At 61.1% G+C, this 55758-nt stretch carries 54 protein-coding genes, 2 tRNA genes and 1 pseudogene (2 of these 57 only partly in view); 18 read left to right on the top strand and 39 right to left on the bottom strand.

What is annotated here, in order from left to right:
• A protein-coding gene (locus C8C93_RS04765) for an aminoacyl-tRNA deacylase (protein WP_055402597.1) crosses the window boundary here: on the bottom strand, positions 1-299 show its 5' portion. The gene continues 193 nt to the left of window position 1, outside the view; only the first 299 of its 492 coding nucleotides appear in the window; it begins with the start codon at positions 297-299; its stop codon lies beyond the left edge, outside the window.
• Positions 300-369: 70 nt separating this feature from the next.
• Positions 370-1329 carry a LysR family transcriptional regulator gene (locus C8C93_RS04760; protein ID WP_121506081.1) on the bottom strand — a complete coding sequence of 320 codons (960 nt, stop codon included), beginning with the start codon at positions 1327-1329 and terminating at the stop codon, positions 370-372.
• Positions 1330-1507: 178 nt separating this feature from the next.
• Here C8C93_RS04760 and C8C93_RS04755 point away from each other — a divergent pair, with 178 nt between their 5' ends.
• Both C8C93_RS04755 and C8C93_RS04750 read left to right on the top strand, forming a co-directional pair.
• Positions 1508-2506, top strand: coding sequence for a tripartite tricarboxylate transporter substrate binding protein (locus C8C93_RS04755; RefSeq protein WP_121506080.1), 999 nt, complete (start codon positions 1508-1510; stop codon positions 2504-2506).
• Between the two features lie 19 nt (positions 2507-2525).
• A complete protein-coding gene (locus C8C93_RS04750) occupies positions 2526-3941 on the top strand; it encodes a M20 family metallopeptidase (protein ID WP_121506079.1) in 1416 nt (471 codons plus the stop codon).
• A gap of 68 nt (positions 3942-4009) precedes the next feature.
• On the opposite strand, the gene C8C93_RS04745 is transcribed toward C8C93_RS04750, so the two are convergent.
• The 4 genes from C8C93_RS04745 to C8C93_RS04730 form a co-directional block, all read right to left on the bottom strand.
• Positions 4010-5071, bottom strand: coding sequence for an aldo/keto reductase (locus C8C93_RS04745; protein ID WP_121506078.1), 1062 nt, complete (start codon positions 5069-5071; stop codon positions 4010-4012).
• Between the two features lie 122 nt (positions 5072-5193).
• Positions 5194-6414 (bottom strand): dienelactone hydrolase family protein, encoded by a 1221-nt coding sequence (locus C8C93_RS04740; RefSeq protein WP_121506077.1) that lies wholly within the window; start codon positions 6412-6414, stop codon positions 5194-5196.
• Between the two features lie 42 nt (positions 6415-6456).
• Positions 6457-8004: an NAD(P)/FAD-dependent oxidoreductase gene (locus C8C93_RS04735; RefSeq protein ID WP_121506076.1), complete on the bottom strand. Its 1548-nt coding sequence runs from the start codon at positions 8002-8004 to the stop codon at positions 6457-6459.
• Between the two features lie 10 nt (positions 8005-8014).
• Complete coding sequence (locus C8C93_RS04730) at positions 8015-8815, bottom strand: SDR family oxidoreductase (protein ID WP_121506075.1); 801 nt, start codon at positions 8813-8815, stop codon at positions 8015-8017.
• Positions 8816-9063: 248 nt separating this feature from the next.
• On the opposite strand from C8C93_RS04730, the gene C8C93_RS04725 reads away from it, so the two are divergent.
• The gene (locus tag C8C93_RS04725) at positions 9064-10104 is read left to right on the top strand and encodes an AraC family transcriptional regulator (protein ID WP_121506074.1); all 1041 of its coding nucleotides are present in this window, start codon (positions 9064-9066) and stop codon (positions 10102-10104) included.
• A 7-nt stretch (positions 10105-10111) separates the two neighbouring features.
• Here C8C93_RS04725 and C8C93_RS04720 read toward each other — a convergent pair whose 3' ends face one another.
• The 10 genes from C8C93_RS04720 to C8C93_RS04675 all read right to left on the bottom strand — a co-directional run bounded on the left by C8C93_RS04720 (position 10112) and on the right by C8C93_RS04675 (position 19430).
• Positions 10112-11209: a CDP-6-deoxy-delta-3,4-glucoseen reductase gene (locus tag C8C93_RS04720; RefSeq protein WP_121506073.1), complete on the bottom strand. Its 1098-nt coding sequence runs from the start codon at positions 11207-11209 to the stop codon at positions 10112-10114.
• 17 nt (positions 11210-11226) lie between these two features.
• Positions 11227-11946: an ABC transporter ATP-binding protein gene (locus C8C93_RS04715; protein WP_121506072.1), complete on the bottom strand. Its 720-nt coding sequence runs from the start codon at positions 11944-11946 to the stop codon at positions 11227-11229.
• A complete protein-coding gene (locus tag C8C93_RS04710) occupies positions 11943-12701 on the bottom strand; it encodes an ABC transporter ATP-binding protein (RefSeq protein ID WP_121506071.1) in 759 nt (252 codons plus the stop codon). Before C8C93_RS04710 ends, C8C93_RS04715 begins: the two co-directional genes overlap by 4 nt.
• A complete protein-coding gene (locus tag C8C93_RS04705) occupies positions 12698-13693 on the bottom strand; it encodes a branched-chain amino acid ABC transporter permease (RefSeq protein ID WP_121506070.1) in 996 nt (331 codons plus the stop codon). Before C8C93_RS04705 ends, C8C93_RS04710 begins: the two co-directional genes overlap by 4 nt.
• A gap of 195 nt (positions 13694-13888) precedes the next feature.
• Positions 13889-14809: a branched-chain amino acid ABC transporter permease gene (locus C8C93_RS04700; RefSeq protein WP_121508655.1), complete on the bottom strand. Its 921-nt coding sequence runs from the start codon at positions 14807-14809 to the stop codon at positions 13889-13891.
• Positions 14810-14845: 36 nt separating this feature from the next.
• Entirely contained in the window at positions 14846-16006 is a 1161-nt protein-coding gene (locus C8C93_RS04695) for an ABC transporter substrate-binding protein (RefSeq protein WP_121508654.1), read from the bottom strand.
• A 95-nt stretch (positions 16007-16101) separates the two neighbouring features.
• Positions 16102-16449, bottom strand: a complete 348-nt coding sequence (andAb, locus tag C8C93_RS04690) for an anthranilate 1,2-dioxygenase ferredoxin subunit AndAb (protein WP_121506069.1) — start codon at positions 16447-16449, stop codon at positions 16102-16104.
• A gap of 8 nt (positions 16450-16457) precedes the next feature.
• Positions 16458-16943, bottom strand: coding sequence for an anthranilate 1,2-dioxygenase small subunit AndAd (andAd, locus tag C8C93_RS04685; RefSeq protein ID WP_121506068.1), 486 nt, complete (start codon positions 16941-16943; stop codon positions 16458-16460).
• 12 nt (positions 16944-16955) lie between these two features.
• The gene (andAc, locus tag C8C93_RS04680; RefSeq protein ID WP_121506067.1) at positions 16956-18236 is read right to left on the bottom strand and encodes an anthranilate 1,2-dioxygenase large subunit AndAc; all 1281 of its coding nucleotides are present in this window, start codon (positions 18234-18236) and stop codon (positions 16956-16958) included.
• Between the two features lie 189 nt (positions 18237-18425).
• Positions 18426-19430, bottom strand: coding sequence for an AraC family transcriptional regulator (locus C8C93_RS04675; RefSeq protein WP_121506066.1), 1005 nt, complete (start codon positions 19428-19430; stop codon positions 18426-18428).
• 319 nt (positions 19431-19749) lie between these two features.
• Between C8C93_RS04675 and C8C93_RS04670 the strand changes: the two genes are divergently transcribed.
• The 6 genes from C8C93_RS04670 (at position 19750) to C8C93_RS04645 (ending at position 26506) form a co-directional block, all read left to right on the top strand.
• Positions 19750-20658, top strand: a complete 909-nt coding sequence (locus C8C93_RS04670; RefSeq protein WP_121506065.1) for an alpha/beta fold hydrolase — start codon at positions 19750-19752, stop codon at positions 20656-20658.
• A 201-nt stretch (positions 20659-20859) separates the two neighbouring features.
• Positions 20860-21964, top strand: a protein-coding gene (gene prfB / locus C8C93_RS04665) for a peptide chain release factor 2 (RefSeq protein ID WP_121420455.1) whose coding sequence is annotated in 2 segments (ribosomal slippage) — positions 20860-20940 and positions 20942-21964 — 1104 coding nt in all. Because the reading frame shifts where the segments join, the coding sequence is not laid out codon by codon here.
• Positions 21965-21973: 9 nt separating this feature from the next.
• Entirely contained in the window at positions 21974-22648 is a 675-nt protein-coding gene (locus C8C93_RS04660; RefSeq protein WP_121506064.1) for an HAD family phosphatase, read from the top strand.
• Entirely contained in the window at positions 22632-25388 is a 2757-nt protein-coding gene (gene pepN, locus C8C93_RS04655) for an aminopeptidase N (RefSeq protein ID WP_121506063.1), read from the top strand. Before C8C93_RS04660 ends, pepN begins: the two co-directional genes overlap by 17 nt.
• Positions 25389-25411: 23 nt before the next feature.
• On the top strand, positions 25412-26419 hold the full coding sequence (locus tag C8C93_RS04650) for a class 1 fructose-bisphosphatase (protein ID WP_055402642.1): 1008 nt from the start codon (positions 25412-25414) through the stop codon (positions 26417-26419).
• A gap of 11 nt (positions 26420-26430) precedes the next feature.
• Positions 26431-26506 (top strand) — tRNA-Thr (locus C8C93_RS04645).
• 159 nt (positions 26507-26665) lie between these two features.
• Here C8C93_RS04645 and C8C93_RS04640 read toward each other — a convergent pair.
• Genes C8C93_RS04640 through nirB form a run of 3 tightly spaced genes read right to left on the bottom strand, consistent with a single transcriptional unit; the run spans position 26666 to position 30954 of the window.
• Positions 26666-27973, bottom strand: a complete 1308-nt coding sequence (locus C8C93_RS04640) for a nitrate- and nitrite sensing domain-containing protein (protein WP_121506062.1) — start codon at positions 27971-27973, stop codon at positions 26666-26668.
• Between the two features lie 59 nt (positions 27974-28032).
• Positions 28033-28398, bottom strand: coding sequence for a nitrite reductase small subunit NirD (nirD, locus tag C8C93_RS04635; RefSeq protein WP_228897937.1), 366 nt, complete (start codon positions 28396-28398; stop codon positions 28033-28035).
• A gap of 12 nt (positions 28399-28410) precedes the next feature.
• Positions 28411-30954: a nitrite reductase large subunit NirB gene (gene nirB, locus C8C93_RS04630; RefSeq protein ID WP_121506060.1), complete on the bottom strand. Its 2544-nt coding sequence runs from the start codon at positions 30952-30954 to the stop codon at positions 28411-28413.
• Positions 30955-31598: 644 nt separating this feature from the next.
• On the opposite strand from nirB, the gene C8C93_RS04625 reads away from it, so the two are divergent.
• Positions 31599-31802 carry a hypothetical protein gene (locus C8C93_RS04625; protein WP_082437674.1) on the top strand — a complete coding sequence of 68 codons (204 nt, stop codon included), beginning with the start codon at positions 31599-31601 and terminating at the stop codon, positions 31800-31802.
• Between the two features lie 98 nt (positions 31803-31900).
• Here C8C93_RS04625 and C8C93_RS04620 read toward each other — a convergent pair whose 3' ends face one another.
• From C8C93_RS04620 to thrS, 10 genes are all read right to left on the bottom strand, one after another.
• Positions 31901-32200, bottom strand: coding sequence for a single-stranded DNA-binding protein (locus C8C93_RS04620; RefSeq protein ID WP_055402674.1), 300 nt, complete (start codon positions 32198-32200; stop codon positions 31901-31903).
• A gap of 194 nt (positions 32201-32394) precedes the next feature.
• A tRNA-Pro gene (locus tag C8C93_RS04615) sits at positions 32395-32471 on the bottom strand.
• Positions 32472-32501: 30 nt separating this feature from the next.
• The gene (locus C8C93_RS04610) at positions 32502-32942 is read right to left on the bottom strand and encodes a MerR family transcriptional regulator (protein WP_055402676.1); all 441 of its coding nucleotides are present in this window, start codon (positions 32940-32942) and stop codon (positions 32502-32504) included.
• Between the two features lie 97 nt (positions 32943-33039).
• Positions 33040-33366, bottom strand: a complete 327-nt coding sequence (locus tag C8C93_RS04605; RefSeq protein WP_035198379.1) for an integration host factor subunit alpha — start codon at positions 33364-33366, stop codon at positions 33040-33042.
• Positions 33367-33391: 25 nt separating this feature from the next.
• A complete protein-coding gene (gene pheT / locus C8C93_RS04600) occupies positions 33392-35839 on the bottom strand; it encodes a phenylalanine--tRNA ligase subunit beta (RefSeq protein ID WP_121506059.1) in 2448 nt (815 codons plus the stop codon).
• Positions 35840-35964: 125 nt separating this feature from the next.
• Positions 35965-37017, bottom strand: coding sequence for a phenylalanine--tRNA ligase subunit alpha (pheS, locus tag C8C93_RS04595; protein ID WP_121506058.1), 1053 nt, complete (start codon positions 37015-37017; stop codon positions 35965-35967).
• A gap of 111 nt (positions 37018-37128) precedes the next feature.
• A complete protein-coding gene (rplT, locus tag C8C93_RS04590; RefSeq protein ID WP_121420463.1) occupies positions 37129-37488 on the bottom strand; it encodes a 50S ribosomal protein L20 in 360 nt (119 codons plus the stop codon).
• Positions 37489-37512: 24 nt separating this feature from the next.
• Positions 37513-37716: a 50S ribosomal protein L35 gene (gene rpmI / locus C8C93_RS04585; protein ID WP_055402683.1), complete on the bottom strand. Its 204-nt coding sequence runs from the start codon at positions 37714-37716 to the stop codon at positions 37513-37515.
• A gap of 182 nt (positions 37717-37898) precedes the next feature.
• Positions 37899-38507 carry a translation initiation factor IF-3 gene (gene infC / locus C8C93_RS04580; RefSeq protein WP_082437675.1) on the bottom strand — a complete coding sequence of 203 codons (609 nt, stop codon included), beginning with the start codon at positions 38505-38507 and terminating at the stop codon, positions 37899-37901.
• Between the two features lie 80 nt (positions 38508-38587).
• Entirely contained in the window at positions 38588-40507 is a 1920-nt protein-coding gene (gene thrS / locus C8C93_RS04575) for a threonine--tRNA ligase (protein ID WP_121506057.1), read from the bottom strand.
• Positions 40508-41071: 564 nt separating this feature from the next.
• Here thrS and C8C93_RS04570 point away from each other — a divergent pair.
• The 3 genes from C8C93_RS04570 (at position 41072) to C8C93_RS04560 (ending at position 44522) form a co-directional block, all read left to right on the top strand.
• The gene (locus C8C93_RS04570) at positions 41072-42025 is read left to right on the top strand and encodes a glycosyltransferase family 2 protein (protein WP_082437676.1); all 954 of its coding nucleotides are present in this window, start codon (positions 41072-41074) and stop codon (positions 42023-42025) included.
• Between the two features lie 106 nt (positions 42026-42131).
• A complete protein-coding gene (locus C8C93_RS04565; RefSeq protein WP_055402691.1) occupies positions 42132-42527 on the top strand; it encodes a GtrA family protein in 396 nt (131 codons plus the stop codon).
• Between the two features lie 111 nt (positions 42528-42638).
• On the top strand, positions 42639-44522 hold the full coding sequence (locus C8C93_RS04560) for a hypothetical protein (protein ID WP_147433729.1): 1884 nt from the start codon (positions 42639-42641) through the stop codon (positions 44520-44522).
• Between the two features lie 162 nt (positions 44523-44684).
• Here the strand turns inward: C8C93_RS04560 and C8C93_RS04555 are convergent.
• The 3 genes and pseudogenes from C8C93_RS04555 to C8C93_RS04545 form a co-directional block, all read right to left on the bottom strand.
• Positions 44685-44915: pseudogene (locus C8C93_RS04555) on the bottom strand (isocitrate lyase); the annotation flags it as partial.
• Positions 44916-45146: 231 nt separating this feature from the next.
• A complete protein-coding gene (locus C8C93_RS04550) occupies positions 45147-46331 on the bottom strand; it encodes a site-specific integrase (protein ID WP_121506055.1) in 1185 nt (394 codons plus the stop codon).
• Between the two features lie 370 nt (positions 46332-46701).
• Positions 46702-48408 (bottom strand): phage/plasmid primase, P4 family, encoded by a 1707-nt coding sequence (locus C8C93_RS04545; RefSeq protein WP_158603242.1) that lies wholly within the window; start codon positions 48406-48408, stop codon positions 46702-46704.
• 279 nt (positions 48409-48687) lie between these two features.
• Between C8C93_RS04545 and C8C93_RS04540 the strand changes: the two genes are divergently transcribed.
• Complete coding sequence (locus C8C93_RS04540; protein ID WP_147433728.1) at positions 48688-48888, top strand: hypothetical protein; 201 nt, start codon at positions 48688-48690, stop codon at positions 48886-48888.
• A 364-nt stretch (positions 48889-49252) separates the two neighbouring features.
• Here C8C93_RS04540 and C8C93_RS25110 read toward each other — a convergent pair whose 3' ends face one another.
• From C8C93_RS25110 to C8C93_RS04510, 7 genes are all read right to left on the bottom strand, one after another.
• Positions 49253-49402 (bottom strand): hypothetical protein, encoded by a 150-nt coding sequence (locus tag C8C93_RS25110; RefSeq protein WP_010458146.1) that lies wholly within the window; start codon positions 49400-49402, stop codon positions 49253-49255.
• 4 nt (positions 49403-49406) lie between these two features.
• Positions 49407-49592, bottom strand: a complete 186-nt coding sequence (locus C8C93_RS04535) for a hypothetical protein (protein WP_121506052.1) — start codon at positions 49590-49592, stop codon at positions 49407-49409.
• Between the two features lie 108 nt (positions 49593-49700).
• Positions 49701-50210 (bottom strand): hypothetical protein, encoded by a 510-nt coding sequence (locus C8C93_RS04530; protein ID WP_121506051.1) that lies wholly within the window; start codon positions 50208-50210, stop codon positions 49701-49703.
• A 152-nt stretch (positions 50211-50362) separates the two neighbouring features.
• Positions 50363-50770: a hypothetical protein gene (locus C8C93_RS04525; RefSeq protein WP_121506050.1), complete on the bottom strand. Its 408-nt coding sequence runs from the start codon at positions 50768-50770 to the stop codon at positions 50363-50365.
• Between the two features lie 182 nt (positions 50771-50952).
• Positions 50953-51360, bottom strand: a complete 408-nt coding sequence (locus C8C93_RS04520) for a hypothetical protein (RefSeq protein ID WP_121506049.1) — start codon at positions 51358-51360, stop codon at positions 50953-50955.
• A gap of 38 nt (positions 51361-51398) precedes the next feature.
• The gene (locus tag C8C93_RS04515; RefSeq protein WP_121506048.1) at positions 51399-51779 is read right to left on the bottom strand and encodes a DUF4177 domain-containing protein; all 381 of its coding nucleotides are present in this window, start codon (positions 51777-51779) and stop codon (positions 51399-51401) included.
• A gap of 53 nt (positions 51780-51832) precedes the next feature.
• Positions 51833-52144 carry a hypothetical protein gene (locus C8C93_RS04510; RefSeq protein WP_147433727.1) on the bottom strand — a complete coding sequence of 104 codons (312 nt, stop codon included), beginning with the start codon at positions 52142-52144 and terminating at the stop codon, positions 51833-51835.
• A gap of 157 nt (positions 52145-52301) precedes the next feature.
• On the opposite strand from C8C93_RS04510, the gene C8C93_RS04505 reads away from it, so the two are divergent.
• The 4 genes from C8C93_RS04505 to C8C93_RS24920 all read left to right on the top strand — a co-directional run.
• Positions 52302-52628: a helix-turn-helix domain-containing protein gene (locus tag C8C93_RS04505; protein WP_121506046.1), complete on the top strand. Its 327-nt coding sequence runs from the start codon at positions 52302-52304 to the stop codon at positions 52626-52628.
• 362 nt (positions 52629-52990) lie between these two features.
• Positions 52991-54526 carry a protein kinase gene (locus C8C93_RS04500; protein ID WP_147433726.1) on the top strand — a complete coding sequence of 512 codons (1536 nt, stop codon included), beginning with the start codon at positions 52991-52993 and terminating at the stop codon, positions 54524-54526.
• Positions 54527-54550: 24 nt separating this feature from the next.
• Positions 54551-55660, top strand: coding sequence for an AAA family ATPase (locus tag C8C93_RS04495; RefSeq protein ID WP_121506044.1), 1110 nt, complete (start codon positions 54551-54553; stop codon positions 55658-55660).
• Between the two features lie 13 nt (positions 55661-55673).
• A protein-coding gene (locus tag C8C93_RS24920) for a hypothetical protein (RefSeq protein WP_147433725.1) crosses the window boundary here: on the top strand, positions 55674-55758 show its start. It continues 1244 nt past the right edge of the window; 85 of the gene's 1329 nt are visible here — the first part of the coding sequence; its start codon is at positions 55674-55676; the stop codon falls past the right edge of the window.

The raw sequence follows: 55758 nt of genomic DNA, 5'->3' as shown, positions 1-55758 counted from the left end.
CTGTGGCGGTTGGCGACCTCCGGCGCGCACGGCTCGACCGACTTGGCGCCGATCTGGCGCGCGAGGTTTTTGGTGGAGACCTTGCGATTGCCGTGCATCAGCACCAGCAAGGGCTTGGCATCCTGGTCCTGCATGACCAGGGTCTTGACCACCGTGAAGGGGTCGAGGCCTAGCACCTCGGCGCTGTGCATGGCGCCGCCGTGCTCCAGGTATTCGTAGGGGTGCTCAGTGAATGCCACCTTGTTCGCCTTGAGCAACTGGGTGGCTTGGGTCTCGGAGACGTGTTCTTTCTTGGCCATGGTGCGATCCGGGTAGGGAACGAATGGTATCCAGTTGCGCGCCCCCACCGCGAACGGCAGGCAGCCCGAATCAAGGCACCTCGATCACCCGCGCTGCTGTCGTCTTGCGCCGCCCCACCTTGCGCTTGCCGTACTGCTCAATGGCAGCCACCAGCGCCTGCGTGAACTGCTGCACCAGCGCCGACGGTGCCCGCCCTTCCACGGCCAGCACCTGCAGACGCCGCTGCTGCAGTTGCACCTCGTCAAACGGCCGGGCCGCCAGCAGGCCCGCCTCCACCCAGCGCGCCGCCGTGAGGTAGCTGGCCAGCACCACGTCCTGCCCGCTCAGCAGCGGCAGCAGCGCCGATGAAAAATTGCTCTCCACCGCCGGCACATACCGCAGGCCCTGCACTGCACAGCTCAGGTCAAACAGCTGCCGCCCGGTCGTGTTGCCCGCACCCAGCAGCAGCGGATAGCGCACCACATCGGCCACGCTCACGCTGCGCTGGCGGGCCAGCGGGTGCTGCGCGGGCATGATGGCGTAGATCGGGGCAATGGCCGAATGCAGCACCTGCAAACCTTTCTCGGGCGCCACGCTGTACTTCAGCGCCAGATCAACGTCTCCGCGCTGCACCAGGGCCGACACCTCCTGCGGCACGTCCACCAGCAACTGCAGCTGCACCTGTGGGTGCGTCTGCCGGAACACCGACATCACCAGCGGCATGAAGCTCGCGGCAAAGCCTTCGGTGCAGGCCACCCGCACACGCAAAGCCTGCTGGGCCGACAGCCCTTGCAGTTGCTCGACCAATTCTGTGGCCTGTGCATCGTGCGCCGTGGCATGGGCCAGCAGCCGGGTGCCCGCTTCGGTCAGCGCCATGCCACGTGCCTGGCGTTCGAACAGCGTCACGCCCAGGCTGTCTTCCAGCTTGCCCAACTGGCGGCTCACCGCCGATGCTGCCACGTACAGGCGCTGCGCCGCCTGATTGACAGAGCCGGTGCGCGCCACCTCCAGAAAGTAACGCAAGGGCAGGCTGAGCAGTGAAATGGGCATCGTGTACCTACCAACCAAAAAGCAACGCTCAGTTGCCAAATCTCTATTCAGAGCAATGGTAAACCGGCTCCCATCTTGCATGGTTTAAGGCTCCAATTCACCCATGGCTGTGGGTATCAGCGCGATCGCCTTTGCGGTAGTGCTACCAACACCCCACGCATCAACCTCTGGAGCCTGCATGAAAAGCCTTGTCCGAGTCTCTTTGCTGTCCGCCGTCCTGGCCACCTTCGCCAGCGCCAGCACCCTGTCCCTTGCCCAGACGACTGCGCCCTCGGAGGCGTGGCCCCAGCGAACTGTGCGCCTGGTCGCGCCCTTCCCACCCGGGGGCGGCACCGATGCCGTAGCCCGCGCGCTGGGCCAAAAGCTGTCCACACGCCTGGGCAAGCCCGTGGTCATCGACAACAAGCCCGGCGCCTCCACCATCATTGGCACCGACAGCGTGGTCAAGGCCGAGCCCGACGGCTATACCCTGCTGGTGTCGGGCTCCACCAGCTACACCGTGAACGCTGCGCTGCGGCCCAAACTGCCGTACGACCCGCTCAAGGATCTGGCGCCTGTGGCCATCGTTGCCCGCGCACCGCTGGTGATCGTGGTCAGCGCCAGCTCGCCCCACAAGGACTTCGCCGCCCTGCTGGCCGCCGCAAAGGCTGCGCCCAAAACTATCAACTACGCCACTTTCGGCTCCGGTTCGGCCCCCCACCTGGTCGGCGCACTGTTGGAGCAGGCCGCTGGCGTGCGCCTGCAGGACGTGCCCTACCGGGGCAGCGCACAGGCCATGATGGGGTTGATCGGCGGTGAGATCCAGATGGCCATCGACACCGTGGCCAGTGCCGCACCGCATGTGCGCTCAGGCAAGCTGCGCGCACTGGCCATTGCAGGCAACGAGCGCGCCCGCGCCTTGCCCTCGATTCCTACTGTGCGGGAACTGAAGCTGCCAGACGCAGCCTTTGACGGCTGGTACGCCGTGGCAGCCCCGGCGCGCACGCCCGCGCCCATCGTGGACAAACTGGTGAAAGAAGTCGAGGCCGCCATGCGCGACGTCCAGCTGCAGGACCAGATCCGTGCCCAGGGCATGGAGCCCGTTTTTGTGGGCCCCAAGGCCATGCACGGCGCCATGGAAGACGAGATCGGGCGCTACCGCGCGCTGGCCCACCGTGCACAGATCGTGGTGGAGTGACCCCAGCAAGGAGAAAACGATGAACCGAGAGCAACTGATCAACAACGTCCACCACTACTTCGATGACGGCCGCTTTGCCGATGACCTGCGCCGACGCGTGGCCTGGCGCACCGAAAGCGACACCGGGCAAGTCCCCCCCACGCTGCGCACCTACCTGACCGACGAAATCGTGCCTTGGCTGGAGCCGCTGGGCTTTGACTGCCAGGTGCTCGACAACCCCGATCCCAAGGGTGGCCCGCTGTTGCTGGCCCGCAGGGTAGAAGACCCCGCCTTGCCCACCGTGATGACCTATGGCCACGGCGACGTGGTCAACGGCCAGGACAGCCAATGGCGCGAAGGTCTTTCGCCCTGGGAGCTGACCATTGAAGGTGACCGCTGGTATGGCCGTGGCACCGCCGACAACAAGGGCCAACACACCGTCAGCCTTGCCGCGCTGGCGCACACGCTGGAGGCACGCCAAGGCCGTCTGGGATACAACGTGACACTGCTCATGGAGATGGGCGAAGAAGCCGGTTCACCCGGCCTGGCCGCATTCTGCGAACAGCACAGGGATGCGCTGAAAGCCGACCTCTTCGTGGCCAGCGACGGCCCCCGGGTGAGCGCGGCGCGCCCCACGCTCTTTCTGGGTTCGCGCGGTGCCATCAACTTTTCGCTCGCGGTGCGCAGCCGCGACAAGGCCTACCACTCGGGCAACTGGGGCGGCGTGCTGGCCAACCCGGCCACCGTGCTCACGCACGCGCTGGCCACGTTGGTGGACGCCCAGGGCCGCATTCTGGTCGACGGCTTGCTACCGCCTGCCGTGCCCGACAAGCTGCGCACCGCACTGAAAGACGTGGTGATCGGCGCAGGTGCCGATGACCCAGCGCTCACGCCCGGATGGGGCGAACCCGGCCTCACGCCCGCCGAACAACTGGTGGGCTGGAACACTCTGGAAGTGCTGGCTCTGGGTGCGGGCAACGCCCAGCGCCCGATCAATGCCATCCCTTCCCAAGCGGTGGCCCATTGCCAGCTGCGCTTTGTAGTGGGCACCGACTGGAAGAACGTGCAGGCCACGCTGCGCGCGCATTTGGACGCGCATGGTTTCAGCCAGGTGGAAATCACCATGGGCATGGTGTGCGGCGCCACCCGGCTCGACCTGCACAACCCCTGGGTGGACTGGACGCTGGCGTCGCTGCAAGCAAGCGCGGGGCAGCCTGCCACCTTGCTGCCCAACCTGGCGGGCTCTCTGCCCAACGATATCTTTGCGGACCAGCTAGGCCTGCCCACCCTTTGGGTGCCCCACTCGTACCCGGCGTGCGCGCAACATGCGCCCAACGAGCACCTGCTGGCACCTGTGGCCCGCGAAGGGCTGGCCGTCATGGCAGGGCTGTTTTGGGACCTGGGTGAGGCGCAGGGCACACCGTGGAAGGAAGGACGTATCACCACCGCTGCGTAGACACCAGACGTACTGACCGACGTAAAAATGGGGCTGTTCAGCCCCTTTTTGCTATCTGTGCACAGTGATCACAATGCCGGGTCGCGCAGCTCCCAGCGGATGGCGTCGATCTCCTTCAACACCTCTGGCGACAGCGTGGTTCCCCAGGCATTCAGGTCTTCATCCAACTGCGCCACCGACGTCACGCCGATGATGGTGCTGGCCACCTGCCACTTGGTGTAGCAGAACGCCAGCGCCATTTGCGTAGGCGTCATGCCATTGGCACGGGCCAGGGCGTTGTAGCGGCGCGATGCCGTGAGCGCCTCGGGGCGGCCCCAGCGCTGCTTGCGCACGGATTCATACGTGGCAATGCGTGCGCCCTGGGGTGCCGATGGGCCGGTGATGCCGCTCTCGTCGTACTTGCCCGTCAGCAGGCCAAAACCCAGCGGTGAGTAGGCGAGCAGCGACACGTTCAGGCGGTGGCAGGTTTCGTCCAGGCCGTTTTCCCAGGTGCGGTTGATCAGGCAATACGGGTTTTGCACCGTGGCCACCCGAGGCAGGCTGTGCTGCTCGGCCAGGCGCACGAATTCGTGCACACCATAGGGCGTCTCGTTCGACAGGCCGATGTACCGCACCTTGCCCGCCTTCACCAGCCCCGACAAAGCTTCGAGCTGCTCGCGAATGGGGGTGGTGGAGGTTTCCTTGGAAGGGTCGTAGTACAGGTTGCCAAAGGCGGGCACGTGGCGCTCGGGCCAGTGGATCTGGTAGAGGTCGATCACATCGGTCTGCAGGCGGCGCAGGCTGCCCTCGCACGAAGCAACGATATCGGCCGCAGCCATGCCCTTGCCCTCGCGCACCCAGGGCATGCCGCGCGAAGGGCCCGCCACCTTGGTGGCCACCACCAGTTTCTGGCGCGCACCGGGGTTCTTGGCAAACCAGTTGCCGATGATGGTTTCGGTAGCGCCAAAGGTCTCAGCCTTGGCTGGCACCGAATACATCTCGGCCGTGTCGATGAAGTTCACCCCCCTTGCCAGCGAGCGGCTGAGGATGTCGTGGGAATCAGATTCGTTGACCTGTTCACCAAAGGTCATGGTGCCCAGGCAGATGGGGGTGACGTGCAGGTCGCTCTGACCGAGTTGGATATTGTTCATGCGGACTCCGTTGGCAAGCCGCGCAGTTTACGGGTTGCCAGCAAAGTCTGCAGGCCTGGGCTTGCACACCCGCCTCACAGGGTTTGCTGCACGCGCCATGCGGCAAACCCTGCGGTGTTTTTCTACCGTTCCATCAGCCCGTTCGAAGGCAGCGTTTCATCCAGCAGTTTGCGCGCTGTCTCCACCCCTGCCACGGGCAGGCCGTTGGGATCGAGCAACCCCACCTGCACAAGCACACTGGCCTGGTCCCAGTAGATATGCTCGTGGTAGAGCTTGTCGCCGCGAAACTTGACCACCGCCAGCAGCGGTATTTCTACACGCCGCCCCGTGGGCGCGACGCCGGGCAGCATCCAGGGGATCTCGGTGGTATGGGTGAAGCAAAACAGCATTTCATCCACCACCTGCGTGGCGCCCACCGTGCGCGAGATGGGGGTCAGGCTGGTATCAGGTGGGTTGCTGTTGACAAAGTGACGGGTGTAGAAGTCGTGCAGATGCCGGTAGCCCACACCGCCCGTCATGGTGGGGATGTGGTTCACATAGGGCTCCGCCACCATGGTGGACATGGTGGCGTCCACATTGCGCGTGGCGAACTCATATTCGCAGTGTTTGTCCCACAGGGCCGAGAGGTCGTAGTGTGGCCCCATTGCGCGTCGCAAGGCAGCCACGCTGCGCTGGTGTGCCATCAGGGCCGACGGCTTGTGGAAGTGGTCGCCACCCACGCGTGCAAACGCATGGTCGGTGCCGGGGTAGATGTACAGCTCCACGTTCTCGCGGCCCGAAAGGGTCTGCACGATGGCCTCGCGCGCGGGCGGCGGGCAAAAACCGTCAAGCTCAGCGATGTGCAGCACCAGGCGGCACTGGATATCAGCGGCTTCAGCCAGCGCAGCTTCTATGCCGACGCCGTAGTAGCCCACCGCCACGTCGGCATCGGTACGGCAGGCCGCCAGGTAGGCCAGCTTGCCGCCCAGGCAGAAGCCCAGCACACCCACCTTGCCGCCCTGCGTGCGGATCTCGGGGCGCGCACGCAGCGCCGAGATGGCTGTCTGCAGGTCCTGCACGCCCTTGGCTTCGTCAAAGCCCTGGTAGAGCGCAAATGCGCGCGGCATATCCTTCGCTGCATCGAGTTCCACCGCCGGCTCCTGGCGCCAGAAAAGATCGGGTACCAGCACCACATACCCTTCCTCTGCGTAGTAGTCGGCGACGTCACGCATGGTGCCGTTCACTCCAAAAATCTCCTGTGCAAGCACCAGCCCTGGTCCGCCGCCACTGGCGGGTGTGGCGAGGTAAGCGCGAAAGCTGCCGCTGCCGTCTGCGGCTTCGAGGGTGATCCATTGTCCTGGCATGTTCGGGATCCTTGTAGAGGGTATTAGTGGTTTCAAGAAGGTTCAGGAAGCCGCAGCCCCGGAGGTGGCTTGGGGCGCTGCAACAGCCACGGTGGCATTCGCATGACGCGCCAGCAGTTGCCGGGTGACCACCGCATAGTCCGACGGATCCACCGGCCCCAGCCACTGCTTGAAGCGGGTGAGCACACCAAGCGGCAGCCCCATGTCCTGCAGCAGTTCGTCAATATTGTGCACAGAGAACGGGATGATGTTGGTGCCTTTGGAATGCTTGCCGTCGGTGCGCTCCTCCATCCAGGCCAGGCGCCGGTCGATCTGCGCGTTCATCTGGTCCGGCCGCAGCAGCTGCAGCCCACCGCGCAGGTGGTTGGCCAGCCACAACGCACCGATCTCGCAGTTGAGCTGGCTGAAGAACGAGGAGTTGTAGCCGTTGAACGCCAGGCGCGGCATGCCCACAGGCAGGATGGACCGGTACAGCCGGAAGTTGCCGCGCGCATCGGTCACACGCTGCAGCACACTGATGTCGAAGAACGGCACCTGCTGGTGCCAGCCCGTGCCGCAGACCACGATGTCGGCAGGCACCGTTTCACCGTTGCTCAGCACAGCCTGCCCGGGCTTCAGGGCCTGGATGCTCACGCCTTTGCGCACGCCCAATTCGCCAGCGGCCACCTTCTCGTAGAAGCCGTCGGTCACCAGGCTCACGGTGCTGCGGGCGATGGTTTCGAGCGGCGTGCCCGGGTGCAGGCCGATCTCGCGGAGCTTGAGTTGGCGCGTGACCACCGATTCCACGCTGCCCAGCATGGAGTTGCGCACCGGCAGGCCCGGGCCGTGCAGGAATTTCTCGAAACCCTTGGGCTCGATGTACTTGAACAGCGCCTCGCCCATGCGCGTGAGCAGCAGGAACTTGAAGTTCAGCACGTTCATGAACTTCTTCGGAATCTTCCAGATAAGGTGGCGCGCAAGTACCGTGGTGCTGGCACTGTCGGCCGCGATGGCATTGGCCACATCGCACGACGACTTGCCGTAGCCCACCACCAGCACATGCTTGCCGCACGCATCGTTCGCGTTGTTGAACTGGCTGGTATGGCACACACGCCCGCCTGCGGCCACAAAGGCATCCGCCCCCGGGTACTGCGGCACTGCAGGCTCGCTGAAGATGCCGTTGCACACCACCAGGTAATCAAAGCGATACACCTCGGCCGGCAAGGCGCCGCCCTGCCCCGTCGCTGCGCGGCGCGCCTGCACGGTCCACACACCGGCCTCTTCATCGAGCATCGCGCTCTCCACAGTGGTGGACATGCGCAGGAATGGCACCAGTCCGAAGTGCTCGGCATATGACTGCAGGTAGGCCTGCACCTGCTGGCCCGAGGGCCACTCGGGGTAGCTGGCTGGCATCGGAAAGTCCGACAGCGCATAGGTGGTGCGCGGGTTCTGCGTGGTCAGGCCCGGGTAGCGGCGCGAGGCGGCCCACACGCCGCCTACGTCAGGCTCCTTCTCGAACACCGTCACCTCAAAGCCAAAGGCGCGCAGCACCTTGGCGGTGGAAAGGCCGGCGAAACCGGCACCGATGATGCCTACAGATCGGATGGTCATGGCTGCTCCTTCACAACATGAGTTTGGGGATGGCGGGCTCGTACGACTCGGGCCCCATGGCCGAGTAGCCGCCGTCGCAGGCATAGTCGGCGCCGGTCACGAAGCTGGCTAGGTCCGAGCACAGGAAGAGCACCACGTTGGCCACCTCGGCCGGGTCGCCCACGCGGCGCAGCAGGTGGAAGGGCGCGGCCACGCGGTCGGTTTTGGCGCGGTCGCCCCCGGTGAGCTGGTCCATGATGGCTGACCAGGTCCAGCCGGGTGAGACGCTGTTCACGCGCACACCCTCGCCCGCCAGGTCCATGGCCATGCTGCGCGTGAGCTGCACCATGGCCGCCTTGCCCACCGGGTAGAGCCAGCGCCCCGTCTGCGCCACACCCGAGGAGATGCTGGTGAAGTTGACCACCGCCCCGCCGCCCGCGCGCTGGAAATGCGGGCGCACGGCCTTGAGCACCATCACCGCGCTGACCAGGTTGACATTGAGCGAGGCCAGCCAGTCCTCGCGCGGCGAGGCGATGCCGTCGTCCAGGTACGAGCAGGCAAGGTTCACCAGGTAGTTCACCCCGCCGTGGCGCTCGGCGGCCAGCGCCACGCAGGCAGCCACCTGGGCGTCGTCGGTGATGTCGGTGCGGCTGAACAGCACCCCATCGCCCAACTCGTCCGCCAGGGCCTGTCCGGCCTCGGCATTGATGTCGGCCACCACCACCCGCACCCCAGCCTGGTGCAGTGCACGCACCACCCCGGCACCGATGAGGGTGGCGCCCCCGGTCACGATCGCGCTCTTGCCGCGCATGCCTTCAAATCCCTGGACCATGCTGACTCCTGTGGCTATTGCAATGACTGTTGCGGTGCAGCAGCGGTAACACGCCGTCACATCCGCCCCCATGCCCCCGGGTGCTAACGCTCTTGCGCAGCACCCGGGGCATGCACAAGAATAGAAAAGCAGCCCGCGCATCCACATCCCGAAAGCGCAGGGCGTATCCCACAAACGCATGTTTTCGCGCCCCTGCCGTGGCGTGTTTCGTGCTTGCCCAAAAACCAACATCCCACCGGCCAAACCGCATGCACACCGCCCAGCAGAACAGCACCGCGCACCCGCTACCGCTGGAGCGCTATCGCCTGTTCGACAGCCACGACCTGGACGAGGCGCGCGAGTTCGTGGGCCGCGTGTTCTGCCCGCATGACCTGGCCACACTGCGCCCGGGCGCGCAGCTTGACGCCTGCCACCACAGCGTGCCCCTGCACCGCGACGCAAGCCTGAACTACGTGCAGTACGGGCCGGCAGTGCGCATTGAGCCTGGCCATTTGGGAGGCTTTTACCTGCTGCAGATTCCGCTGCGCGGTGGCGCCATGGTGCGGTGCGGCAGCCAGGCCGTGGAATCGCATGCGCTCATGGCCTCGCTGCCATCGCCCACTGAAGCGCTGTCGATGCGCTGGCACGACGACAGCCCACAATTTATCGTCAAGATAGACCGAGCGGCTATGCAATCACGCCTGTCTGCCCTGCTGCAGGCGCCCTTGCACCAGCCGCTGGTGTTTGACCTGGGGGTGGACCTGACCAACCCGGCGCTCTTGGGCATGACGAGCTTCATTGCCTACCTGCGCTCTGCGGTAGAAACCAATGCCATCCTGCTGGGACACCCGTTGCTGGCCGAGCAGGCCGAGAACCACCTGCTCACCAGCCTGCTGCTCAGCACGGGACATAACTACTCAGCGGCACTGGCCTCAGGTGCATTCAGTTCTGGCGCAGTGCCCACGGTGCTGCCGCGCGTGGTCAAGCGTGCGCAGGAGTACATGCACAGCCAGTTGGAACAACCCATCACCCTGGCCGATGTGTGCGCACATGTTGGCGTCAGCGCCCGTTCGCTGCAGCAGACCTTTGCGCAATGCACCGGTAAAAGCCCCATGGCATTCCTTCGGGATTTGCGGCTTGATGCCGCCCGCATGGCACTGCAAAGCAAGTTTGCAGAACGTGCACCGCAGGTGTCGGATATCGCCGCGCGCTATGGCTTCTTCCACCTCGGCCACTTTGCAGAAGGCTACCGCCGGCGCTTCGGCGAGACGCCCTCAGAGACACGCCAGCGCGTGGGCCCACCGCACTGATCCCCGCTCACCCCGGCTGTGCCACGAAGGCATCTGCAAAGAACAGGGTGGACTGCATGCTGGCCCGGGCCATAAAGTCGCGCCGCGCGGCATTCACCATGGCGGGCGCACCGCAGGCATACACCTCATGCTGCGACAAATCTGGATGGTCCTGCAACACGGCCTGATGTACCCAGCCCCTATGTCCCGTCCAACCATCGGCTTCGGGGGAGTCTGACAGCACCGGCACATAGGTCAGGCGTCCCTTCCAGGCCTGTTCCCATTCCTTGCAGAGGTCATGCAGATACAGGTCCTGCCGCGCGCGGCCGCCCCAGTACAGGGTGATTCGGCGTCCACTCCCCGCGGCAAGGAGCTGCTCCACCAATGCCTTGATAGGCGCAAAGCCTGTTCCGCTCGCCAGAAGAATGGCCGGGGCATCGGTGGCGGTGTGCATGCCGAAGGTACCAAACGGCCCCTCAATGCGCAGCACATCGCGCACCTTGAGTTTGCCGAACACCTGGTCCGTGAAAAGGCCGCCCGGCAGGTGGCGGATGTGCAGCTCCAGCAGGTCAACGCCCTCACGCGCCGGAGTGGCCAGCGAATAACTGCGACGCCGGTTGCCAGGCAGCAGCACATCCACATACTGGCCCGCCGCGTAGTGCAGGCGCTGGCCTGCGGGCGGTTGCAACTGCACGCGCATCACATCGGGGGCAAGACGCTCCATGGCCGCGACCCGCACCGGTAGCTTGCGCACATCTATACCCGGAATATGAGGGATCTCGGCACACTCCAGCAGCAGGTCACCCGCCGCTGCCGAGCAGCACAAAAGGCGTTGGCCCTGGGCCAGGTCTTCAGCCGTCAGCGCGGAGGGTAAGGCCCCAGCAATATCCTGGACCGGCCCATGCAGCACCTGCGCCCTGCAGGCGCCGCAGCTGTCCGTTTTGCACTGGTGGGGCAAGCGGATGCCTGCGCGCGCTGCGGCGTCCAGCAGACTCTCGCCAAGCTGCGCCACAAACATCTTGCCGGCCGGCAGCAGCGTGACGCGGTGCTCCTGCGCACGGAGTTCAGCGTATGCCTGCGCAGATGGCGATTTCTGTAGATCCAAGTCCACATCACAGTCCAGCATGGTCGGCCCTTCAACCCTTACACCGTAAGGTAACGCGCCCACAGGCTGCGGTCTGCATTGAGCGCAGCAGAGTCGCCCTGCCACACCACCCGCCCGCGCTCCAGGATCACATGGCGGTCTGCCAGGTCCACCAGGCGGTGCACGTATTTGTCCACCACGAGAATGGTCTGCCCAGCGGCCTTGAGCGTGGCCAGGCAGCGCCAGATCTCCTCGCGGATCACGGGCGCCAGGCCTTCGGTGGCTTCATCCAGGATGAGCAGGCGCGGGTTGGTGGACAGCGCTCGGCCAATGGCCAGCATCTGCTGCTCGCCCCCCGATAGCTGGTTGCCCAGATTGTTCTGCCGCTCCTTCAGGCGCGGAAACACGCCGTAGATGCGCTCCAGGTCCCACGCATCGCGCAGGCCATTGCGGTGGTCGGCAAAGGCCACCAGATGCTCGCGCACGGTGAGGTTGGGAAACACATGGCGCCCCTCGGGCACGATGGCCAGGCCCAGACGGGCGATGGCATCGGTCTTGAGCCTGCTGGTCGCCTCTCCTGCAAAACGGATACCACCGGCTGTAGGACGCAGCGCACCGACCAGGGCCTTGATGGTGGTGCTTTTGCCCATGCCGTTGCGGCCGAGCAGCGAAACCACTTCGCCTGCCGCGATCTGAAGGTCAATACCAAACAACACCTGGCTCACGCCATAGCCGGCCTCCAGGGCCTGGCAACTCAACAAAGGCTCTGGCGTGCTCATGCAGTGGTCTCCAGGATTTCGGTGCCCAGGTACACAGCCTGCACCTCCGGATGGTTGCGGATCTCGTCGGGCGTGCCAGCGGTGAGCACGCGGCCATACACCAGCACCGAGATGCGGTCGGCCAGGCGAAACACGGCCTCCATGTCATGCTCGATGAGCAGCACCGCCATGTCCTTGCGCAGAGCCTCGATGAGCTGCACCATCTGTTGCGACTCATCTGGCCCCATGCCCGCCATGGGCTCATCCAGCAGCAGCAGCTTGGGGCTCGCAGCCAGTGCCAGCGCCACATCCAGCGTGCGCTGTGCGCCATGCGGCAAGGCACCCGCCGTCTCGGCAAGGCTGTGCTGCAGCCCTACGCGCTCCGCCAGTTGGTCTGCCTTGGCGTACAGCTCAGCGGCTTGCGAACGTGGCTGCTGAAAACGAAAACTGGAGCCACTGTGCGCCTGCACGGCCAGAAGCAGGTTGTCACGCACAGTCTGCGCAGGGAAGATGCGCGTCACCTGGAAGCACCGCGACAGCCCGTGGGCCACACGGCGGTGCATGGGCAGCGGAGTGATGTCCACGCCGTCGAGCAGCACACGCCCTGCATCGGGCTGCAGCAGGCCCGATATCTGGTTGACCAGCGTGGTCTTGCCAGCGCCGTTGGGGCCAATCAGCGCATGAATCTCTCCCCGCTCCACCGAAAGGCTCACATGGTCGGTGGCCAGCAGGCCTCCAAAGCGCTTGATAAGGCCTTCGACTTGAAAAAGGCTCATCGGGCACTCCTTGCGCGCCGGTCTGCCAGCGCCGCCAGGCCCTGGGGCGCATACAGAGCGGTGACGATCAACAGCGCCCCCAACGGCATGTGCCAGTAGTCGGTATTGAGCTTGAGCACCTCTTCGAGCGTGAGCCACACCGCAGCTCCCACTGGCCCGCCCCAACGTCGGCCCAGGCCACCAATCACCACCATCACAATGAGCGTGGCCGATTGCGTCCAGTGCATCATCGACGGGCTCACGAAGCTGTTGCCTGTGGCCAGCAGCGCACCGGCCAAGCCCGCCACGGCGCCCGCCAGCCCAAACGCAGTCAGCTGCAGCAGATACACCGGGTAACCCAGCGCGCGCATGCGGGTCTCGTTGTCGCGGATGCCCGTGAGCGCTGCGCCAAAACGCGAGGCCGTAGCCCGGTCAAGCCACCACAGCACCAAAGCCACCAGCGCCAGCACTACCCAATACAGCGTGGACTCATCGGCACCATTGAGCCCCAGGCCCAGCAGCGGCCGCATGGGCAGGGTGTAGCCGTCATCGCCGCCATAACTGCGCAGTGACACAAACACGAAATACAGCATCTGCGCAAAAGCCAGCGTGATCATGATGAAGTACACGCCCCTGGTGCGCAGCGATACAGCGCCAATCAGCAACGCCGCCAATGCTGCCAATGCCATGGCTGTAGCCCACACAACCCAGGCCGATGTCACGCCCGCATCCGAGAGCATGACCACCGCATAGGCCCCCACGCCCACAAACCCGGCATGACCCAAGGCCACCATGCCACCAAAGCCCATGATGAAGTTCAGGCTGGCGGCAGCCAGGGCCACCACCAGCACGCGGCGCACAAAACCGATGTAGAAATCCAGGCCCAGGGCCGATGCCACCAGCGGGAACAGCGCCAGCGCCCCCAGCAAGGCCAGCGGCAGCAGTGCGCCACGCCAGCGTGGCACATTCTCCTGCTGCAACGCGGAAGAAGTAAAACTCAGGGAAGAAGGCATATCAGGTTCCGTCGGTTCTATGCGCCACCCGCAGCGCATGAAACTGGCGCGGCCAAGGCCAGTGCCCCCGCGCAAGAGCCGCTCCGCCGCAAAGGCGGCGTATCCAGAGCTTGCGCTGGGGGCGTCCCCCTCCCGACTCGCGCAGCGAGTCGAGAGAGGAGTGAAGGCGCGAAGCGACTCAGGGGGTGTTTCATTTCAGCCCGTGGCAGAAAACAGCCCCGCAGGGCGAAAAGACAACACTGCGGCCATCAGCGCGTACATGGCCACTTCGGCACACAGCGGCCCCAGGTCGGCAGCCACGGCGGGCGGTAAGGTGGCGCGCAGCAGCAGCGGCAGGAAGGCTCGGCCAATGGTGTCCACCAGGCCCACCAGCAGCGCGGCCACAAAGGCGCCCCGCACCGAGCCAATGCCGCCGATGACAATGACCACCAGCGCAGGAATCAAAATGGACTCACCCATGCCCACCTGCACGGCCATGATGGGTCCCATCAGCGCACCAGCCAGTGCGGCCAGTGCAGCACCCAGCAGAAAGATGCCACTGAACACGCGCTTGACGCGCACGCCCATCAGCTCGGCCATCCACCGGTCGGATGCCCCCGCCCGCACCAGCATGCCCACGCGGCTGTGGTTGACCAGTAGGTACAAAAGCCCTGCCACCAACACCCCAGCGCCCAGCACCACCAGGCGGTACGAGGGGTAAGGCAGCCCGGCAAACAGCTCCACCGGCCCCGCCAGGGCTGCGGGCGTGGGGGCCATGATGGGGGACGGGCCCCACACCATCTTTACGGCATCGTCGGCCACCAAAATCACACCGAACGTGGCCAGCACCTGGGCCAGGTGGTCACGCCCATACAGGCGGCGCATCAGCGTCACCTCCAGCAGCACCGCCACCAGCATCGTGGCCGCTATGGCCACCAGCACGGCGCCTGCCAGCGAGCCGCTTTGCACATGCACGGTGGCCGCCACATAGGACCCCACCATGAACAGCGAGCCATGCGACAGGTTCATCACGTCCATGATGCCGAAGACCAGCGTGAGGCCCGCAGCGATGAGGAACAGCATGAGCCCATAGCCCGCGCCGTTGAGCAACTGCTCGAAGACAAGTATCGGATTCATGGTGCGCAAGGGGCTGTTCAAGTGGGCTGCCAACGATCACTTCAATGGGCACTGGCTGGCATAGGCATCGCCGTAGTTCTCCAGCACCGTCTTGATGGTCTTGTTGGTCACACGGCCTTCAGCGTTCTTGCCGATGGTGCGCAGGTAGAAGTTCTGCACCGGGAAGTGGTTGTTGGCGTATCGGAACGTGCCACGCACCGAGGGAAACTGCGCCTTGGCAAAGGCCTTGATAAGAGCCTCCTTGTCGCTCACCTTGCCGCCCACGGCCTTCACAGCGGCGTCCATGGCGGCAATCACGTCATAAGCCTGGGCTGCGTAGATGGACGGATAGCGGCCGCCGTACTCCTTGCGGAAAGCCGACACAAAGGCCTTGTTGGGCGCGTTGTCCATGTCATGCGCCCAGTGTGTGGTGTTAAACAGGCCCAACATCGGTTCACCCACCGCACCGATGATGTCTTCGTCGGCCGAAAAACCGCTGGTGACCAGCGTGATGTCCTTGGACAGGCCTGCGCCCACAAACTGCTTGATGAAGTTGATGCCCATGGCACCTGGCAAAAAGAAATACACCGCATCAGGCTTGGCCGCGCGCAGCTGGGCAAGCTCGGTGGCGTAGTCGATCTGCCCGACCTTGGTGTAGATCTCGTCGGCCACCTGGCCCTTGTACTTGCGCTTGAAGCCGGTGATGCCGTCCTTGCCCGCCGGGTAGTTGGGCGCCATCACCACCATGCGGCCAAATTTCTGATCGGCAGCAAACTGCCCAGCTGCCTCGTGGAACTGGTCATTCTGGTAGGCCGTGCCGAAGAAATACGCGTTGCACTGGGCGCCTGCGAGCTGGCTGGGACCGGCGTTGTTCGAGAGGTAAGGCACCTTGGCCGCGAACAGCGAAGGCGCCACCGCCAGCGCCACGTTCGACGCGATGGGGCCGGTGAAAAGGTCGATCTTCTCGCGCTGCACAAAGCGGTCCACCAGCTGCTTGGCCTGGTCGGGGCTGCCGGCCATGTCGGTTTGCACAAACTCGACCGGTTGGCCGCCCAGCTTGCCCCCGAGCTGCTTGATCGCCAGGGCAAAGCCGTCACGCGCCTCGGCACCGGGGCCTGCAAATGGGCCCGAGATATCAAGCGCCATGCCGACCTTGATGGGGCCGGACTGCGCAATCGCAGATACGCAGCTGCAGGCCGCCAGGGCCACCAGAGCCATCAGGCGTGCCACAACGTGCACGCGAGAGGATGAGCGAAAGGTGAGAGCCATCTTCAGTCCTTGTCTAACAACGTTCAAGAGAAAATCGGTGTGCACTACACGCCCACCTCGACCCGCCCCGCCACCACGCGCACCGGGAACGTGCGCACCGCTTCGGTGACCGGTGCCTTGCAGGGAGCGCCCGTGCGAATGTCAAAGGTGCCCTGATGCAAGGGGCATTCCACACAGCCGTCTTCCACGTAGCCATCGGACAACTTGGCGGCACCGTGGGTGCACAGGTCGTACAGGGCGTACAAGCCCTCTCCTTCGCGGAACACCGCCACGGGCAGTCCGCCCACCACCACGGGCCAGACGGCGCCGTCCGGGAAGTCATCGGGTTCGCCCACGTCGTGCCAGGCGGCGCAGGTGTGCCCGGTGGGTTCAATGTCTGTGGTTGTTTGCATGGTGGATCTCAGATGGGGGTGGCCAACAAGGTGGGTACGCGCAAGGTGTCGTACACCACCCGCTTGCTGCGGTAGCGCCACTCGCCTTCGTGTTGCACCACCTCGTCGAGGTAGGTGCCCGCCTGGTACACGCTGGAATCCCCAGCCTGGCCGGTGATCACCACGATGTAGCTCGACTGCGTGCGCACCATGCCGTCCTCCACACTGGTGATGACCAGGCCCGACGTGGCGTGGCGATAGGCATGGTCTTCAAAGATGTTGGCGTGGCGCAGGGAGAGCACACGGTCGCGCAACATGCTGGCGTTGCGGCAGTACACGATGGGTGCAGGAAAGCCCGCATCGAAGTTCTCCTTGGGGATGATTTCGTAGCGGCAGTCCTCCACGAAAAAGCCAGGCCAGTCTTCAAGCCGGTTGGTGTCCAGCGCGCTCACATAGCGGTGCTGCAGCTCCAGCAGCTCGGTCCACAGTTGCAGTCGTTGTAGTTGTGTTGTCATCTCGGTGGTTCCTCAATAGCCCATCAGCTTCTGGTAGCCCACCCAGAAGCGGCGGATCAGGTTTTCGGTGATGACGGTGTCTTGCTGGTCTGGCGCCTCGCGCGCCATGGCGATGTAGGAGTGCTTGTCGCCATCGCGCACCGTGCCCCGCTGCACCAGCTCGGTGGCCTCGGTGTCTTCCATCGAGATATAGCCTGCAGGCCCCACCAGGTTGGCCTGCAGCAGGCGCAGCTCGCGCATCTCGGGCGTGTCGTCCTCGTAGCCAAAAAAGTGAAACACCAGCTCGAAGTTGCTGGGCCCCTTGGTCAGCAACTGGCGCGCCACCAGCGTGTTGTGGATTTGCTGCACCACCAGCTGCGGAAAGATGGGCTGGATGTGGTTGGTGGTCATCTCATCGAACTCCTTGATCTGCCCCAGCAGCGTCGGGTCTTCGAGCGCAAAGCCTTCGTCCATCGAGCGGATGTTCTGCGCGCTGTAGGCCGCAGCGGTATCCGTCTCCACCTCAGGCTTGGTCACGGTGATGATGCTGTGCAGACCATGGTTCGCATCGGGGATGGAGCGCGCCTTCATCCCCACGCGGAAGATGTTGAAGGTGGTGTGGAACAGGTGCAGCAGGCTCGCGTGGTACGGGTCCTTCACGTTCTCGAAGTACAGCTTCCAGTTCGACTTGGAGTACTGCCGCGTGCAGCCCAGGTAGACGATGGGCTTGTGGAAGATTCGGTCGATCCATGGGCGCATCTCGGCGCCCAGGTAGTCAGGCAGTGGTGGGGTTTCGCCGCTGAAGGTGGCAAACAGCAGCCCCTTGTAGCTGTCCACGCGCAGCTTGTGCAGGTTGTGTTCTTCGGGCTTGAAGTCCTTGGGCATGCCCACCATGCCCTTTTGGCCCCGGCGAAACGGCACACCCTGCAGGTCGCCATTGGCCGCAAAGCTCCACTGGTGGTACACGCAGGTGTGGCTGGCGGCATTGCCGCGCTTTTCGCGGCACACCATGGCGCCACGGTGCGCGCAGCGGTTGACCCAGCACGAAAGGCCTTCAGGGGTGCGGGTGACCACCACGGGCGTATCGCCAATGAACGTGGATTTGAAGTCACCCACATTGGGGATCTCGGCTTCCAGGCCCAGAAAGCTCCACACGGGGCCACGGAAGATGCGCTCCTGCTCGCGGTCATAGACCTCTTGCGCGCTGAACACCCGGTACGGCACGTTGGAGCCATCAGGCTGCGGGAAAAACACCTGGCGCTGGGCCTTCAGCGAGGCGGGTGGTGCGACTTCAACAACCGGGATTTCAGACATGGGCAACACCTCTTGGATGGGGATACCTCCATGCTAAAAATCGAAGCACACTCGCGCTATCCAGTATCGGCACAGTGCGCGCAACGCCTGTCCGGTTCTTGCAAATCTGATGGGAGTTGTGCAGCGCTGGAGCGTGCGGCAGCCCCTGCGCCATGCAGGCGACTGCAGCAGTCGGAGTGGCCAGTGAAACTACGCGCCAGCCGTCTGGCTCGGCAGCTCGCCGAAGCGCTCGCGGTAGTAGCTCGAAAAGCGGCCCAAGTGGCCAAAGCCAAATTCCAGCGCGGTATCTGTCACGCAGTGGCCCGGCTGCTCCAGCAGCCGCGCACGCACGGCGTCCAGTCGGCGGTTGCGCAACAGCACCATGGGGGACTCGCCATGGTGGCGCTGGCACAGCATGTTCAGCCCGCGCACGCTCACGCCAGCGGCACGCGCCAGGTCTTCCAGCGCCACGGGGGCGCTGAGGCGGCTGCGCATGTAGTCATCCAGCCGCTCCAGGCGGCGCAGGTCGCCTGCGGCAGCGGCACTGGAAGGCAGTTCGATCTGTGGCACCGTAGGCTGCATAGGTACCGGCATGCCCTGCGCACACGATGCAAGGAACAGCGCCACGTTGCTCTCCATGTGATCCACCCAGCGCACATGGGCGGCGCTCTCCACCGTCTGCTGGCTCACGTGCAGCAGGGACTGCATCAAAAAATGCCACTGCTGCCCCTGCACCGAGGACAGCGCAACGATGGGGTGCACAAAACGGGTGTCGTTCTGCAGAGATTCGGGTGCCCAGGCCCGCAACAACTGGCACGGCACCTTGAGGATGAGCTGGCGCGCGCCCTGCTGCCAGCGCATGTGCAGGTCGCGGCGCGGCGCGATGAGCGCAGCGGCCCCCGCAGGCAGGCGGATCGGTACCCCATCCGACACCATCTCGGCCACGCCCGACAGCGACAGATGCACAAGGACAAAATCATCGAAAGGGCGCGGGCGGATTTCCACCTCTGCACCGTATTGCAGCATGAACATCTGCAACTGGCGGATGCGCACCTTGGACAACGCAGTGTCCACCGCACCACTGCACCATTTCAGGCCGTGGTCCGAAAACTCGCGGGCCACCAGATCATGGGAATCCACCCGCGCGTCCGAGGTGAACACCCGCCGCCGCTGCAGGGCGGACAGGTCCAGAGACAAGGCAGACGGGGACGCCATCGGATAAGACCTCTTCGTGGGAATAGGCGCAGCACATTCGACGATGCGCTGCTTGATATGCGTCAAAACAGCAATTTCCATACCCAAGGGGTCTTATCCGTCTTTTGTCCGTTGCAGGCCCTTTGCCTGGAGGGGCACATCCCATCGCGCTCCCTGGCTTTCGCTGCCTGCGCAGCCCTCACTACCTTGAGCCACCTAGGCGACAGGCCCCGCCCCACGGCTGGCTGGCACCCGACGTAACATTGCCGCCACACCGGATGCGTGCTTTGCAGCCACCTGCGCAGCCCCACCCCACACTGACCGCCCTGCCCCTCTCTCCATGTACCAAGCCCTCAAGCCCTCCCGCAGCAGCACGCTGCCATTGCGCCGCCTCGATTACCACGTCCGCCACTGGGGCCCTGAGCAGAGCCATCTGCCCACGCTGGTGCTGGTGCACGGCTGGATGGACGTGAGCGCCTCCTACCAGTTCACGGTGGACGCGCTGCAGCAAGAGCGGCGCATCATCGCGCCCGACTGGCGCGGCTTCGGGCTCACGTCCAGCGCGCAGGCCGACCATTACTTTTTTGCCGACTACCTGGCCGACCTGGACCTGCTGCTGGACCACTACGCGCCCGGCGAGGCCATCGACCTCGTTGGCCACAGCATGGGCGGCAACGTGGCCATGATGTACGCCGGTGTACGGCCCGAACGCGTGCGCAAGCTGGTCAACCTCGAAGGCTTCGGCTTGCCCGCCACGCGGCCCGCGCAGGCGCCCACGCGCTATGCGCAATGGATCGACGAAATCAAGCAGCTGCACCAGGGCAACAAGGACCTCAAGACCTACGACAGCGCCGATGGCGTGGCGCGCCGCCTCATGAAGACCAACCCGCGACTGTCGGAAGACAAGGCGCAATGGCTGGCCCAGCACTGGGCGCGACCCAACGCGCAGGGCCTGTGGGAGATCCTGGGCGACCCTGCGCACAAGATCACCAGCGCCCAGCTGTATCGCGTGGACGAAGCCCTGGCCATCTACGAGCGCATTACCGCCCCCGTGCTGGCCATAGAGGCCAGCGGCGACAGCCTGGGCCAGTGGTGGAACGGCCGGTACACGCTGGACGAATACCACCAGCGCCTGACCCATGTGCGCAACTGCCGCACCGCTGTCGTCGCAGACGCGGGCCACATGCTGCACCACGACCAGCCCGAGCAGGTGGCGCAGCTCATGGAGCAGTTCCTGAACGAAGCGTAGCCAGAATTTGAGCCCAATTGGCCGCTAGCGCTTATCCAACAAGCGCCAGCAGCTATCATTTTTGAAATTTTGTCCCCACAGATTCTCCGTTTGGCAAGCCCTCTGTCAGTCCAGTTGCCCAGCCAGGGGGCATTGAGGGGGCCTTGGCCCATCCCATGAGAAAATCGCGGGTTATTCCACCGAACACTCAGGACGAGAATCATGGACGCAGAACGTATCAACCTCATCGGCACCACCCTCAGCGACCTGGCTCTGCGCACGCAAGAGTTACGGAGGTATCTTTGACTTCGATGCCAAATTTGAACGCCTGCGCACGGTAAACGCATCGCTGGAAGACCCTGCGGTCTGGAACGACCCCAAGAAGGCCCAGGAGCTGGGCAAGGAACAAAAGTCTCTCTCCAGTGTGGTCGTCACGCTCGACAAGCTCACGCGCGAGCTGGCCGACAACGCCGAGCTGTATGAGATGAGCAAGGAGGAAGGCGACGAGCCGGGCCTCATGACCATCGAGGCCGAAACCGCCAAGCTGCGCCCGCTGATCGAAGAGCTGGAGTTCCGCCGCATGTTCAGCAACGAGGCCGACCCGCTCAACTGCTTTGTGGACATCCAGGCCGGCGCCGGCGGCACCGAGGCCTGCGACTGGGCGAGCATGCTGCTGCGCCAGTACCTCAAGTACGCCGAACGCAAGGGCTTCAAGACCACGGTCGAGGAAGAAACCCCGGGCGACGTGGCCGGCATCAAGAGCGCCACGATCAAAGTGGAGGGCGAATACGCCTATGGCCTGCTGCGCACCGAAACCGGCGTGCACCGCCTGGTGCGCAAGAGCCCCTTCGACTCGTCGGGCGGCCGCCACACCAGCTTTGCCAGTTTGTTCGTCTACCCCGAGATTGATGACTCGATCCAGATCGACATCAACCCGGCCGATGTGCGCACCGACACCTACCGCGCATCCGGCGCGGGCGGCCAGCACATCAACAAGACCGACTCGGCCGTGCGCCTGACGCACATCCCCACGGGCATCGTGGTGCAGTGCCAGGACGGCCGCAGCCAGCACGGCAACCGCGACATCGCCTGGCAACGCCTGCGTTCGCGCCTGTACGACCACGAGATGCGCAAGCGCCAGGAAGAGCAGCAGAAGCTGGAAGACACCAAGACCGATGTGGGTTGGGGCCACCAGATCCGCTCGTACGTGCTGGACAACAGCCGCATCAAGGACCTGCGCACCAACGTCGAAATCTCGGCCACGCAGAAGGTGCTCGACGGCGACCTGGACGCCTTCATCGAAGCTTCGTTGAAGCAAGGCGTCTAAGCGATGCGGATGCGCACCGACGCCATCATCTTCGACATGGACGGCACCATGATCGACTCCATGCCCTGGCACGCCCAGGCGTGGGTCGAGTTTGCACGCCGCCGTGGCATGGACATTGACGTGCCCGATCTCATGGCACGCACCACGGGCCGCAACGGCACCGAGTGCATCGTGGAGCTGCTGGGGCGCCCCGTGTCGCAAGACGAGGCCGACGCGCTCACGCACGAAAAGGAAACCATCTACCGCGAACTGTTCGCCCCCCGCTTTTCCGAAGTGGCGGGTTTTCGCCAGTTCGCAACCCACGTGCGCGCGCGCGGGCTCAAGGTGGCCGTGGGTACTGCGGGCGACATCGGCAATGTGGAATTCGCCCTGGGCCACCTGGGCCTGGAACCGGCCCCACAGGCCATCGTGCGCGGCGACGAGGGCCTGCCTGGCAAGCCCCAGCCCGCCATCTTTCTGGAGGCGGCACGCCGCATTGCGGCAGCCCCCGAGCACTGCATCGTTTTTGAAGACGCGCCTTTTGGCATTGAGGCCGCACGCCGCGCCGGCATGCGCGCCGTGGCCATCTGCAGCACCCACACGCCCGAACAACTGGCCGGGCCCCATGTGCTGGCTGCCGTGCGCGACTACACCGAACTCATGAACACCGACTTTCTGGAGAGCATCCATGTTGCAACTGCATAGCGCAGACGGAAGCGGAGACGGCGCAGGCCCGGCCGCCGCCATCCGCCGCGAGGACTACACGGCCCCCGCCTACTGGATCGACAGCGTCGAGCTCACCTTCGACCTGGACCCCAACAAGACCCGCGTGCTCAACCGCATGACGCTGCGCCGCAACCCCGATGTGGCTGCGCAGCCACTCAAGCTCGACGGCGATGACCTGAACCTGGCACGCGTGCTGGTCAACGGCCAGGGCACCTCGTTCAAGATGGAAGGCGCCCGCCTGGTGCTGGAGAATTTGCCTGAGGGCAGCGAGCCTTTTGCGCTAGAGATCTTCACTACCTGCTGCCCTGCCAAGAACACGCAGCTCATGGGCCTGTACGTGAGCCAGGGCACCTTCTTCACGCAGTGCGAGGCCGAGGGCTTTCGCCGCATCACCTACTTCCTGGACCGCCCGGACGTGATGGCCAGCTACACCGTCACGCTGCGCGCCGACAAGGCCCAGTACCCGGTGCTGCTGAGTAACGGCAATCTGGTGGACAGCGGCGAGCTGGAAGACGGCCGCCACTTTGCCAAGTGGGTGGACCCGCACAAGAAGCCCTGCTACCTGTTCGCCCTGGTGGCGGGCAAGCTGGTGGCCCGCGAGCAGAAGATCAAGAGCCGCTCGGGCGCCGACCACCTGCTGCAGGTCTACGTGCGCCCCGGCGATCTGGGCAAGACCGAACATGCCATGAACTCGCTGATGTACAGCGTGGCCTGGGACGAGGCCCGCTTCGGCCTGCCGCTGGACCTGGAGCGCTTCATGATCGTCGCCACCAGCGACTTCAACATGGGCGCGATGGAGAACAAGGGCCTGAACATCTTCAACACGAAGTACGTTCTGGCGAGCGAATCCACGGCCACCGACACCGACTTCGCCAACATCGAAAGCGTGGTGGGCCACGAGTACTTCCACAACTGGACGGGCAACCGCGTGACCTGCCGCGACTGGTTCCAGCTGAGCCTGAAGGAAGGCCTCACGGTCTTCCGCGACCAGGAATTCAGCATGGACCTCGCGGGCAGCCCCTCTGCCCGCGCCGTCAAGCGCATCGAAGACGTGCGTGTGCTGCGCACGGCACAGTTCCCCGAAGACGCAGGCCCGATGGCCCACCCGGTGCGTCCCGACAGCTACGTCGAGATCAACAACTTCTACACCGTCACCATCTACGAAAAGGGTGCCGAGGTGGTGCGCATGCAGCACAACCTGGTGGGCCGAGAAGGTTTTGCCAAGGGCATGAAGCTGTACTTTGAACGGCACGACGGCCAGGCCGTGACCTGCGACGATTTTGTGCAGGCCATCGCCGATGCCAACCCGGGCAGCCCGCTGGCGCAGCACTTGCCCCAGTTCAAGCGCTGGTACAGCCAGGCCGGCACGCCCCGCGTGCGCGCCACGGGCCGCTACGACGCGGCCACGCGCTGCTATGCGCTCACCCTGTCGCAAAGCTGTGCCCCTACTCCCGGCCAAAGCGAGAAGCAGCCTTTCGTCATCCCGGTCGAGCTGGGCCTGATCGATGCCACCACCGGTGCCGCCCTGCCCTTGCACCTCGCGGGTGACGGCGCTGCAGAAGGCGCAGCCCCCACCACCTCGCGCGTGGTGGTGCTCACCGAGGCATCGCAGACCCTGACCTTCACCAACCTGGACGCCGAGCCGGTGCCGTCGCTGCTGCGCGGTTTCAGCGCCCCGGTGGTGCTGGACATCGACTACACCGATGCACAGTTGCTCACCCTGCTGGCGCACGACGCCGACGCCTTCAACCGCTGGGAAGCAGGGCAACGCCTTGCGCTTCGCACCGCTATCAATGCAATAGCTGATAGCGCAATGGGGACAAGCGCTAGTGGCCAATTTGACCATCAAATTCTTGCTGCGGAATTTGTGGATGCCATGCGCAGCGTGCTGCGCAATCCAGCGCTCGACGCGGCCTTCAAGGAGCTGGTGCTCACGCTGCCATCCGAAACCTACATTGCAGAGCAGCTTGCGGTGGTGGACCCACAGCGCATCCATGCCGTGCGCGAAGCCATGCGCGAGCAGTTGGCCCTGTCGCTGCAGGCCGACTGGGAAGCGGCCTGGGAGCAGAACCAGGACACCGGTGGCTACAGTCCCGATCCTGTGTCCTCGGGCCGCCGCGCACTCAGCGGGCTGGCGCTGCACATGCTGTGCATCGCCGCGCAGAAGACGGGCGACGTGGTCTGGCCCGGCAAGGCGTACCAACGCTTCAAGGTGGCCACCAACATGACGGACCGCTTCAACGCCCTGACTGCCCTGGTGGCCAGCGGCAGCGAACTGGCCACACCCGCCCTCGCCCGCTTTCATACGCTGTTCAAGGACGAGCCCCTGGTCATCGACAAGTGGTTTGCGCTGCAGGCCGGTGCGCCCGACCGTGGCGGCAACGTGCTGCCCGCAGTGCGCCAGCTCATGGCGCATCCAGACTTCAGCCTGAAGAACCCCAACCGCGCACGCAGCGTGATCTTCAGCTACTGCAGTGCAAACCCCGGCGCCTTCCACCGGTCGGATGCCGCAGGCTACGTGTTCTGGAGCGACCGTGTGATCGAGCTGGACGCCATCAACCCGCAGGTCGCTGCCCGCCTCGCGCGCGCGCTCGACCGCTGGAAGAAGCTGGCAGACCCCTGGCGCAGCGCCGCCCGCGAAGCCATTGCCCGGGTAGCCGCCAAGCCGGATCTGTCCAACGACGTGCGCGAGGTGGTGACCCGCGCACTCGCCGAATAAACCACGACCGAGAAGAGACCGACATGGCAAAAAGCATCAGCCTGACCCGCTACCTTGTTGAACAGCAACGGGTGGACGGACTCATCCCCTCGCAACTGCGCCTGCTCCTGGAAGTGGTGGCACGCGCCTGTAAGAGCATCAGCCACGCCGTGAACAAAGGCGCGCTGGGCGGCGTGCTGGGCACGGCCAGCAGCGAAAACGTGCAGGGCGAGATCCAGAAAAAGCTCGACATCATCGCCAACGAGGTGCTGATCGAAGCCAACGAATGGGGCGGCCACCTGGCGGCCATGGCCTCGGAAGAAATGGACGGCATCTACCTGGTGCCCAACCGCTATCCGCAAGGCGAATACCTGCTGCTGTTCGATCCCCTGGACGGCTCCAGCAACATCGATGTGAACGTGAGCATCGGCACCATCTTCAGCGTGCTGAAAAAGCCCGATGGTGACCGCGGCGTGGAGGAAGGCGACTTCCTGCAGCCCGGCACCCAGCAAGTGGCCGCAGGCTACTGCATCTACGGCCCGCAGACCACGCTGGTGCTCACCGTGGGCGATGGCGTAGCCATGTTCACACTCGACCGCGAACAGGGCTCCTTCGTGCTGACCGAAGAAAACGTGCGCATTCCCGAGGACACCAAGGAATTTGCGATCAACATGAGCAACATGCGCCACTGGGACGAGCCCGTGAAGCGCTACATCGACGAATGCCTGCAGGGCAAGGACGGCCCGCGCGGCAAGGACTTCAACATGCGCTGGATTGCCAGCATGGTGGCCGATGTGCACCGCATCCTGACCCGTGGCGGCGTCTTCATGTACCCCTGGGACAAGCGCGAGCCCAACAAGCCCGGCAAGCTGCGCCTGATGTATGAAGCCAACCCCATGGGCTGGCTCGTCGAGCAAGCTGGCGGCGCCGCTACCAATGGCAAGCAACGCATCCTCGACATCCAGCCCACCCAGCTCCATGAGCGTGTCAGCGTGATCCTCGGCTCAAAAAATGAGGTCGAGCGCGTGACCAGCTACCATTCCACGCTATAATTCGAGGCTACGCCGGTGTAGCTCAGTCGGTAGAGCAGCTCATTCGTAATGAGAAGGTCGGGTGTTCGATTCATCTCTCCGGCACCAAATGAAAGCCCCTGATTCGCAAGAGTCAGGGGCTTTTTGCATGCGATTGCTGTGCAAATCCTTGTTGCACTACATCGTGGCGTAAACGTTGTGACACCGGTCAGCAACGCCACCGACAAGACCAGGCAGGGCTCGCGACCATCCTGCGCCCAGCCAAGGTCAAGGCCTGGGATCCCTCTGCCCCTGTTGCGCGAATGCAAGGTCCGGTAGCGACAACGTGGCCTCGGCTACCTCCAGCAGGCGGCGGTTCTGGTCCATCGAGGTTTTTTGCAACACTCTGAAGGCGACCTCCTCGTTCATGCCAAGTCGGGCCATCAACACTCCTTTAGCGCGCTCTATGACCTTGCGCTCGTTGAGCGTGCGGCGCGCAGCATCCAGCTCCGCTTCCATGCTGGCCATGCGGGCCGTCTGGGTCTGCAGCAGCTCCATGAGAGATGCGGGTTCCCCCGCTTGGGCGCCACCCGGAGGTGCTGGCACCACAGTGGGCGCCAGTGCCATGTCAAAAAACCGATCCACGGCATGCGTACGCTGCGGCGGGTTGTCGCGCAGTCCGCGCAGCAGGCCTTTGGAGTCCTGAAGGTCTTGCTGAGCTTCGAGGATGCGCGCCTCGCAGTCCGCCCGCAAGCGTTTGACGAGATCGACCTGGAGGTGCCACAGCGCATTGATGCGCTCGGAACAAACATCGAACCAGATGTCACTGAGATCGCCGTCCAGCGCAGCGTCTGGCCGGGCCACACACAGCGTTCGGCGCAAGCGCTCCAACTTGGCCACACCGGGAGATAGCTGTTGTTGCTCCCATCGCACGCGCAGTTCTGGCTCGGCGAACTCGGCGAAGACACGCAGGCTACGCTCCTGCGCATCGATGAGGTGAATCACACGCTGCTGGTGCGCCTCGTTGCTGCGGCCGGAGGCATACAGCAAGGCGCCCAAAGCCCGCTCCTGGCCCGCCTCTTCCTCAGCTTGCACGAGGTGCAGCAACGCCACCAGCAGGCGAGACACGCTGGGCAAACCCGCCGCATCGGCTACATGGAAGACCAACTCGATCAGCCCTGCAATGAGGTGGCTGTATGCGGCGACAGAATCGTTGGCACTCATTGCCTGACGCTCGATCTGGGTGCGCAGCGCTGGCAACGACTCCATCCCGAGCAGCGCCCATGCCATCAGCGACAGCGCCTTGGCAGTGGCGCCCTGTGCAGGCTCGATGTGCTGAGCAAACACTTCACGCAGCCGGGCCTCCAAGGGGCCCACCTCTTCGACCACCCGCAGGCGCATGTCGGCAAAACGCTGTGCCTTGGAGGCCAGGAAGGCCCCTGAAGCGCCCCGCTCGCGCTGCAGGCCCTGGATCAGTTGCCCGATCACATCCACCAGTTCAGCCCGACTGGCCAGATGGCGCACAGCATCAATCTCCAGTTGCTTGGAACGCAGGACAAGGTTCGATACGGACAAGGGCGCCGCGAGGTCGGGCATGCAGGTTTCCTGGGTTGTTTAGGGCGCAGCCGGAGTGCCGCGACGTGGATGCGATTGTCTCAGGCTGCCGGCGCGCCGGCCACGCTGACACGACCACGTACGGCACGTACGCTGTAGGTGCGAACCGAATGCTCCGGCATTTCCAGGCATTCGCCGGTCTGCAGGTCAAAGTGGTTCTTGTACAGCGGTGAAGCCACCACCACGCGGCCGCTCAGGCTGCCGATCAGCCCGCGCGACAGCACGCTGGCGCCCGACTTGGGATCCACGTTGTCAATGGCGAAGAACTGGTCGCTGCCAGTGCGAAAAACCGCCACGTGGAGATCGGCGACCAGGGCGCAGACGCCGGTGTTGGGGAGGATGTCATCCACCGCACAGATGTCGGTCCAGTCGAGTGAATCGGTGCTGTTCATGGGGAGTGCACTCATGGTCTATTCCTTTCAGGCCGCCTGGCGGATGGGGATCACTCTGGCCGACACAGGGCCACGCTCATCGGCGCGCGCCGGGCGGATCTGGCCGCGCTCTTCGACGAAGAGCACGTTCTCATCGGCCTGGTCGCTGTTCACGAACGAGCGGAAGCGCTTGCGCGTCTCGGGGTCGGTCACGGCCGCCTTCCACTCGCACTGGTAGGTGTTCACCACGTGCTGCATCTGCGATTCAAGCTCGGCGCACAGGCCCAGGCTGTCTTTTTGCAGCACGTCCTTGAGGTAGTCGAGGCCCCCTTCGAGGTTTTCGCGCCAGGTGCTGGTGCGCTGCAGCCGGTCTGCCGTGCGCACATAGAACATCAGCACCCGGTCGATCATGCGCACCAGGTCTTCCTTCGTCAGGTCCGATGCAAACAGTTCGGCATGGCGCGGCTTCATGCCGCCGTTGCCACAGATGTAGAGATTCCAGCCCTTTTCAGTGGCAATGACGCCAATGTCCTTTCCCTGCGCCTCGGCGCATTCGCGCGTGCAGCCCGACACACCGAACTTGATCTTGTGCGGGGCACGCAGGCCCTTGTAACGGTTCTCCAGTTCCACGGCCAAGCCCACGCTGTCCTGCACTCCGTAGCGGCACCACGTGGAGCCCACACAGCTCTTCACGGTGCGCAGCGACTTGCCGTAGGCGTGGCCGGATTCAAAACCGGCGGCGATCAGCTCTTCCCAAATCAACGGCAACTGCTCCACCCGCGCACCAAACATGTCCACGCGCGCACCGCCCGTGACCTTGGTGTACAGCCCATATTTCTTGGCCACCTGGCCCACGGCGATCAGGCCGTCGGGTGTGACTTCGCCACCGGGCATGCGTGGCACCACCGAGTAGGTGCCGTCCTTCTGGATGTTGCCCAGGAAGTAGTCGTTGCTGTCCTGCAGGCCGGCCAGCTCCTTCTTGAGCACAAATTCGTTCCAGCACGAGGCGAACACACTGGCCGCCACGGGCTTGCAGATATCGCAGCCCATGCCTTTGCCATGCTTTGCCAGCAGGTCCTCGAAGCTCTTGATCTGGCCCACACGCACCAGGTGGTAGATCTCCTGGCGCGAGTAAGCGAAGTGCTCGCAGATGTGGTTGTTCACGGCCATGCCACGGCGCGCCATTTCCGCCTTCATGACCTGGGTGACCAGGGGCACGCAGCCGCCGCAGGTGGCACCCGCCTTGGTGCAGGCCTTCATCTCGGCAATGGTGCACGCCCCATTGCCCACGGCTTCGCAGATGCCACCCTTGGTGACGTTGTTGCACGAGCAGATCTGTGCCGTGTCGGGCAGGGCCTCCACGCCCAATCCGTGCTTGGCCTTGCCGTCGCTGGACGGAAAAATCAGGAACTCGGGGTCATCGGGCAGCGTGATGCCGTTCAGGGCCATCTGCAGCAACGTGCCGTATTCGGAGGCATCGCCGATCAGCACGGCGCCCAGCAGCTGCTTGCCATCCTCGCTGATGACGATCTTTTTGTAGACCTGGCGACGCTCGTCCACGTACTGGCAGGTGCGGCTGTGCGGCGTTTTCCCATGCGCGTCGCCAATGCTGGCTACGTCCACGCCCATGAGCTTGAGCTTGGTGCTCATGTCCGCACCGACGAAAGCCGCGTCGGTCTCACCCGCGATGTGGCGGGCGGCCACACGCGCCATGTCGTAGCCGGGCGCGACCAAGCCGAAGGTCTGCTCGTTCCACGAGGCGCATTCGCCGATGGCGTAGACATCGTGGTCGCTGGTACGGCAGGCGCTGTCGATGGCCACACCGCCGCGCGGGCCAATGGCCAGCAGGCTTTGGCGCGCCAGCTCGTCACGTGGGCGGATGCCAGCGGAGAACACGATCATGTCGGTCTCCAGCCAGGTGCCGTCAGCAAACACCATGCGGTGGCGTGCGCGGGCGCCATCGGTGATCTCCTGCGTATTGCGGCCGGTGTGCACCTGCACGCCCAGTTCTTCGATCTTGGCGCGCAGCACGCGGCCCCCGCCCTCATCCACCTGAACAGCCATGAGCCTGGGAGCGAACTCGACCACATGGGTTTCGAGGCCCATGTCGCGCAGCGCCTTCGCGCATTCCAGGCCCAGCAGCCCCCCGCCCACGACCACGCCGGTCTTCGATTTGGCACCCGAGGCCTGCATGGCCTCCAGGTCCTCGATGGTGCGGTAGACAAAGCAGTGATCGCGGTCGCGTCCGGACACCTGGGGCACGAAGGGATTGGAGCCGGTGGCCAACACCAGCTTATCGTAGGTGAGCACTTCGCCATCCGCCGTGGTCACGGTGCGGATGCGACGGTCCACCGATGCAGCGCGCGCGGCCAGGCGCAACGTGAAGCCGGTGCGCTCGAAGAAGCCGGGTTCGACCAGCGAAAGTTCATCGGCCGAGGTGCCACTGAAGAAGGCCGATAGATGCACCCGGTCGTAGGCAGGGCGCGGCTCCTCGCACAGCACGGTGACCTCGACACCAGTCATGCCGGTTTCGGCCAGACTTTCGAGGAACTTGTGGCCGACCATGCCGTGGCCAATGAGAACGATTTTCATGCTTGCTCATCCTGCAAGAACCCGGGGAACCGTTTCGAGGGGTGCAGGATGTGCCATGCCAGCGGCACAGCACACCCTCCGCGGAACCACGGGCGTGGGTTGGAACTACCAAGCGGGCGACTGCAAAAAAAGCCGCAACTCACTCGGGTGTTCCGCCATCATTAGCGGAGGGTATCGATCAGTCCGCAGGCAGCTTCACCAGCAGACACGGAAGGGGATCGCAATATTCATGCCGCACCATCCGAGGCCATGCCAAGCCCCTGTGGGCGGACCAGGTAGGGCTGACCGGATCGTTCTCTGGAGTACCGCCCGGTGGCGGAATGCATCAATGCAGTGCAGCACCTCACCAAATCAGGGCAATCACCCATACCGGTAGCGAGCTGCAAGGACTGGAGTCGCCAGGCTTTGGCAAAGGCTTGGGCGGTGGACACTTTGGAATCTTCCGATTCACCAAAGCATCTGCAGTGTCACCCTTGCAACCCACCTTGCCTTGCGGTCATCTTTTCATTTCCAAACAAAGCGAGCTCCGGCAGACTGGCACGGCAGGACGGAGGCGACTGGCAACCACCGAGCATCACGTTCATGAAGCACCGACAGCCCCAGCCCCCATCAATACCCATGACCCCACCAGCATGAGCACCAGTATGAACACCGACCGGAGAGTCAACACCGACAGACGCAACGGGCAGGACCGCCGACAAACAGAAAAAGGCCCTCCCAGCAACTACGAACGCAGGCGTGCCGTGGAGGCACGGCAACCGGAATTGACGGAGCTGCATCTGGACGAAGAAGAACTCAAAGCGCTGGGATTTATAAAAACCACATCCATGCCACAAAGCCCGACTTGATATCTGCGGTGCCCCACAAGCGCCTGAAGCCGGTTGCCCAAACCCACAGGGATACACCGTTGCCCCGCTTCAAGTCCGCCACTCAGCAGCGTCCTGTTTCAATCTCCGTGGAGCGCAAGCAGACGGTGCGCCACCATATCCAATGCAGGCCGGGTGTTGCCCTGCTTGTCCGTCCAGACTCTCGGTGTGATGCTGCCCGAAAGCGCGAGTGAATCCCCATCGCGCAGGTGATGAATGGCAGCGCAAACACCCGCCTCAAACGCAATCACATTCACAAAAAGCAACTCGCCATCCGCCGTGTTTGCACGCACCTTGGCCACAGTGAAAGGCTTTCCAGCCTTGTCGGTACGCTGCTCGGAATCACCGTAAAGCCTTCCGGCCACGAGTCCATCGATCATGAAAGTCCTCCGCCCCGGCGGGCCATCACCTGTTTTCAATCAGCACACAGCGCGCTCCCTGGCGGCAAGCCCGCGCAACAAGCCCTAAGAGTGCAGCGGTCAGGAGGCATGGTACAAATCATTCAGGGATACCTCTGAGCGCCCTCTCAAGCAAAAAAGCCCAGAACCTTTCGGTTCTGGGCTTTTGCTATCAATGGTCGGCGTGGCGGGATTCGAACTCGCGACCCCTTGCACCCCATGCAAGTGCGCTACCAGGCTGCGCTACACGCCGACAAGACTTAGATTATATGCACAAAAAACCTCAGTTCAGAGAAAGCAGCGCACGAATCTCAAATAATTCTTTGCGCACCGCATTGGAGTCCAGGGTGAACCCCATCGCCTCGATGGAAAGGTCACGCGCGCTATCCACCAGCATGCTGGGCATCTGGGAATCCAGGCCATCACCATTCAATGCAGCGTCGGTTCCGGAATCATCGCGGGCCGGATGCGCAAGCTCCTGCAGACGATTGCGTGCACCACTGATCGTGAACCCCTGGTCGTACAGCAGATCGCGGATGCGGCGGATCATCAACACCTCATGGTGCTGGTAATAGCGCCGATTGCCGCGCCGCTTCATGGGACGCAACTGCGTGAACTCCTGCTCCCAATAGCGCAAAACATGGGGCTTGACGCCACACAACTCCGCGACCTCACCAATCGTGAAGTAGCGCTTGGCAGGGATGGAAGGAAGCGGGGTGCCCATGGGTTGTGGATTCAAACCGAACAGCCGACTAGCGTACTGCAGACGCGCACAGACCGCCAGCCATCGGCAACATTCTGGTCACAAAAAGCGCACAAATTCACGAGGCAGCGGCCGTCTGGATCTGCTCCTTGAGCTTGCTGCTGGCATGAAACGTCACGACCCGGCGTGCTTTGATCGGAATGGCCTCGCCCGTGCGCGGATTACGACCAGGTCGTGGAGCCTTGGTCCGAATCTGAAAGTTGCCGAAGCCCGACAACTTGACATCCTTGCCCTCCACAAGGCTCTGGGAGATCAGGTCAAAGAACGCATCGATCATGTCCTTGGACTCGCGCTTGTTCAGGCCGATTTGGTCGAACAGCAGATCGGCCAGCTGCGCCTTGGTCAGCGCTGGGGTCTCCAGGCTTTCGACTGCGAATTCGATCATGATTTATCACTCCCTTTGGACATCGTCACATCCGCAGCCGTGCGCCCGCACGCTGCGCCAGCTGTGCGACCACGGCTTGCACCGCCGCCTCGATCTCGGCCTCTGTGAGCGTGGCCTCGTCACGCCCCAGAGTGAGACGCACAGCCAGGCTCTTCTCGCCGGGAGCCAGGCCACCTGCGGGGGTCTCTTCACCGGCACGCAGTGCCTTGGGCCGGTACACGTCAAACAGCACGGCAGACCGCAGCATGCCATCGGGAACGGCCTGCTCCACCGCACCCATGATGTCGGCGTGCGTCACGCGCTCGGCCACCACTACGGCCAGATCACGCTCAACAGCCTGATGCTTGGCCACTGGCTTGAACTGGGGCACTACGCGTTGCAGCACGGCATCGAGCTCCAGCTCGAACATCACAGGCGCCTGTGGCAAATCCCACGACTGGCGCCACTGAGGGTGCAACTCGCCCACAAAACCTATGGCACGCCCATTCACCAGCACGCGCGCACACCGGCCGGGGTGCATGGCAGGATGGGTCGCAGGTTCAAACATGGCCTCCACAGGCGCCAGGAGCGCCTCCACATCGCCCTTCACGTCAAAGAAATCGATAGCCTGCTCTTTGCGGCCCCATTGCAAGGTGTCGTTCGGGCCATACGCCAGGCCTGACACTCGCATAGGCTGATGAAAGCCCTCCACGGTGGTGTCCGTGTTGCGCACACTCGCGTCGCGCAGGAACACGCGGCCCAGTTCGAACACCCGCACACGCTGTGCTTTGCGGTCCAGATTGAACTTCAAAACTTGTAGCAGAGAACCCAACAAGGTAGAGCGCATCACGCTCATCTGGCTTGCAATGGGGTTCAGCAGCTTGATGGGTTGTGTGTTGGCGGCCAGTTCGTGCTCCCAACGCTCTTCCACAAAACTGAAGTTGATCGTCTCCTGGTACCCCAGGCCTGCCAATGAACGGCGCACCGCAAACGGGCTGCGCGTGGCCTCGGCCGGCAACTTGGGCGTAATGGGCGCCAGCGGTGGGGTGGTGGGGAGGTTGTTGTAACCCACCATGCGCGCCACTTCTTCGATCAGGTCTTCCTCGATCGTGACGTCGAACCGGAACGACGGTGGCGTGACGGTGAGCGTACCCTCGCCCTGCACCACGGGCAGCCCCAGACGCTGCAATGCATCAGCGCATTGCGCCTGGGTGAGGGGCATACCGATGACCTTGGCCGCACGTGCGACACGCAGTGCGACCGGCCGGGGTACCGGCAGATTCACCGCCTGATCATCCATGGGGCCACATACCGTGTCAGGCGTACCGCAGATATCAATCACAAGCTGTGTGATGCGCTCGATGTGCTCCACTGTCAGGCTCGGGTCCACACCCCGCTCAAAGCGATGGCCTGCGTCGGTCGAGAAGTTGAAGCGGCGCGAGCGCCCTGCCACCGCCTTGGGCCACCAGAAGGCGGCCTCGATGTAAATGTGCTGGGTATCGTCGGACACTGCCGTGGCGTCGCCGCCCATGATGCCCGCCAGCGACTCGACTTGGCTGTCGTCGGCGATCACACCCACCTTGTCGTCCACGGTGATGGTGTTGCCGTTGAGCAGCTTGAGCTGTTCACCGGGCTTGCCCCAGCGCACATCCAGGCCGCCGTGGATCTTGTCCAGATCAAAAATGTGAGATGGGCGCCCCAGCTCAAACATCACATAGTTGGAGATATCCACCAACGGCGACACACCACGCTGGCCGCAACGGGCCAGGCGATCCAGCATCCATTGGGGCGTGGCAGCCCGCGTGTTCACGTTGCGCACGATGCGGCCGGAAAAGCGGCCGCACAGGTCAGGAGCGCTCACCTTGACCGGCAACCGGTCGGCAAGCTTGGTAGCAACGGCGGGGAACGAGGGTTGCTGCAGCGGCACCCCGGTCAGTGCGGACACTTCGCGCGCAATCCCATAGACGCTGAGGCAATGCGCCAGGTTGGGCGTGAGCTTGAGGGTGAACAGCGTGTCATCCAAGTTCAAGTGTTCACGGATGTCCTGGCCCACCGGCGCAGAAGCATCGAGTTCGAGCAAACCGCCATGGTCCTCGGACAGCTTGAGTTCGCGCGCCGAGCACAACATGCCCTGGCTTTCCACACCGCGCAGCTTGCCCACCTTGATAAGGAACGGCTTGCCGTCATCACCCGGCGGCAGTTCGGCCCCCACCAGCGCACAAGGCACCTTGATGCCCACACGGGCGTTGGGAGCACCACACACGATATTCAGCAAGGCCCCCTGCCCCACGTCCACTTGGCACACGCGCAAGCGGTCGGCGTCCGGGTGCTGAACGGCTTCCTTGATTTCGCCGACCACAATTTTCGTGAAAGGCGGCGCCACGGGCCGCAATTCTTCAACTTCCAGACCCGCCATGGTCAGCGTGTCGGCCAGTTCTTGGGTGGTCAGCGGTGGGTTGCAAAATTCGCGCAACCAGGACTCAGGGAATTGCATAGTGAAGAGATTCTTTGGCGTTTGCTCTGAAAAAAATAGCTGCTTGCGCTTGTCTGTTCTTTATTTCAATGTCAAAAGGCGATGAAACCCATTGAAATCAAGCGCTAGCAGCTCACTTTTTTGCTTTATTGGAACTGCGACAGGAAACGAATGTCGCCGTCGAAGAACAGGCGCAGGTCGTTCACGCCATAGCGCAACATGGTCAGGCGGTCCGGTCCCATGCCAAAGGCAAAGCCGATGTACTTTTCGGGGTCGAGGCCCATGTTGCGCACCACGTTGGGGTGCACCTGGCCCGAGCCAGCCACCTCCAGCCAACGGCCGGCCAATGGGCCCGTCTGGAACTGGATGTCGATCTCGGCGCTGGGCTCCGTGAAGGGGAAGAAGCTGGGACGGAAGCGCAGCACGAGGTCGTCACTCTCGAAGAACGTGCGGCAAAAATCCGTGAAGATGACCTTCAGATCCTTGAAACTCACGTTTTCGCCAACCCACAGGCCTTCGCACTGGTGGAACATGGGCGAGTGCGTGGCGTCACTGTCCACCCGGTAGGTGCGGCCCGGCGCAATGACGCGGATCTCGGGCATCGCCTGGCCGGCATCCAGCGCGGCACGGTGCTTTTTGACATGCTGCACCGCGTGGCGGATCTGCATGGGGCTGGTGTGCGTGCGCAGCAGGTTGGGGGCAGTGGCAGTGCCGCCCTCGACATAAAACGTGTCATGCATGGACCGCGCAGGGTGGTCTTCCGGCGTATTCAATGCGGTGAAGTTGAACCAGTCGGTTTCGATCTCGGGGCCTTCGGCGACGTCAAAACCCATGGAGCCAAAGATGCCCTGGATGCGTTCAAGCGTGAGGGACACCGGGTGAAGACCACCCTGCCCGCGATGGCGGCCTGGCAGGCTCACATCCAATGCCTCGGCCTTGAGCTGAAGCTGCAATTCTGCGTCGGCCAGCGCCTGGCGCCGTGCGGTCAGTGCGGCTTCAATGGCTTGCTTGGCCACATTGATGGCTGCGCCACGGGATTTTTTTTCCTCGACGGACAGCTGCGCCATGCCCTTCATCAGCTCGGTCACGCGGCCCGACTTGCCCAGAAACTGCGCCTTGGCGTTTTCCAGATCAGCGGGGGTGGCGCTTTGGGCAAACAGTTGCGTCGCGCTCTCGACCAGGGAATCCAACTCGTTCATACGACTCTTTATCGCTCGTGAAAAATAAACAAGGGCTAGCGCCTTTTCAAGCTCTAGCCCTTGCTGTTATTGCGCAAGCAGCTATCAGAACGATAGCCGCTCATCGTGATCTCAAGCAGCCAGCTTGGCCTTGACTTGGTTCACGATGCTGCCAAAGGCAGCCTTGTCGTGCACGGCGAGGTCGGCCAGCATCTTGCGGTCGATCTCGATGGATGCCTTCTTCAGGCCGTTGGCGAACTGGCTGTAGGTCAGGCCCAGTTCACGGGCAGCGGCGTTGATACGGGCGATCCACAACTGGCGGAACACGCGCTTCTTGGTGCGGCGGTCACGGTAGGCATATTGCCCAGCCTTCATTACCGCCTGTTTGGCGATACGGTAGACATTACCGCGGCGACCACGGAAGCCCTTGGCAAGGGCGAGAACTTTCTTGTGACGGGCACGGGCCGTTACACCACGTTTGACGCGAGGCATGTATGTACTCCTTGTTCGTCGTTATTAAAGGCCAGCACTGGGCAGCATTTGTGCGATCGAGCCCATGTTGGTCTCATGCACAGCAACTGCACCACGCAGGTGGCGCTTGTTCTTGGTGGTCTTCTTGGTCAAGATGTGACGTTTGAAGGCTTGACCGCGCTTGACGGTGCCACCGGGACGAACGCGGAAACGTTTTTTCGCGCTGCTCTTGGTCTTCATTTTGGGCATGTGAATGCTCCTTTTGTTTGTGCTCGTGAGGCGTTTGCAAACCGATCTGCAAACTTGTTGGCCCCGAGCCACTTTTATCGAAGGGTTCGCACCCTTCGCTCAGCAGTGCCGAAACACTGCCTTTTTGAACCCTGCCCCGATGACGGAGCAGCATTCAAAATCTCATACCAACCCGCACAACTTCAGGCTGCGGTGCCCGTTGCCGGAGCAACCTCTGCTGCTGGCTTGGCACCAGCAGGCTTTTTCTTGCCCGGGGCAATCATCATGATCATCTGGCGGCCTTCCAACTTGGGAAACTGCTCGATGATGATGCTGTCTGCCAATTCGTCACGAATCCGGTTCAGCAAAGCCAAGCCCAGTTCTTGGTGCGTGATTTCGCGCCCCCGGAATCGCAGCGTGATCTTGCACTTGTCGCCATCCGCCAGAAAACGGCGGATGTTGCGCATCTTGATGTTGTAGTCGCCATCGTCCGTGCCCGGACGGAACTTGACTTCCTTGATCTCAATGACCGTTTGCTTGGCTTTGGCTTCCGCCGCACGCTTTTGCTCTTGGTACTTGAACTTGCCGTAGTCCATGAGGCGGCACACTGGAGGGTTCGCCGTAGCGGCGATTTCCACCAGATCCACATCCAACTCGCCCGCCATGCGCAGGGCTTCCATCAGACTGACAACCCCCAAAGGCTCGTTATCAGGACCCGAAAGACGGACCTCCGGAGCCATGATTTCACGGTTCAGGCGGTGCTTGCGCTCTTCACGGTGGCGACGATCACGAAATTCAGTAGCGATGGCTATCTTCCTTCAATCAAAATACTACAAACTTTGTAGCTACAACCGTACACATGGCAGGCGCCGAAGCATGTTTTCACTAAAAATCAGGCTTTGGTGGCAATGTCTTGGGCGATCAGCTCAGCGAACGCTTCAACAGACATCACGCCGAGGTCACGATTGCCCCGGCCGCGCACTGCGACGGCTCCTGCGGCCTTTTCCTTGTCGCCCGCGACAAGGATGTACGGCAGCTTTTGCAACGAATGCTCACGTATTTTATACGTAATCTTTTCGTTGCGCAGATCGACCGCCACCCTAAGGTCTTGATTCGGAAGTGCTTTTTGCAGTTTTGCGGCAATTTCGCGACAGTAATCGGCCTGTGCGTCGGTGATGTTGAGCACCGCAACCTGCACCGGAGCGAGCCAGACCGGGAACGCCCCGGCATAGTGTTCGATCAGCATGCCAATGAACCGTTCCATGCTGCCCACGGTTGCACGGTGCAGCATCAGTGGGCGCTTGCGGCTGCCGTCTTCGGCCACGTATTCGGCGTCCAGACGCTCGGGAAGGTTGGGGTCGATCTGCATCGTGCCGCACTGCCATTGACGGCCCAGCGCGTCCTTGAGCGTGTACTCGATTTTCGGACCATAGAACGCACCTTCGCCTTCGGCAATCTCGAACTCGCAACCCGAATGGCGCAGGCCATCCATCAGCGCCTTCTCCGCGCGGTCCCACGACTCGTCCGTGCCAATGCGTGCCTCGGGCCGTGTGGCCACCTTGTAGATGATGTCGGTAAAGCCAAAGTCCTTGTAGACCTTCTGCACCAGCGCCGTGTAGTTGGCGCACTCTTCTAGCACCTGCTCTTCCGTACAGAAAATGTGCCCGTCATCCTGCGTGAAGCCGCGCACGCGCATGATGCCGTGCAGGCCGCCCGTAGGCTCATTGCGGTGGCAGGCACCGAACTCGCCGTAGCGCAATGGCAGGTCGCGGTAGCTCTTGATCCCCTGCTTGTAGATCAGGATGTGGCCGGGGCAGTTCATCGGCTTGAGCGCGTACTCGCGCTTTTCCGACTCGGTCGTGAACATGTTGTCGCGGTACTTGTCCCAGTGGCCCGTTTTCTCCCACAGGCTCTTGTCCAGGATCTGTGGACCCTTGACCTCCTGGTAGCCGTTATTGCGATAGACGCGGCGCATGTACTGCTCCACCTCTTGCCACAAAGCCCAGCCCTTGGGGTGCCAGAACACGGTGCCGGGCGAATGCTCATCCATGTGGAACAGGTCCAGTTCACGACCCAGCTTGCGGTGGTCGCGCTTTTCGGCCTCTTCCAGCATGGTGAGGTACTGCTGCAGTTCTTCTTTGGAAGTCCAGGCCGTGCCATAAATACGCTGCAGCATCTCGTTGCGGTGGTCGCCACGCCAGTAGGCGCCCGCTACCTTCATGAGCTTGAAGAACTTCAGCTTGCCCGTGCTGGGCACGTGGGGGCCACGGCATAGGTCTTCGAAATTGCCTTCGCGGTACAGGCTCACGTCTTCATTGCTGGGGATGCTCGCAATGATCTCGGCCTTGTAGTGCTCGCCCAGGCCCTTGAAATAGGCCACGGCCTCGTCGCGCGGCAGAACGCGGCGTACCACGGGCTCGTCCTTGGCGGCGAGTTCGGCCATGCGCTTTTCGATGGCCACCAGGTCCTCAGGCGTGAAGGGGCGCTTGTACGCAAAGTCGTAGAAGAAACCGTTCTCGATCACCGGGCCGATGGTCACCTGGGCTTCCGGGAACAGCTCCTTGACGGCATAGGCCAGCAAGTGGGCTGTGGAGTGGCGAATGACCTCCAGGCCATCGGCATCCTTGGCCGTGATGATGGACAGCGGGCTGTCGGCCGTGATCTGGTAACTGGTGTCCACCACCTTGCCGTCAATCTTGCCGGCCAGAGCCGCCTTGGCCAGACCGGTGCCGATAGAGGCCGCCACTTCGGCCACCGTGACAGGACCCTGGAATTCGCGCTGCGAGCCATCAGGAAGCGTGATGTGAATCATGGGAGTAACTCTTTCTTTTCAATCAGTGCAATGGATGCGGGCACGCGCCAGGCCCCGAAACAAAAAAGCGCGGAACGGGTCCGCGCTTTCTGGATGAGGAGTGCAATCTCGTGCAGGCGCGAACAGCCAGCCTTAACGGCCAGTCAACATCTCCGATGTAGTTCGCGGTGTCATAACCAGATTGCCTTTCTCGCTCTTGTAAGTGGAATTTTTGGCATTTTACCCCCGCCCCGGGATCGATTGCCCAGACAACGCGCTTGCGCACATCATCAAAGACGTTTCGCTTACACAACTGGAGCACCCATGAACACGCCCGCCCCATGAGCAAAACTGTGCGATGATTTTTGGCGGTAGTCAATCTGGCAACTACAGTCGGTGCGTCGAAATGTGAGAAAGTCCTGCACTGGGGCGTCACCAAGCCAGGCGTCCCGGTAACACGGGCGTCAAGCAACAGCACCCCGCTAGCACCGATTGCGCAGCCACACCCCAAGGCAGCACTTCGGTACACCCCCCACACTGGCTCGTAGCTGATCTTCGGCCAGGATCGGCTTTATGAGAATGTTTATGCACCCTGAGATTTCCGTTGTCATCCCTGTCTATTGTGAAGAAGCCGGCATCCGCTTCACCTTGCGGGAGGTCGAGAAATTTCTGGCTGTGTCAGCCTCCACCTGGGAAATCGTGGTGGTGGATGATGGGTCCAAAGACAACACATGGAATGAAATTACCGCCATCTCTCAAACCATGGCCCGGTTGCGGGGTCTGCGCCTGAGTCGCAATTTTGGCAAGGAAGCGGCGGTGTCGGCAGGCCTGGAGGCGGCACGAGGCAAGGCGGTGATCATCATGGACGGCGACATGCAGCACCCTCCTTCCCTGCTCCCGACCATGATCGAAACCTGGCGCACTGGCGAGTTCGACATCGTGGAAGCGGTCAAATCCAGCCGGGGCGACGAATCCAGCCTCTCTGCTGCACGGGCAAAACTGTTTTATCTTATTTTGCGGGCGTTCTCCGGCCACGACTTGAACGGCGCGTCCGACTACAAACTGCTTGATCAACGGGTCATCGAGGCGTATCGCACGATGAAAGAACGCAACGTCTTCTTTCGCGGCATGATCAGCTGGATGGGGTTCCGGTCTACGCAGATCCCCTTCGAGGTGGAGCCCCGCATCGCTGGAGATTCGGGATGGTCTGTCTTTGGCCTGATTCGCCTTGCGGCCGTTGCCGTCACAAGTTTCAGCACTTTTCCACTGCACCTGATCACAATCTTTGGTGTGCTCTTCTTCGCATTTTCCGTCATGCTGGGGATGCACACGGTGTACATGAAGTTGTCGGGAGCGGCGATCAACGGCTTTACCACCGTCATCTTGCTGCTACTGATCATCGGCAGCTCACTGATGATTGGCCTCGGAATCATCGGGGAGTATCTCGCGCGCATCTATGACGAGGTCAAACAACGACCCCGCTACATCGTCTCCCAGAAGCTGCCTCTGAACCAACCCGACAACCCCGCCAGCCCTTGATCCGGCAACGCAGGCCGCACGCCTGAGCGCTCCATGTCGCACTGACCCTTCTTTCTCCACCACGCGGGGGTCACGGCACCGCTATTTCACATTCACCATTGCCCTCATGCCCTCCTTTTCCAAACTGCTTCGCTATGGCGTTGTGGGTGTTATCGGTGCCGTAGTGCACATGTCCACCCTGTTCCTGCTGGTGGAGCTTGGCTTAACAGGGCCGGTCGTTGCCACCACCACAGGGTTTGTATTTGCACTGCTGATCTCCTACGGAATGAACAGGATCTGGACCTTTGGATACGTTGGCAGCTACTGGGCTTCGCTGATCAGGTACTGCATCGTGTCGCTTATCGGGCTGGGGCTGAACATCCTCATCATCAAGCTGTTCACGGATTTTCTGGGCCTGTGGTACGGCTGGGGGGCGTTTGTAGCTGTGGGCGCCGTGGCACTGAACAATTTCCTTCTCAACAACGCCTGGACCTTCACGCACAAGACCTCGGACATGCCCTAAACAAGCTCTGGCAACGGCCCATCACACCCCGCGCAACAGGGGTCTTGGGCTCTCTTGCCCTTCGAGGAACAGGGCGCAGCCCCCAGCAACAAGACGATCAAAAAGGTAGACATGAAGACAGCCGCTTTGATGACCCGCCAGCGAACATCAAGCTACTGGATAGCGCTGATCTTTGTCGCCATCCTGGGGGCCATACAGGTCTACTTCTTTGACATTACATTCCACGGCCCTGACCAGATCCGCGACGTGGAAATAGCACGCAGACTGATCCATCACCAGGAATGGCCGCTCAACGGTCCTCCGCTGTTCGGGGAACGTTTCAACCTGCCGCCAGGTTTTTACTACCTGCTCGCCCTGCCCCTTCTGGTCAGGGACACCGAGGCTGCGATCTTCATCACATTCGGCGCTCTGTTTGCGCTGTCGGTCTGGTATCTGCTCCGCGTCATCCACGCACAGTTGGGTTCCAGATGTGCACTTGCCTATGCAGTGCTGGCATTCCCCATCTTTGCGTCTTTCTACACCCACAGCGCCTGGAATCCTGCTCTGGTGATGACATTGAGCAATGTGGTCCTGGGGTTGTTCATCAGCCTTGCGCAACAGCACCGCCACGATGGGCTGTTGCTTCCGCTTGCGGCATTCCTGCTTGTACAAATCCACCCCTCTGCAGCGCCATTGTTGCTGGGCCTGGGAGCCTACGCACTGCTGAACTACCAGGTTCTCCTGAACCGTAGAACGCTGGCTTCCCTGCTCCTCATTGCAGGGATGACAGCCGTGTGGGGAAGCCAATCAGGGGCCGTCTCGAAGCTGTTGTCGCCCGCGCCTGCGTCGGCCGCCACAGCCTCCGGCCATGCCTGGCTCAGCAATCTGTTGGACATGGACAAATGGCGTGACGTTTTCCTGATGCCCTACAGCGCCATTGAGAGCATCCAGCCGGCCATCAGTGGACTGGGCGCACTGACGGCCTTTCACCTGACTCTGATGCTGGGAGGGGTGTTGCTGGGCATCGTCTTTGCAGCAAAAGAGCGGACCCTCCGCTGGATATTGCTCACCACGGTGCTGTGGTTCATCGTTTCCATGGCTTTTCTAAGCCAGGGCGCTTTTTGGCACCTGGACGTGGTGCACCCGTGGCTTGCAGTATTGGCGGCCCATGGTTTGGCGCGCGCCAGCGAAAAAGCGTCACTTTCGACCGGGCACTTCAATGCCATAGCCGCAACATCCTTGGTCCTCGTTGTCGTCGCCCATCTGAACCTTTACCTTCAGTTCGAGAAAAGGGGCAAATACGATCTCCTGCTTGCATCGCTGTTTTTCCCCAAACTGGAACCCCTGGAATACAAGATTCCGGGGTACACATTCAAGTACCTGCATGCGATGCGCGACGGCCTGTCGAGCCGAGGGATTTGCCAGGACCAAGTCATCGGCCTGGACCCCATGGTGATGGGCAACGCCGTCAACCGGACGCTCGACGCGCCCTGCCCCTCTCCAGCTGCGCCAGGACAGGTTCCGCAGACCCTTTATTTCATCGCCAACGATCACGATGCACTCCGGTTCGACTTCACCAAAGGCTTGCAGGCCATGACCACAGTGGGCGCCAGCGCGATTTATGCAGTCCGCAACAATGGTGCGCTGGTCAATGGCAAGGCAGAAAACAATGTCCTGTCCAACAAAAAGATCGACTACATGACCTTCCTGCCAGCACGACTCGCAGAAGGCCTGACCCTCACCCTCCCGCCTGCGCCAGAAACCATCGTGCGTGTTGCCTTGCGGTGCGGCAGGGACTACCCCATCGAACAACAGGCCCATTGGAAGGTGCAGGGCGCCGAGTACAAAAAGCCCCTGACCACCGCGCACGCCCGGTACCTTGGTTCCAACTACTACGATCTGGAATGGACACTGACCATGCCCGCAAGCCAAGCCTACGGCGCCACCATTTCGTCGACGCTGGGCCCACTGGATTGCGACGTTTCGGCAATTACCCGTCCCATCACTGTGCACTGACGGGGCGAACTCCCCGGAAAGACCGCGCAAAGCCCATGTGCGCGTACCGCCCGGCCCCGATGCGTCCAACACCAGACGAAAGGAAAAAAGCCACCCCGAAGGGTGGCCTTTTGTATTGCTGTCTCTTACTGTCTGCTCATCCCCTGTACGGGGGATTTCAGATCAGTGGAACTGCTCTTCTTCGGTCGAACCCGTCAGGGCCTTCACGGAGGACGAGCCGCCCTGGATCACCGTGGTCACGTCGTCGAAGTAGCCTGCGCCCACTTCCTGCTGGTGCGACACGAAGGTGTAGCCCTTTTCGCGTGCTGCGAATTCTGGCTCTTGCACCATTTCGGTGTAGTGCTTCATCCCTTCGCCCTGGGCGTATGCATGGGCGAACTGGAACGTGTTGAACAGGCCAAAGATCCTCGTAAGTTGAAGATTTGCAAGGATTTTTTCACCTTTTTCAGGTTGCTTTTCAGCACCACCCACCCATCCCCCACCCCGAGTTTCTATGCCGGATTCCGATGCCCAATGGAATCAACGCCTTTCCTTTCCCCGGACCATGGCTCTCCCACCACCCACCCAACCCAGCCGTCGTTTCCGCTGAGGGGTGGAGGGGGAAAATTTTGCCCAGTTTTTCCGCTACGCGCTGGCCCTTTGGCTTTCCAGTCCTGGACCAATGGCGGCATTGGCTGCGGCGTCCACGGCGGCATGCAATGTGGCATCAGACAAGTGTGCGTAACGCTGCGTCGTCTTGACCTGGGAATGCCCCAACAGCTTGCCCACCACATAGATGGACTGGCCTGCGTTCACCAGATTGCTGGCAAAGCTGTGCCGTAGATCGTGCATCCGAAGATCAGGCAGGCCCGCTCTTTTGCGTGCCGTATCCCACGCGCAGAACAGATTGCCATACGGCTTGAGGGTGTTGGGGTTCGGCACGACATATGGACACCCATTCCACCTCGGCAGCCCTTGCAGCAACTCCATCGCTTTCGCAGAGATGGGGATGTTGCGGGCCTTCCCGGACTTCGACATGGGAATGCGCCAGTTGCGCCGCTCCATATCGAAGTGCTCCCACTTGGCGTCCAGCAGTTCCCGCTTGCGGCAACCAAACATCAGCATCAACGCCGCGATGTGCTTGAGCTGGGTGTTCTCGCTCTGGGCCAGTGCCTCGTGCAGCCGTACGGTCTCCTCGCTGCTCAGATAGCGCTCTTTCGCATTGTTGGCCTGAAACAGCGTCACCTCGTTGGCAGGATTCGATGAAGCGCCCTGCACTCTCATCTTCTTGGCCAAATTGAACATGATCTTGAACAGGATGGGCAGCTTGTTCGCCATCGCCAGTGCATACCCCTTGCTGCGCATGCCTTGATGGGCTTCCGAGATCATCGTGGAGGTGATCTGATCGAGATGCAGTGCACCGAAGCGAGGAAGGATGTGGAGGTTCAAAAAGCTGATGGTGGATTGGAAATTTCTCCTGTGCAGATGGATGTGAGGGATGTACTTGTCGCGGACGAACTCTGCGAGCGTGGGCACTTGGCGAAGGGCCTTCTTGTCCTCGGCAGGGTTCTCTCCCAGCACGACCTTGGATCGGAGCTTTTCTGCAGCCTGCCGCGCCTTGTCGAACGTAATGGCTTTGGCATCACCAATCTTGTGCTGGCGCTGTTTCCCGTAGGGGTCACGGTACCGAAGGCTGTACGTCTTTCCTCCGGTGGCACGGACTTCCAGGATGAAGCCGGTGATGGCGTTGTCGTAGTAGTCGGTCTTGTCCCGCCCTTCCTGGCAGACAGCATCCCGGACAAAGTGGGCATCGAGGTTCACATTGGGCATGACGCGTCTCCTTGGAGGGTTGGGAAAGTTGAAAAGGGCTGCACGCGTACATGCATGCAGGATGGTTGGCATGGGTTCAGAAGCAGATTCCTTTCTGGGATACATAAGAAATAGGAAGGCCACACACCCAGCATGGAGGCGGGTGCATGGGATGTGGGTGTGTACAGGGACGGCGAATCCCAGAGAGAAAGCGCGAACTGCGAACACAGAGCACAGCCTGCGGAACGACCTCTGAGCATTCAGGGAAGTCCGCTTGGCGAAACGCCAGGGATGGAGAGGGGTTGCAGGCAGATACCCCACCGACCCGCCGCTCTACCCAAGGTCCGCAGGGGAAAAAGCCACTTTTCCCACTCCCGCCCCGTCCAGGGGGTTAGAAGTCAATAAGCGGATCCAGCCCGATACCGGCTGCCGCTGGCGTAGCCGACTTCATGTCGATCCCGCGCCAGATCTCGTTGCCATCGAGGACCGACAGATGCACATCTACCGCCAGGTTGTGCGAAAGCAAGTCCGCGAACTTACTCTTGGCGAAAGGCTTTCGGCCGTTTTCCAGACACCACTCTTTGTAGGACACATAGAGCGCCGCCCGACGAACCTTCAATGTGGAGCCCGTAGCACAGCACTCGTGAAGAAACTCGTCAATCGAACTGGCACTGCGCCGCCACTCCGCCATCAGCCGATCGTGGGCCTTGGATGACGAAAAGCGGCCTTGCTCCAAGAGTCTCTTGGCCCCCTCAAGCGCCCAGTAAGCGATGCCGGACATCTCCTGCGAGATGATTCGCTGGGCTAGTTGCGGATCCGGCGTGCGGCCAGACTTCAGCAGGCTGTTCGGAAAATCGATCAGCAGCCAGCGGGCATAAAAAGCCTCGGTGTGATCCCGCGTGGGGATGTGGTGGTTAGTGCTGAACAGATGCATTGCACTGTTCTGAAACGTGAACGGTTGCCCGGCAGGGTTGCGCGCAATCACCTGGTCTCCACCCAGGACACTCTTGAATTCCGCTGCTGGAATGGTGATGTCGTCGGGCATCTCCCCCACGACATTCAGGCGTTTGCCACACAGCTTGGCCGCGTAGTACTCCCTACTCCAATGAGTGGGTGGTACGGCTGATACCAGATTCTGGGGCAGCAGCTTTTGGAAGATGGACTGCATTGTTCCCTTGCCAGCACGGCCATAGCGATCAAAAAAGCAGACCGCCTTTTGATACCGAGCCCCGAGGCCAAGGATGATGGCCCCCGCCACCTCTTGGAGGACACGCGTCTGCTCTTCTTCCTCCCCCGCTACAGAAGATTTGAATGTGTCGTGCAGCAACGCGTTGAACAGCGGTGTCGGCACGTCAGCTGGCTCGTATTCGAGCGCTTCGCATTGACGGTGAGAAAGACTGAGCGTGTCTTTGTGGATCCGGTTGTCCTGTACGCTGAAAAAGCTGTCCTTGCAAGCTACGCCCAGCGGCGCTTTCTGAAAGAAAGCTTCATCCGACGCGATGGATACCGCATGCAAAACGATGCTGCTGTAGTCCTCATGCCGAAAACAGTTCTCCCCGCCGTCGTGCCGTTCGGCAGTGAGCCTTGCGAGCGTGCCCATTGGGCAGTCACTCCACAGCGCAGAGTACGGGCTGGGCACGAATAGACAACCCCCTACCGATACTGGCATGTGTTCATGCACAGCAAGGCGGGTCAAGGCATCCTTGGCATAGCCATGATGCGACGGGTACACCTCTTTAGCCGCCTTCGCGTGCTGCCGAAGTTCCCGATCCAGGTGGGCCAATGGAATTTTTTTGTTGGCTTCCTTGAGTTGTGTCCTCACGCGCACGAACTCAGCAGCGTCCGTATCGCGCAGATGCAACAAGACCGTCAAAGCCTCTGGGCTAAAAGGGGCTCCGCAATCGCCCCCCGCTGCACGCTCGAAGACTTGCGCCAGGACTGTCTTGCAATCCAGCGAGTCATCGTTAGCACACCCTGCATCTGCGCCTTCACAGATCTGCAGTTCCTCTCCCTCAACGCTCATGTCAGTCGCACCTGAGTTGGTCAGCGTTGGTTGACTGATTTTTTCGTTCGACTGGGAATTCAAATTTTGCGGCATTATTTCCTTATGAATGGTTATCAACGGGAGGGAGGCCGACCGCCGCGACCTCTCACCTATCAGTTGTCGTGACACACACTGCATCACGTTTTTCCCACCAGCTGCGGGAATATGAATTTTAAATGCCGCCCAAATTTAAAGTCAATGCCATCACGTATTATTTTCCCAATTTTTTCGATCACAACACGCTCACTATCTAAGTCGGTTTACCAATCCGAAAATCGGCTTTGCGGAATACATGTCTTTATTAATACACGAGCTTTGCGAAGAGAGTTGGCTTTGAGGAGAGAGTTGGCTTTGAGGAGAGAGTTGGCTTTGAGGAGAGAGTTGGCTTTGAGGAGAGAGTTGGCTTTGAGGAGAGTTGGCTTTGAGGAGAGAGTTGGCTTTGAGGAGAGAGTTGGCTTTGAGGAGAGAATGGGCTTTGGAGGCGAGATTAAGCTTTGGAGCGAAGATAGGCTTTGGAGCGAGTTTGGGCTTTGAGGCAAGAGTGAGCTTTGTAACCAAAAATGGGTTTGGATAATAATTTCTTTGAAAAGCAGATGGATTTGTTGACTGAAAAAGGGGGCGTAATAAAAGCGATCTTGCGCCAAGAGTCTGGGGAGCGTTACGAGTCCGCGTCGGAGAGTTCTATTTGCAACCCAGTTGTCGCAATGTGGCGTAGCAAAAAAAATTGAAGCTCCACCCGGAGTAGCACCAAGCGGCACCACTCCGGGAGGTTGTCAAATGCTCTCAGACCCACTGCTCGACGTCCGGCGCCAGCGCGAGGGCCGGGTCCGGGAGGCGGGCAAGAGCTGCCCAGGTTGGCCGCAGGCGGGCCGGTTGATGCGGGGTGATGGGTCGGGTATCAGTCCCAGGCCGGGGTGCCCAGGCGCTCTGCCTCCCACCCGAGCAGACCTGCTGCATGGCTGGTGATGGTCAAGGGCAGGAGTTCCACGGGGATATCCCGGTCCAGCATGGCAGTGGCGGCAGTGAGAACGCAGTCTTGATAAGTCATGGAATTACTTCTTTCTATGGGTGTCGAGGTAGTACACAAGCCCCGCAGCGATCAGCACGATCACGAGGAAGTGCAACGGAAAGGCATAGACCAAGAGGCCCAGTCCGACCAGGCACAACCAGCGGGCGCCGGAGGCCATGAGGTGAAGGACGAAAACAGTGGTCAGGGAAGCGGCAAGCAAAGCGGCCATGAAGACTCCTAAAGCAAGGCAGAGGTAATAGGTCCTGGCGAGGGTGTCGCCGGTAGGTGGACTTACCGCTTGCAATGAGGGGGTCTGCAGGTGTTCGCAGAGGCTGGCTTATGGAGCGGCCAAGGCCCCTGCCCGCTTGCCGCGAGCCTTGTCATCCTTCACAGGGCGGGTGGTGGGCTGAGTGGTGGGCTCTTTGGCGGACTGAATGGCGGATGGATTGGGCGCCTGCAGCAAGGCCTTCCAATCGACGCCTTCCACGTACTGGTAGGCATGCCGCTTGTCCGTCACTGCTTGCAGAACCCCCAGGTGCTTGAGAACCGCCATCACAAAGCCAGCGGTGTTCACCGACGTACCCGCAAAGAGCTTTGACAGGGCCGATGCCGACAGCGTGGTCGCCGCCATCAACAAAGGCTCTACAGCGTCATAGGCGACCCAGGAAGGGTTGTGGTGCCCCTTGCCGGTGTTGTGGGTCACACGCAGGTGCAGGCGGCCTTCGGGATCATTTCCCAGCTCGTAGGTGAGCGTGGAGCGGCCGGACAAGGAGGGGCATTGGTCGGTGCGCAGGGTAGTGATGGTGATGGTTTCTGGAGTGGTATCGGGTTGGGTGGCATCTGTCATTGGTGGTCCTTTTGATGGGTTGTCGAGGAACATTCCTCATTTCAGATACGCGGTTTTTCTCAGTTTTGGGTGGGCAAAAAAATGCCACCCGAAGGTGGCTTGGTGGTCGCTGTGAGGTGATTCCAGCAGGTGTTGCAGTGGTGCTTGCTTTGTCATCGGGGGTGGCCCTCGTGGGCATAGCGATCGCAGAGCACCGCCAGTGCATGGGGGATGCCCCGGGGCATGAACACCACAATGCCGAAACCGTCGTCGCTCAGGATGAAGGTCAGGACAACCCAGTGTTCGTACACCTCCAGGGCATCCCAAGAGGGTGTGAAGTCGGGGTGATCGTTCGCCAATCCATTCCAGCGGTTATGAAGGACGGTGAAGCCCAGCTGCTGCTCCAGGGCCTGTGGGGTGTCTTCCGGGTCCATCACCACGACATGCAGCAGCGATGCCCAGTCGTCTATTTCGGTGAAGGCTTCTTCTGCCAGCCGTTCCGCCACCAGGGTGTGAAGGCCCAGGGCATTCTCGGTACTTGCCAGTCGGTTCAAGGCGTCGTGGTCTCGGTAGGTTTGCATAGGCAGCTATCCTTTTGATGAAGTGGTCAGACAAAGAAAAAGCGCCCGAGGATTGCTCCAGGGGCGCCCGGTGGGGTGCGATAGATCACGAGTTGAGTTGGTCGAATTCCTAGACGGTAGTTCTCTGCTTTAGCGTCCCCGGGTCTTTCGGTTGCAGGGGGGAGCTGTGGCGGGGTTGGTGTCTATTCCTGCATGCTGGACTTTTTGATGTCCTCGATGTGGGCTCCGAGCGTGAAGGCGATGTACCCGAGTGCACACACAGCCCAGAAGACCGCCATCAGGATGTCTTTGCTCAGCCCGATCAGAGCGAGCACAGCCATGGCACAGAAGATGGCAACTTGCTTCTTGGTGGTGCGTTCGATGGCATCCTTGAGTAGCTCCACCCCTTCCTCTATGTCCACGGCTTTCTTTGCGGGTGTCTGCAAGGTCATGGGGTCGGGCAAGGGGGGTTCCGCTGCAGCCTTGGCCTGCGCAGCCTGGCGGGCGGCTTCAAGTTCAGCCTGGCGTGCCCTATCTGCTTCCCTGCGGGCTCGATCTGCTTCGTCGGCGAGTTCTTTTCTGCGGGCTGCCAGTCGTTCGTTCAAGTCCATAGGTCTCCTTATGAATGGGGTGTTGACGATCCAGACGACTACTCGCCCTCTTGCAGGTGGTCGGCGATGGCATGCAGGACGGCGCCACCCAGGACTGCGCCTGCAGCACCAGCGACGGCCTTGCGCCCTACCCGCTTGGCTTGCTCTTCGGCAGCTATGACGTCATCAATACAGCGGGCTGCACGGGCGGCTCTTTCTGATTCGGGGACGCGGCGCTCGAAGGTGACCATGAGGGTTTCTCGATCGGACACCAGCAGGTGGCGCTGCATTACCTTGGTCATGAACACCATGCGCCAGCCTTCGGAGGCTAGGGCGTTGATGTAGGCCTCCAGCACGCCGGTTTCGATGCGGCCTTCGCCCAGCAGGGCTGAGCTGATGGCACCGTCGGCCACGTCGATTACCTTGTATTCGTATTCCATGGACTCCCTCCTGAAATTGATGGTGGATGTTGGTTGAGGATACTGGTTGGTGACTACTTGCTCCAGCGAGACCGCTCGAACACGCTGGGCAACGCAATGCTTCCCTTGTCCTTGTCGTACACGCACAGGTGGCTGGTGTATTTGCTGGAGTGCTCGCTTTCCTTCTCGGATAGCTCTACGACGATGTGGCCGTCCTTGGTCCAGTGGTCGATGGGTTTGACGATGGCGCCGTACTTGGCGCGCTCTTGTTTGTGGAAGCTGGCGCATTCGGATTTGACGCGGACGAGTTCTTCGCGGCTGGGGCCGGAGCAGCCGGATATCAGCGTCAATGAGGCCAAGACGAGAACTGGAAAGGCAGATTTCATAGATTGCATAGGTGGACTAAGGCTCCTTGGTTGGGGGTTGGGATAAATGGCAAAAGACCTTTTTCAAAGGGAACATCCCCGCTGAGCTTTGAAGGCCAAGCGGTCATGTAACGAATTTCGTGACGACGAATTATCACCACGTCACGAGAATCGTGACATGCCATCTGAGCCTCTGGAATCCTCGAACGTTGTGGGTCGCCGCATGCGCTCACGGCGTGAGGAACTGGAGTGGTCTCAGGAGAAGGTGGGTGTGCTGATCGGCATTGATGAGTCGTCGGCTCGTGCTCGGATCAGTCGGTATGAGTTGGGGACGCATGAGCCCCCAGTGAAGACAGCTCGGCTGATTGCCGAGGCATTGGGTGTGCCACTGGCTTATCTCTACTGCGAAGATGACGAGGTCGCGCAGCTGCTTTTGGCGTTATGGAAGCTCAAACCACCTGTCCGCAAACGAACAGTGTCTTCCTGGCTCGATCATATGTCTTGAGCATCACCCCTCTCATACGCGGCCAAGCCCCCTGGAAGCGGCCAACCCAAGGGTGGCTTCTCAGGTTGTGTAAAGCTGTAATTGCCTAGGAATACCCTGCCTACCGATTTGTCGGAGCAACCGCTTCGCAAGACTCGCCAAGCGCGCATTTTATGGAGTGTCGATGGGTCATCCGCCATAGGAAGAAGTCGCGTCTGACCTTCCCATTCATCAACGGCCTGCTAGGATGATATGCGTCGGAGGAGATTCAGTTTAAGGTCTTTTTGCCGAAATGCAGAGCAGTTGTAAGGCCGCCCCGGCTTTCAGTTGGTGCGCCCGCAAGCGCCCAAAAGCTATTGAAATAGAGGCCCTCGCAACTTTTGGTGCAGCGGCTCTCAGCGGTTGATGACAACGCGGCACTGCCCCTTATGCTTTTAGATCGCCTGAAAAAAATTTTACGGGATTACGGCAAAGTTGACAGCAACAACTACCAGCACATGCGTGCTAATGCACAAGTGAATCCAAGGCCTATCTACCATAAGGTGAAGCGCTTCTTTGTTAGGGCAATGCGCAGATTCTTGTCGTGGATTGAGGAAGAACATATGGCAGTCATTGATGTAAGAAGTTTGGTCGGCCGCGAGGTGCAGGGTTGGGCATTGTGGGAAGTTCTAGGTAAGGGAGCAGATGGTATTGTGTACATGGGTGAGCGTGCGGGAGAGCAAGCGGCAGTTAAGATATTCTTTCCTGAACAGCTAGAGCGATATGGTTTTGAACAGCAGCAGCAGCGACTAGAACTTCAATTACAGTTAAAAGGTGCAAAACACCACCCTAATCTTGTTCAGATATTCGAAGGGGGTGTTGATTCGGAATTGGGCACTCTCTATCTCGTAATGGAGTATGTACCGGGTAGCTCATTAGATAAAATTCTAGATAAGCTGCCGACCGAAGCGATCCCCCCACTAATCAAGCAATTGGCTGATGCGGCGCAATTCCTAGAAGAAAAAGAGCTTGTTCATCGTGACATTAAGCCCGCAAACATTGTAATTAGTAATGATTTCAAGAAATTGACTTTGCTTGATCTTGGAGTTGTGCTCCGCCCGCCAGATGTCATGGATGATCGAATCTCAGGTGATGAATTTGTTGCCTCAGTTCGTTACAGCCCGCGCGAGTTTGTGTGGAGGGATGAGCTGGGAACAGATCAAAATGCGTGGAGGGCAGTAACTTTTTATCAAATCGGAGCAACCCTGCATGACATGATCATGCGTTACCCAATTTTTAAAGGAAGAGATACCCCTCCGGCAAAGCTCTATGAAGCAGTCAAACTTCATCCGCCAGAGATTTCATCCAATGAATGCGCAACGTGGTTAGTCAAATTGGCGGAGACTTGCCTCATTAAGAGCTGGCGCGAGCGTATAAAACATCTAGATTGGGCAAGTTTTGCCGGGCCGATTCCAGCGGGGGAAAACACTCAACTGCGCGATATTCGGTTAAAACAAATTAAGGCAGAAGAACTAAGATTCAAAGCGAAGGAAGAGGCGATTTTGATGCCAAAAGCGTCCCAGCAACAGGAGCTATGGAGACTCCAAAATGGGCTGTACTTGGAACTTCGGCAGTTTCTAATGAGCAACCCTGTTTTCCCTGCATTCAGTGGAGGTCACAATGTTACAAATAGCGGTTATGAGCTTATTTTTATATTTGACGCAAACCCAGAACTTCTATTCCATCATATCGTAAAAGTCAGTATATCGCTAAGGATCGCAAATGAGGGCGAGGCAGCAACGGAGATAATATTCATAGGCGCAAAAGACTCACAACAGATATTTGCAGCGAGCTGGAGCGAAATTTTCTCCGTTGAGCGAGCAGCGGCGCTGTGCGAGCAAGCCTTTGCTCAAACGGTAACAAGGGCACTCGATAACTAACTGAACTGCGTAGGAAAAGCGACCATGAGCGAAACATTCTGGATAAATGACAAAGACCTCGACATGGAGCAGGGGCGCGCTGTCCAAAATATCGGATTAGATGAAAGTTTTCTCATTCGAGGACCAGCTGGCTCAGGAAAAACAAATATCCTCTTGCTACGCGCCAAGCGCCTAGTTCTCAAAAAATTAAGTAATATAAAAGTTGTCGTTTTTACATCAAGTTTGCGAGATTTCATGCACATGGGATGCACGCAATATGGAATACCACCAGAAATAGTCATAACTGGAGTAAGATTATTTCGCGATCTATTGGATGAATACGGCGTCTCGTATACCTTGACCAAGGATTTTGGGTTGGATCGCGACCTGTTAGCAGGCGAGGTTAAGGCATTAATCGAAGCGCATGGAATTTCCAATATATTCGATTCGCTGCTTATTGATGAGGCCCAGGACTACACCGACACAGAACTTTGGGTGCTAAGACGGTTAACCAAGCGACTTGTACTCGCTGCCGACACGCGACAGTCCATCTACAAAGTGACGCATACACCCGGCTTACTTGAAAAGCTAACTAGCGATAAATCTGTAAATCTCAAATACCACTACCGAAGTGGACTTCACATTTGCATGGTTGCCGATAGCATCCTCAAAGATTCGAAAAATTTTCCATCGATTGCAGGAGAATCAAAATACGATGAAAAATTGAGACCATCGTCTGTAGTCCTTGTTCGCTGTGCCAATTTTGATAGCCAAATTGACGCAATTCTCAAGAAAATTGGTCCACAACTTAGTCTTTATCCAACGGATCACATTGGAGTTCTTTTCCCCAAAAAAGAGCAATGCATTATATTCGAAAAGGCTCTCTCCAGCTCACCACTGATAGGAAGTGATCGCATTTGGTTTGACACACTACATGGTGGAAAAGGCTGGGAGTTCCGTGCCGTGCATATTGGCGGCTGTGAAGCGCTCTACCGGATGGGGGCAACGCAAAAGAGATTAACGTACACAGGAATACTTCGCGCAAAGACTTCTGTAAGCCTATATTACTCTGGCAGTATCCCCGGTTATCTTGATTCGGCTGTTGCCGTGCTATCACCTCCCCCGGATGATACTGAACTAAGCGATCTTTTTTAAGAGTCTCTATTCAATGCGAAGTGTAAAGCTCTCAACTGCGGCGATTTTCGGTGCTGAAGCAGCACGATCTACGTCTTTTAATGACCTATTTTCAAAAG

This window comes from Acidovorax sp. 93 (assembly GCF_003633835.1).
Taxonomy (GTDB): Bacteria; Pseudomonadota; Gammaproteobacteria; order Burkholderiales; family Burkholderiaceae_C; genus Acidovorax; species Acidovorax facilis.
This window is presented reverse-complemented; position numbering and strand designations above follow the sequence as displayed.

What these genes read in the sequence shown, in the direction of transcription:
- C8C93_RS04670 (WP_121506065.1), top strand. Translation starts at nt 19,750, where the DNA reads ATGTACCAAGCCCTCAAGCCCTCCCGCAGCAGCACGCTGCCATTGCGC.
- C8C93_RS04525 (WP_121506050.1), bottom strand. Translation starts at nt 50,770, where the DNA reads ATGCAAACCTACCGAGACCACGACGCCTTGAACCGACTGGCAAGTACC.
- C8C93_RS04505 (WP_121506046.1), top strand. Translation starts at nt 52,302, where the DNA reads ATGCCATCTGAGCCTCTGGAATCCTCGAACGTTGTGGGTCGCCGCATG.
- C8C93_RS04560 (WP_147433729.1), top strand. Translation starts at nt 42,639, where the DNA reads ATGAAGACAGCCGCTTTGATGACCCGCCAGCGAACATCAAGCTACTGG.
- C8C93_RS04705 (WP_121506070.1), bottom strand. Translation starts at nt 13,693, where the DNA reads ATGCCTTCTTCCCTGAGTTTTACTTCTTCCGCGTTGCAGCAGGAGAAT.
- nirB (WP_121506060.1), bottom strand. Translation starts at nt 30,954, where the DNA reads ATGAAAATCGTTCTCATTGGCCACGGCATGGTCGGCCACAAGTTCCTC.
- C8C93_RS04715 (WP_121506072.1), bottom strand. Translation starts at nt 11,946, where the DNA reads ATGAGCACGCCAGAGCCTTTGTTGAGTTGCCAGGCCCTGGAGGCCGGC.
- C8C93_RS04535 (WP_121506052.1), bottom strand. Translation starts at nt 49,592, where the DNA reads ATGGCCGCTTTGCTTGCCGCTTCCCTGACCACTGTTTTCGTCCTTCAC.
- andAc (WP_121506067.1), bottom strand. Translation starts at nt 18,236, where the DNA reads ATGTCTGAAATCCCGGTTGTTGAAGTCGCACCACCCGCCTCGCTGAAG.
- nirD (WP_228897937.1), bottom strand. Translation starts at nt 28,398, where the DNA reads ATGAGTGCACTCCCCATGAACAGCACCGATTCACTCGACTGGACCGAC.
- C8C93_RS04550 (WP_121506055.1), bottom strand. Translation starts at nt 46,331, where the DNA reads ATGCCCAATGTGAACCTCGATGCCCACTTTGTCCGGGATGCTGTCTGC.
- pepN (WP_121506063.1), top strand. Translation starts at nt 22,632, where the DNA reads ATGTTGCAACTGCATAGCGCAGACGGAAGCGGAGACGGCGCAGGCCCG.
- C8C93_RS04565 (WP_055402691.1), top strand. Translation starts at nt 42,132, where the DNA reads ATGCCCTCCTTTTCCAAACTGCTTCGCTATGGCGTTGTGGGTGTTATC.
- thrS (WP_121506057.1), bottom strand. Translation starts at nt 40,507, where the DNA reads ATGATTCACATCACGCTTCCTGATGGCTCGCAGCGCGAATTCCAGGGT.
- C8C93_RS04720 (WP_121506073.1), bottom strand. Translation starts at nt 11,209, where the DNA reads ATGCTGGACTGTGATGTGGACTTGGATCTACAGAAATCGCCATCTGCG.
- C8C93_RS04520 (WP_121506049.1), bottom strand. Translation starts at nt 51,360, where the DNA reads ATGGACTTGAACGAACGACTGGCAGCCCGCAGAAAAGAACTCGCCGAC.
- C8C93_RS04730 (WP_121506075.1), bottom strand. Translation starts at nt 8,815, where the DNA reads ATGGTCCAGGGATTTGAAGGCATGCGCGGCAAGAGCGCGATCGTGACC.
- rpmI (WP_055402683.1), bottom strand. Translation starts at nt 37,716, where the DNA reads ATGCCCAAAATGAAGACCAAGAGCAGCGCGAAAAAACGTTTCCGCGTT.
- C8C93_RS04760 (WP_121506081.1), bottom strand. Translation starts at nt 1,329, where the DNA reads ATGCCCATTTCACTGCTCAGCCTGCCCTTGCGTTACTTTCTGGAGGTG.
- C8C93_RS04735 (WP_121506076.1), bottom strand. Translation starts at nt 8,004, where the DNA reads ATGACCATCCGATCTGTAGGCATCATCGGTGCCGGTTTCGCCGGCCTT.
- C8C93_RS04605 (WP_035198379.1), bottom strand. Translation starts at nt 33,366, where the DNA reads ATGATCGAATTCGCAGTCGAAAGCCTGGAGACCCCAGCGCTGACCAAG.
- C8C93_RS04495 (WP_121506044.1), top strand. Translation starts at nt 54,551, where the DNA reads ATGAGCGAAACATTCTGGATAAATGACAAAGACCTCGACATGGAGCAG.
- pheS (WP_121506058.1), bottom strand. Translation starts at nt 37,017, where the DNA reads ATGAACGAGTTGGATTCCCTGGTCGAGAGCGCGACGCAACTGTTTGCC.
- andAb (WP_121506069.1), bottom strand. Translation starts at nt 16,449, where the DNA reads ATGCAAACAACCACAGACATTGAACCCACCGGGCACACCTGCGCCGCC.
- C8C93_RS04610 (WP_055402676.1), bottom strand. Translation starts at nt 32,942, where the DNA reads ATGGGCACCCCGCTTCCTTCCATCCCTGCCAAGCGCTACTTCACGATT.
- C8C93_RS04510 (WP_147433727.1), bottom strand. Translation starts at nt 52,144, where the DNA reads ATGAAATCTGCCTTTCCAGTTCTCGTCTTGGCCTCATTGACGCTGATA.
- C8C93_RS04745 (WP_121506078.1), bottom strand. Translation starts at nt 5,071, where the DNA reads ATGAACAATATCCAACTCGGTCAGAGCGACCTGCACGTCACCCCCATC.
- rplT (WP_121420463.1), bottom strand. Translation starts at nt 37,488, where the DNA reads ATGCCTCGCGTCAAACGTGGTGTAACGGCCCGTGCCCGTCACAAGAAA.
- C8C93_RS04530 (WP_121506051.1), bottom strand. Translation starts at nt 50,210, where the DNA reads ATGACAGATGCCACCCAACCCGATACCACTCCAGAAACCATCACCATC.
- C8C93_RS04695 (WP_121508654.1), bottom strand. Translation starts at nt 16,006, where the DNA reads ATGGCTCTGGTGGCCCTGGCGGCCTGCAGCTGCGTATCTGCGATTGCG.
- C8C93_RS04570 (WP_082437676.1), top strand. Translation starts at nt 41,072, where the DNA reads ATGCACCCTGAGATTTCCGTTGTCATCCCTGTCTATTGTGAAGAAGCC.
- C8C93_RS04750 (WP_121506079.1), top strand. Translation starts at nt 2,526, where the DNA reads ATGAACCGAGAGCAACTGATCAACAACGTCCACCACTACTTCGATGAC.
- C8C93_RS04660 (WP_121506064.1), top strand. Translation starts at nt 21,974, where the DNA reads ATGCGCACCGACGCCATCATCTTCGACATGGACGGCACCATGATCGAC.
- C8C93_RS25110 (WP_010458146.1), bottom strand. Translation starts at nt 49,402, where the DNA reads ATGACTTATCAAGACTGCGTTCTCACTGCCGCCACTGCCATGCTGGAC.
- C8C93_RS04620 (WP_055402674.1), bottom strand. Translation starts at nt 32,200, where the DNA reads ATGATCGATGGACTCGTGGCCGGAAGGCTTTACGGTGATTCCGAGCAG.
- C8C93_RS04710 (WP_121506071.1), bottom strand. Translation starts at nt 12,701, where the DNA reads ATGAGCCTTTTTCAAGTCGAAGGCCTTATCAAGCGCTTTGGAGGCCTG.
- andAd (WP_121506068.1), bottom strand. Translation starts at nt 16,943, where the DNA reads ATGACAACACAACTACAACGACTGCAACTGTGGACCGAGCTGCTGGAG.
- C8C93_RS04625 (WP_082437674.1), top strand. Translation starts at nt 31,599, where the DNA reads ATGAACACCGACCGGAGAGTCAACACCGACAGACGCAACGGGCAGGAC.
- C8C93_RS04755 (WP_121506080.1), top strand. Translation starts at nt 1,508, where the DNA reads ATGAAAAGCCTTGTCCGAGTCTCTTTGCTGTCCGCCGTCCTGGCCACC.
- C8C93_RS04740 (WP_121506077.1), bottom strand. Translation starts at nt 6,414, where the DNA reads ATGCCAGGACAATGGATCACCCTCGAAGCCGCAGACGGCAGCGGCAGC.
- C8C93_RS04725 (WP_121506074.1), top strand. Translation starts at nt 9,064, where the DNA reads ATGCACACCGCCCAGCAGAACAGCACCGCGCACCCGCTACCGCTGGAG.
- C8C93_RS04640 (WP_121506062.1), bottom strand. Translation starts at nt 27,973, where the DNA reads ATGCCCGACCTCGCGGCGCCCTTGTCCGTATCGAACCTTGTCCTGCGT.
- C8C93_RS04515 (WP_121506048.1), bottom strand. Translation starts at nt 51,779, where the DNA reads ATGGAATACGAATACAAGGTAATCGACGTGGCCGACGGTGCCATCAGC.
- pheT (WP_121506059.1), bottom strand. Translation starts at nt 35,839, where the DNA reads ATGCAATTCCCTGAGTCCTGGTTGCGCGAATTTTGCAACCCACCGCTG.
- C8C93_RS04700 (WP_121508655.1), bottom strand. Translation starts at nt 14,809, where the DNA reads ATGAATCCGATACTTGTCTTCGAGCAGTTGCTCAACGGCGCGGGCTAT.
- C8C93_RS04650 (WP_055402642.1), top strand. Translation starts at nt 25,412, where the DNA reads ATGGCAAAAAGCATCAGCCTGACCCGCTACCTTGTTGAACAGCAACGG.
- C8C93_RS04545 (WP_158603242.1), bottom strand. Translation starts at nt 48,408, where the DNA reads ATGCCGCAAAATTTGAATTCCCAGTCGAACGAAAAAATCAGTCAACCA.
- C8C93_RS04675 (WP_121506066.1), bottom strand. Translation starts at nt 19,430, where the DNA reads ATGGCGTCCCCGTCTGCCTTGTCTCTGGACCTGTCCGCCCTGCAGCGG.